This window comes from Kitasatospora nipponensis, from assembly GCF_039528135.1.
Classification (GTDB): Bacteria; Actinomycetota; Actinomycetes; order Streptomycetales; family Streptomycetaceae; genus Kitasatospora; species Kitasatospora nipponensis.
On record NZ_BAAALF010000002.1, the window covers coordinates 50,591 to 104,311 of the forward strand.

60 protein-coding genes (1 of these 60 running past the window's edge) are annotated in these 53,721 nt (G+C 72.6%); 28 read left to right on the top strand and 32 right to left on the bottom strand.

What is annotated here, in order from left to right; genetic code table 11:
* Nucleotides 1-53: 53 nt before the first annotated feature.
* Nucleotides 54-449: a nuclear transport factor 2 family protein gene (locus tag ABD323_RS00980; RefSeq protein WP_344437836.1), complete on the bottom strand. Its 396-nt coding sequence runs from the start codon at nt 447-449 to the stop codon at nt 54-56.
* A 268-nt stretch (nt 450-717) separates the two neighbouring features.
* On the opposite strand from ABD323_RS00980, the gene ABD323_RS00985 reads away from it, so the two are divergent.
* Nucleotides 718-1,278 carry a TetR/AcrR family transcriptional regulator gene (locus ABD323_RS00985; protein ID WP_344437838.1) on the top strand — a complete coding sequence of 187 codons (561 nt, stop codon included), beginning with the start codon at nt 718-720 and terminating at the stop codon, nt 1,276-1,278.
* Between the two features lie 25 nt (nt 1,279-1,303).
* On the opposite strand, the gene ABD323_RS00990 is transcribed toward ABD323_RS00985, so the two are convergent.
* Nucleotides 1,304-2,263, bottom strand: a complete 960-nt coding sequence (locus ABD323_RS00990; RefSeq protein WP_344437840.1) for an SGNH/GDSL hydrolase family protein — start codon at nt 2,261-2,263, stop codon at nt 1,304-1,306.
* Between the two features lie 151 nt (nt 2,264-2,414).
* Nucleotides 2,415-3,374, bottom strand: a complete 960-nt coding sequence (locus ABD323_RS00995) for a PAC2 family protein (RefSeq protein WP_344437842.1) — start codon at nt 3,372-3,374, stop codon at nt 2,415-2,417.
* Between the two features lie 663 nt (nt 3,375-4,037).
* Here ABD323_RS00995 and ABD323_RS01000 point away from each other — a divergent pair.
* Both ABD323_RS01000 and ABD323_RS01005 read left to right on the top strand, forming a co-directional pair.
* Nucleotides 4,038-4,778, top strand: a complete 741-nt coding sequence (locus tag ABD323_RS01000; RefSeq protein WP_344437844.1) for a GNAT family N-acetyltransferase — start codon at nt 4,038-4,040, stop codon at nt 4,776-4,778.
* A gap of 144 nt (nt 4,779-4,922) precedes the next feature.
* Nucleotides 4,923-5,921: a hypothetical protein gene (locus tag ABD323_RS01005; protein WP_344437846.1), complete on the top strand. Its 999-nt coding sequence runs from the start codon at nt 4,923-4,925 to the stop codon at nt 5,919-5,921.
* 32 nt (nt 5,922-5,953) lie between these two features.
* Here ABD323_RS01005 and ABD323_RS01010 read toward each other — a convergent pair whose 3' ends face one another.
* The 6 genes from ABD323_RS01010 to ABD323_RS01035 all read right to left on the bottom strand — a co-directional run bounded on the left by ABD323_RS01010 (nt 5,954) and on the right by ABD323_RS01035 (nt 14,023).
* Complete coding sequence (locus ABD323_RS01010; RefSeq protein ID WP_425555822.1) at nt 5,954-6,364, bottom strand: ribonuclease domain-containing protein; 411 nt, start codon at nt 6,362-6,364, stop codon at nt 5,954-5,956.
* Nucleotides 6,365-6,641: 277 nt separating this feature from the next.
* Entirely contained in the window at nt 6,642-9,350 is a 2,709-nt protein-coding gene (gene ppdK / locus ABD323_RS01015) for a pyruvate, phosphate dikinase (RefSeq protein WP_344437851.1), read from the bottom strand.
* Between the two features lie 562 nt (nt 9,351-9,912).
* Complete coding sequence (dusB, locus tag ABD323_RS01020; protein WP_344438035.1) at nt 9,913-11,019, bottom strand: tRNA dihydrouridine synthase DusB; 1,107 nt, start codon at nt 11,017-11,019, stop codon at nt 9,913-9,915.
* A gap of 195 nt (nt 11,020-11,214) precedes the next feature.
* Nucleotides 11,215-12,048, bottom strand: a complete 834-nt coding sequence (locus ABD323_RS01025) for a DUF4097 family beta strand repeat-containing protein (protein WP_344437854.1) — start codon at nt 12,046-12,048, stop codon at nt 11,215-11,217.
* A 5-nt stretch (nt 12,049-12,053) separates the two neighbouring features.
* On the bottom strand, nt 12,054-12,698 hold the full coding sequence (locus ABD323_RS01030) for a response regulator (RefSeq protein ID WP_344437856.1): 645 nt from the start codon (nt 12,696-12,698) through the stop codon (nt 12,054-12,056).
* Nucleotides 12,686-14,023, bottom strand: coding sequence for a sensor histidine kinase (locus ABD323_RS01035; protein WP_344437858.1), 1,338 nt, complete (start codon nt 14,021-14,023; stop codon nt 12,686-12,688). Before ABD323_RS01035 ends, ABD323_RS01030 begins: the two co-directional genes overlap by 13 nt.
* 221 nt (nt 14,024-14,244) lie before the next feature.
* Here ABD323_RS01035 and ABD323_RS01040 point away from each other — a divergent pair, with 221 nt between their 5' ends.
* The 5 genes from ABD323_RS01040 (at nt 14,245) to ABD323_RS01060 (ending at nt 17,514) form a co-directional block, all read left to right on the top strand.
* The gene (locus ABD323_RS01040) at nt 14,245-14,688 is read left to right on the top strand and encodes a hypothetical protein (RefSeq protein WP_344437860.1); all 444 of its coding nucleotides are present in this window, start codon (nt 14,245-14,247) and stop codon (nt 14,686-14,688) included.
* 93 nt (nt 14,689-14,781) lie between these two features.
* Nucleotides 14,782-15,237, top strand: a complete 456-nt coding sequence (locus ABD323_RS01045) for a hypothetical protein (RefSeq protein WP_344437862.1) — start codon at nt 14,782-14,784, stop codon at nt 15,235-15,237.
* A gap of 160 nt (nt 15,238-15,397) precedes the next feature.
* Nucleotides 15,398-15,721 (top strand): YciI family protein, encoded by a 324-nt coding sequence (locus ABD323_RS01050; protein WP_344437865.1) that lies wholly within the window; start codon nt 15,398-15,400, stop codon nt 15,719-15,721.
* Nucleotides 15,718-16,965, top strand: a complete 1,248-nt coding sequence (locus ABD323_RS01055) for an RNA polymerase sigma factor (protein ID WP_344437867.1) — start codon at nt 15,718-15,720, stop codon at nt 16,963-16,965. The genes ABD323_RS01050 and ABD323_RS01055 overlap by 4 nt, the downstream gene beginning before the upstream one ends.
* Before the next feature lie 36 nt (nt 16,966-17,001).
* On the top strand, nt 17,002-17,514 hold the full coding sequence (locus tag ABD323_RS01060; RefSeq protein ID WP_344437869.1) for a hypothetical protein: 513 nt from the start codon (nt 17,002-17,004) through the stop codon (nt 17,512-17,514).
* Nucleotides 17,515-17,566: 52 nt separating this feature from the next.
* On the opposite strand, the gene ABD323_RS01065 is transcribed toward ABD323_RS01060, so the two are convergent.
* Nucleotides 17,567-18,595, bottom strand: coding sequence for a DUF695 domain-containing protein (locus ABD323_RS01065; protein WP_344437871.1), 1,029 nt, complete (start codon nt 18,593-18,595; stop codon nt 17,567-17,569).
* A 247-nt stretch (nt 18,596-18,842) separates the two neighbouring features.
* Between ABD323_RS01065 and ABD323_RS01070 the strand changes: the two genes are divergently transcribed.
* Entirely contained in the window at nt 18,843-19,178 is a 336-nt protein-coding gene (locus ABD323_RS01070) for a hypothetical protein (RefSeq protein WP_344437873.1), read from the top strand.
* Between the two features lie 86 nt (nt 19,179-19,264).
* On the opposite strand, the gene ABD323_RS01075 is transcribed toward ABD323_RS01070, so the two are convergent.
* Both ABD323_RS01075 and ABD323_RS01080 read right to left on the bottom strand, forming a co-directional pair.
* On the bottom strand, nt 19,265-19,603 hold the full coding sequence (locus tag ABD323_RS01075) for a VOC family protein (protein ID WP_344437875.1): 339 nt from the start codon (nt 19,601-19,603) through the stop codon (nt 19,265-19,267).
* Nucleotides 19,604-19,673: 70 nt separating this feature from the next.
* The gene (locus tag ABD323_RS01080; RefSeq protein ID WP_344437877.1) at nt 19,674-20,117 is read right to left on the bottom strand and encodes a GNAT family N-acetyltransferase; all 444 of its coding nucleotides are present in this window, start codon (nt 20,115-20,117) and stop codon (nt 19,674-19,676) included.
* Nucleotides 20,118-20,238: 121 nt separating this feature from the next.
* Here ABD323_RS01080 and ABD323_RS01085 point away from each other — a divergent pair, with 121 nt between their 5' ends.
* Together ABD323_RS01085 and ABD323_RS01090 are read left to right on the top strand one after the other, a co-directional pair.
* A complete protein-coding gene (locus ABD323_RS01085) occupies nt 20,239-21,183 on the top strand; it encodes a GNAT family N-acetyltransferase (RefSeq protein WP_344437880.1) in 945 nt (314 codons plus the stop codon).
* A 186-nt stretch (nt 21,184-21,369) separates the two neighbouring features.
* Nucleotides 21,370-21,975: an HAD domain-containing protein gene (locus ABD323_RS01090; protein WP_344437882.1), complete on the top strand. Its 606-nt coding sequence runs from the start codon at nt 21,370-21,372 to the stop codon at nt 21,973-21,975.
* A gap of 31 nt (nt 21,976-22,006) precedes the next feature.
* On the opposite strand, the gene ABD323_RS01095 is transcribed toward ABD323_RS01090, so the two are convergent.
* On the bottom strand, nt 22,007-22,591 hold the full coding sequence (locus tag ABD323_RS01095) for a DUF4240 domain-containing protein (RefSeq protein WP_344437884.1): 585 nt from the start codon (nt 22,589-22,591) through the stop codon (nt 22,007-22,009).
* Nucleotides 22,592-22,676: 85 nt separating this feature from the next.
* Nucleotides 22,677-24,158 (bottom strand): multicopper oxidase family protein, encoded by a 1,482-nt coding sequence (locus ABD323_RS01100; protein ID WP_344437887.1) that lies wholly within the window; start codon nt 24,156-24,158, stop codon nt 22,677-22,679.
* 178 nt (nt 24,159-24,336) lie between these two features.
* On the opposite strand from ABD323_RS01100, the gene ABD323_RS01105 reads away from it, so the two are divergent.
* The 7 genes from ABD323_RS01105 (at nt 24,337) to ABD323_RS01135 (ending at nt 29,212) form a co-directional block, all read left to right on the top strand.
* Nucleotides 24,337-24,987, top strand: a complete 651-nt coding sequence (locus ABD323_RS01105) for a type II toxin-antitoxin system RelE/ParE family toxin (RefSeq protein ID WP_344437889.1) — start codon at nt 24,337-24,339, stop codon at nt 24,985-24,987.
* A gap of 36 nt (nt 24,988-25,023) precedes the next feature.
* Nucleotides 25,024-25,335, top strand: coding sequence for a helix-turn-helix domain-containing protein (locus ABD323_RS01110; RefSeq protein ID WP_344437890.1), 312 nt, complete (start codon nt 25,024-25,026; stop codon nt 25,333-25,335).
* Between the two features lie 495 nt (nt 25,336-25,830).
* Nucleotides 25,831-26,022 carry a hypothetical protein gene (locus ABD323_RS01115; protein WP_344437893.1) on the top strand — a complete coding sequence of 64 codons (192 nt, stop codon included), beginning with the start codon at nt 25,831-25,833 and terminating at the stop codon, nt 26,020-26,022.
* Nucleotides 26,023-26,211: 189 nt separating this feature from the next.
* Nucleotides 26,212-27,000 (top strand): ArsR/SmtB family transcription factor, encoded by a 789-nt coding sequence (locus tag ABD323_RS01120; protein WP_344438037.1) that lies wholly within the window; start codon nt 26,212-26,214, stop codon nt 26,998-27,000.
* 90 nt (nt 27,001-27,090) lie between these two features.
* Entirely contained in the window at nt 27,091-27,600 is a 510-nt protein-coding gene (locus tag ABD323_RS01125) for a hypothetical protein (RefSeq protein WP_344437896.1), read from the top strand.
* A gap of 109 nt (nt 27,601-27,709) precedes the next feature.
* A complete protein-coding gene (locus ABD323_RS01130; RefSeq protein WP_344437898.1) occupies nt 27,710-28,249 on the top strand; it encodes a GNAT family N-acetyltransferase in 540 nt (179 codons plus the stop codon).
* 195 nt (nt 28,250-28,444) lie between these two features.
* Nucleotides 28,445-29,212, top strand: a complete 768-nt coding sequence (locus ABD323_RS01135; protein ID WP_344437900.1) for an alpha/beta hydrolase family protein — start codon at nt 28,445-28,447, stop codon at nt 29,210-29,212.
* A gap of 64 nt (nt 29,213-29,276) precedes the next feature.
* On the opposite strand, the gene ABD323_RS01140 is transcribed toward ABD323_RS01135, so the two are convergent.
* Together ABD323_RS01140 and ABD323_RS01145 are read right to left on the bottom strand one after the other, a co-directional pair.
* Complete coding sequence (locus ABD323_RS01140) at nt 29,277-29,492, bottom strand: DUF397 domain-containing protein (protein ID WP_344437902.1); 216 nt, start codon at nt 29,490-29,492, stop codon at nt 29,277-29,279.
* Nucleotides 29,489-30,307, bottom strand: coding sequence for a helix-turn-helix domain-containing protein (locus tag ABD323_RS01145; RefSeq protein ID WP_344437904.1), 819 nt, complete (start codon nt 30,305-30,307; stop codon nt 29,489-29,491). The genes ABD323_RS01140 and ABD323_RS01145 overlap by 4 nt, the downstream gene beginning before the upstream one ends.
* Before the next feature lie 140 nt (nt 30,308-30,447).
* Between ABD323_RS01145 and ABD323_RS01150 the strand changes: the two genes are divergently transcribed.
* Entirely contained in the window at nt 30,448-30,681 is a 234-nt protein-coding gene (locus ABD323_RS01150; protein ID WP_344437906.1) for a hypothetical protein, read from the top strand.
* A gap of 99 nt (nt 30,682-30,780) precedes the next feature.
* Nucleotides 30,781-30,975, top strand: a complete 195-nt coding sequence (locus tag ABD323_RS01155) for a hypothetical protein (RefSeq protein ID WP_344437908.1) — start codon at nt 30,781-30,783, stop codon at nt 30,973-30,975.
* Here the strand turns inward: ABD323_RS01155 and yczE are convergent.
* Entirely contained in the window at nt 30,948-31,595 is a 648-nt protein-coding gene (yczE, locus tag ABD323_RS01160) for a membrane protein YczE (RefSeq protein ID WP_344437910.1), read from the bottom strand. The genes ABD323_RS01155 and yczE overlap by 28 nt on opposite strands.
* A gap of 110 nt (nt 31,596-31,705) precedes the next feature.
* On the opposite strand from yczE, the gene ABD323_RS01165 reads away from it, so the two are divergent.
* Nucleotides 31,706-32,188: a hypothetical protein gene (locus ABD323_RS01165; RefSeq protein ID WP_344437912.1), complete on the top strand. Its 483-nt coding sequence runs from the start codon at nt 31,706-31,708 to the stop codon at nt 32,186-32,188.
* On the opposite strand, the gene ABD323_RS01170 is transcribed toward ABD323_RS01165, so the two are convergent.
* Nucleotides 32,106-32,675 carry a chloramphenicol phosphotransferase CPT family protein gene (locus ABD323_RS01170; protein ID WP_344437915.1) on the bottom strand — a complete coding sequence of 190 codons (570 nt, stop codon included), beginning with the start codon at nt 32,673-32,675 and terminating at the stop codon, nt 32,106-32,108. The genes ABD323_RS01165 and ABD323_RS01170 overlap by 83 nt on opposite strands.
* Before the next feature lie 91 nt (nt 32,676-32,766).
* Nucleotides 32,767-33,660 carry a helix-turn-helix transcriptional regulator gene (locus tag ABD323_RS01175; protein ID WP_344437917.1) on the bottom strand — a complete coding sequence of 298 codons (894 nt, stop codon included), beginning with the start codon at nt 33,658-33,660 and terminating at the stop codon, nt 32,767-32,769.
* A 101-nt stretch (nt 33,661-33,761) separates the two neighbouring features.
* Between ABD323_RS01175 and ABD323_RS01180 the strand changes: the two genes are divergently transcribed.
* Nucleotides 33,762-35,234 carry an MFS transporter gene (locus tag ABD323_RS01180; protein ID WP_425555819.1) on the top strand — a complete coding sequence of 491 codons (1,473 nt, stop codon included), beginning with the start codon at nt 33,762-33,764 and terminating at the stop codon, nt 35,232-35,234.
* A 7-nt stretch (nt 35,235-35,241) separates the two neighbouring features.
* Here ABD323_RS01180 and ABD323_RS01185 read toward each other — a convergent pair whose 3' ends face one another.
* Both ABD323_RS01185 and ABD323_RS01190 read right to left on the bottom strand, forming a co-directional pair.
* Nucleotides 35,242-35,781, bottom strand: coding sequence for a MarR family winged helix-turn-helix transcriptional regulator (locus ABD323_RS01185; RefSeq protein ID WP_344437919.1), 540 nt, complete (start codon nt 35,779-35,781; stop codon nt 35,242-35,244).
* Nucleotides 35,778-37,550 (bottom strand): MFS transporter, encoded by a 1,773-nt coding sequence (locus ABD323_RS01190; protein ID WP_425555820.1) that lies wholly within the window; start codon nt 37,548-37,550, stop codon nt 35,778-35,780. Before ABD323_RS01190 ends, ABD323_RS01185 begins: the two co-directional genes overlap by 4 nt.
* 122 nt (nt 37,551-37,672) lie before the next feature.
* Here ABD323_RS01190 and ybiA point away from each other — a divergent pair, with 122 nt between their 5' ends.
* Nucleotides 37,673-38,272, top strand: a complete 600-nt coding sequence (gene ybiA, locus ABD323_RS01195) for a riboflavin biosynthesis intermediates N-glycosidase (RefSeq protein ID WP_344437922.1) — start codon at nt 37,673-37,675, stop codon at nt 38,270-38,272.
* Between the two features lie 56 nt (nt 38,273-38,328).
* Here the strand turns inward: ybiA and ABD323_RS01200 are convergent, their stop codons facing one another.
* Nucleotides 38,329-39,711 carry a glycine--tRNA ligase gene (locus tag ABD323_RS01200; RefSeq protein WP_344437924.1) on the bottom strand — a complete coding sequence of 461 codons (1,383 nt, stop codon included), beginning with the start codon at nt 39,709-39,711 and terminating at the stop codon, nt 38,329-38,331.
* Nucleotides 39,712-39,910: 199 nt separating this feature from the next.
* Between ABD323_RS01200 and ABD323_RS01205 the strand changes: the two genes are divergently transcribed.
* The 4 genes from ABD323_RS01205 to ABD323_RS01220 are packed head-to-tail and all read left to right on the top strand — an operon-like array spanning nt 39,911 to nt 43,123.
* Complete coding sequence (locus tag ABD323_RS01205) at nt 39,911-40,861, top strand: metal ABC transporter substrate-binding protein (RefSeq protein WP_344437926.1); 951 nt, start codon at nt 39,911-39,913, stop codon at nt 40,859-40,861.
* 14 nt (nt 40,862-40,875) lie between these two features.
* Entirely contained in the window at nt 40,876-41,697 is an 822-nt protein-coding gene (locus ABD323_RS01210) for a metal ABC transporter ATP-binding protein (protein ID WP_344437928.1), read from the top strand.
* Nucleotides 41,697-42,677, top strand: a complete 981-nt coding sequence (locus ABD323_RS01215; RefSeq protein WP_344438044.1) for a metal ABC transporter permease — start codon at nt 41,697-41,699, stop codon at nt 42,675-42,677. The genes ABD323_RS01210 and ABD323_RS01215 overlap by 1 nt, the downstream gene beginning before the upstream one ends.
* Before the next feature lie 35 nt (nt 42,678-42,712).
* Nucleotides 42,713-43,123, top strand: a complete 411-nt coding sequence (locus tag ABD323_RS01220) for a Fur family transcriptional regulator (RefSeq protein ID WP_344437931.1) — start codon at nt 42,713-42,715, stop codon at nt 43,121-43,123.
* Between the two features lie 93 nt (nt 43,124-43,216).
* On the opposite strand, the gene ABD323_RS01225 is transcribed toward ABD323_RS01220, so the two are convergent.
* The 4 genes from ABD323_RS01225 to leuA all read right to left on the bottom strand — a co-directional run bounded on the left by ABD323_RS01225 (nt 43,217) and on the right by leuA (nt 47,686).
* Nucleotides 43,217-44,053, bottom strand: coding sequence for an isoprenyl transferase (locus ABD323_RS01225; protein WP_344437933.1), 837 nt, complete (start codon nt 44,051-44,053; stop codon nt 43,217-43,219).
* Nucleotides 44,054-44,055: 2 nt separating this feature from the next.
* On the bottom strand, nt 44,056-44,802 hold the full coding sequence (gene recO, locus ABD323_RS01230) for a DNA repair protein RecO (protein ID WP_344437935.1): 747 nt from the start codon (nt 44,800-44,802) through the stop codon (nt 44,056-44,058).
* Nucleotides 44,803-44,993: 191 nt separating this feature from the next.
* Entirely contained in the window at nt 44,994-45,659 is a 666-nt protein-coding gene (locus ABD323_RS01235) for a TerB family tellurite resistance protein (RefSeq protein WP_344437937.1), read from the bottom strand.
* A gap of 245 nt (nt 45,660-45,904) precedes the next feature.
* On the bottom strand, nt 45,905-47,686 hold the full coding sequence (leuA, locus tag ABD323_RS01240; protein ID WP_344437939.1) for a 2-isopropylmalate synthase: 1,782 nt from the start codon (nt 47,684-47,686) through the stop codon (nt 45,905-45,907).
* Between the two features lie 403 nt (nt 47,687-48,089).
* Between leuA and ABD323_RS01245 the strand changes: the two genes are divergently transcribed.
* A complete protein-coding gene (locus ABD323_RS01245) occupies nt 48,090-48,371 on the top strand; it encodes a protealysin inhibitor emfourin (protein ID WP_344437941.1) in 282 nt (93 codons plus the stop codon).
* A gap of 97 nt (nt 48,372-48,468) precedes the next feature.
* Here the strand turns inward: ABD323_RS01245 and ABD323_RS01250 are convergent, their stop codons facing one another.
* From ABD323_RS01250 to ABD323_RS01275, 6 genes are all read right to left on the bottom strand, one after another.
* The gene (locus ABD323_RS01250) at nt 48,469-49,944 is read right to left on the bottom strand and encodes a M16 family metallopeptidase (RefSeq protein ID WP_344437944.1); all 1,476 of its coding nucleotides are present in this window, start codon (nt 49,942-49,944) and stop codon (nt 48,469-48,471) included.
* A 68-nt stretch (nt 49,945-50,012) separates the two neighbouring features.
* Nucleotides 50,013-50,963: a GTPase Era gene (gene era / locus ABD323_RS01255; RefSeq protein WP_035806094.1), complete on the bottom strand. Its 951-nt coding sequence runs from the start codon at nt 50,961-50,963 to the stop codon at nt 50,013-50,015.
* Between the two features lie 43 nt (nt 50,964-51,006).
* On the bottom strand, nt 51,007-51,156 hold the full coding sequence (locus tag ABD323_RS01260) for a hypothetical protein (protein WP_344437948.1): 150 nt from the start codon (nt 51,154-51,156) through the stop codon (nt 51,007-51,009).
* A gap of 71 nt (nt 51,157-51,227) precedes the next feature.
* Nucleotides 51,228-51,581: a cytidine deaminase gene (locus tag ABD323_RS01265; RefSeq protein WP_344437951.1), complete on the bottom strand. Its 354-nt coding sequence runs from the start codon at nt 51,579-51,581 to the stop codon at nt 51,228-51,230.
* A gap of 77 nt (nt 51,582-51,658) precedes the next feature.
* Nucleotides 51,659-52,657 (bottom strand): aldo/keto reductase, encoded by a 999-nt coding sequence (locus ABD323_RS01270; protein ID WP_344437953.1) that lies wholly within the window; start codon nt 52,655-52,657, stop codon nt 51,659-51,661.
* A gap of 97 nt (nt 52,658-52,754) precedes the next feature.
* Nucleotides 52,755-53,721: the 3' portion of a hemolysin family protein gene (locus tag ABD323_RS01275; protein WP_344437955.1), read on the bottom strand. 365 nt of this gene lie beyond the right edge of the window; 967 of the gene's 1,332 nt are visible here — the last part of the coding sequence; its start codon lies off the right edge, out of view — the gene reads right to left on this strand; the stop codon is at nt 52,755-52,757.

The window sequence follows — 53,721 nt, forward strand, 5'->3', positions numbered from 1 at the left end:
GACGGCTGCACGGTGACGTGCGCGGCGGGGTCCGGGGCGTGTGACCGGGCGGCTCAGACGATCGGGCGGCCGCTCGCGGTGGTGGCCGGGACCTCCTCGTTCACGTCCCAGTGCTCGACGATCAGGCCGCCCTCCAGGCGGAAGACGTCGACCACCGCCAGCCCCCGCTCCCCCGGCGCCGGGACGACGTGCGCGTGGACGAAGACCAGGTCACCCTCGGCGGCGATCCGGCGCGGCTCGAAGCGCAGCTGCGGGAACGTCGTGCGGACCGCCTCGACCAGACCGGTCAGCGCGGCCAGGCCGTCGGGCAGCCTGGGGTTGTGCTGGATCAGGTCGGCGGCGACGTACCGCTCGGCGAGCTCGGTGCGGCCCTGGTTCCAGACCGTCTCGAGGTACCCGCGCACCAGGTCGGCGGTGCCGGTCGTTCCGGTGACGGTGGTGCTGGTCACAGTGCTTCTCCCAGGGGTGCGGTGAGGATCGGGGCAGGGCGCCGCAGCGAGGCGGCGTGGGTCGGTGCGGCCGCGGCGAGCGGCAGCAGGGCGAGCGCCGGGAGGGCCGGGCCCCGAGCAGCGGCAGGAACAGGCCCGCCGTGAGGGCCGGCGCGGCGGGTAACGCGGAGCGACCCGAGCGCATCGGGATCCTCCTTCAGATACGGTCCGTTGCGTATCGCTATTTCAATACGAGACGGACCGTATGTCAACCCGTATGCTGGGCCCCATGACCGGACGCCCCCGAGACCCCGCCGTCGACGAAGCCATCCTGCGCGCGGCCCTGCAGCTCACCCAGGAGCACGGCTACCGCGGCCTCAGCATGGAGGGCATCGCCGCGCTCAGCGGGGTCTCCAAGCAGACCGTCTACCGGCGCTACCGCAGCAAGGGCGAGGTGGTGCTCGACGCGCTGGCCGCCTACGCCGTCGCCCAGCTGCCCACCCCCGACACCGGCAGCCTGCGCGGCGACCTGACCGAGCTGCTGACCGCCACCTTCCGCGCGGTGCAGGGCGTGGCCGGCACGCTGAACCGCGCGCTGGCCGCCGAGGCGCTGCAGGACGACGCGTTCGCCGCCCGGCTCTGGGCGGAGCTGATCACCGGGCGCCGCGAGGCGGCCGCGGAGCTGCTGGCCCGCGGCCGGGAGCGGGGCGAGGTCCGCCACCTCGACGACGAGTTCCTGCTGGACCTGATCTACGCGCCGCTCTGGTATCGGCTGCTCTTCGGGGTGGCCGCGCTCACCGATGACTACGCGCGGGAGCTGGCCGAGACGGTCTGCCGCGCCGCGGCCTGACGCCGGGCCCGCCCGCCGCCGGGGCTCAGCCGCGCAGGGTGTGCAGCACCGCCTGGGCCATGCCCTGCTGGCCCGCGGCGTTGGGGTGCAGCGGGGCGCGCCCGGGTGCGGGGAACGGCGGCTCGACCCAGCGCTCGGCCTCCCCCGCGCACATGTCGTGCCCGGCGGAGGGCGTGTAGGTGTCCACGAAGCCCACCCCGGCCGCCGTGGCGCGCGCCCGCAGCACCCCGTTGAGCTGCTGCTCCTTCTCCGCCAGGAAGGCCAGGTCACCGGCCGGCACGGCCTTGCCGAGCACCGCCGTGCACGGCGCCGGATCCGCCGGCAGCAGGGCGGGGTAGCCGACCACGTACACCCGGGCCTGCGGGGCGCGCCGGTGGACCTCCGCCAGGACGGCCGCCAGCCGGTCGCCGACCGTGTTCAGCAGCGTGGTCAGCTGGTCGGTGCCGCCGGAGGTGTAGAAGGCCCGGCAGGGCGAGGCGTCGGCCTGCCGGGGGTCGAGCGCGGCGATCAGCGCCTGCGCCACCCCCTCCTCCGCGCAGCGGGCCATCACCTTGGTGAAGTTCGCGTCGTTGCCGCCGATCCCCAGCGTGACCAGCCGGGTGCCCGGGGTCAGCCGGTCCAGCTGCGCGGGGTTGGCGCCGCCGTCCACCCGCTGGGCCGCCGTCAGGTCGGCGGTGGTCGCGCCGGCGCAGCTCACGTCGGTGAAGTCGCCGCCGGTCAGCTTCAGGTCCTTGGCGACCAGCGAGGGGTAGTTGACCGCGGAGCGGCCGCAGCCGTCGGGACCGCCGGCCGACGGCTGGAGCTGCAGGCCGGCGGTGTAGGAGTCGCCGATGGCCACGTACGGGCCGGTGGGCGCCGGGGTCGGGGTGGCGAAGGGGCGGGCGGTGGGGCGCACCGGCCCCGCCCCGGTGGGCGACGCGGCGGAGCAGCCCGCCGCAGCGAGCAGGGCGACGAGCAGGCAGGCGGACTGGACCCGACCGATCACGGTCTCTCCCGGGTTCGAGCACGACGACAGGACGGCCCGTCCCCCGGGCACTTCGATGGTGCAACGAACGGGCCGGCGCGATGACTCCCGAAAGCGACGACTCCCGGCGACGACTCCCGGAAGGACCCCCGGAAGGACGCCCGCCGCGGCGTTACTCGGCGTCGCGCTCGTGCTCGGCGAGGAACTGCTCGAACTGCCGCCCGAGCTCGTCCGCCGAGGGCAGCTCGGCCGACTCGGCCAGCAGGCTGTCGCGACCCTCCGCCCCCGCGACGGCGTCGTACTGCCCCTCCATGCCGCGGATCGCCGAGCTCAGCTCGCCGTCGCCCTGGGCCAGCTGCTCCTCGATGTCGGCGTAGACCTCGCCGACCCGCTCGCGCAGCTCGTGCCCCGGCAGCACCAGTCCGGTGGCGGACTGCACGGCCTCCAGGATCACCACGGCCGCCGCCGGGTACGCCGAGCGCGCCACGTAGTGCGGCACGTGCACCGCGAAACCCAGCACGTCGTGGCCGGCCTGGCCCAGGCGGTACTCCACCAGGGCCTGAGCGCTGCCGGGCACCTGCGCCTGCTCGAACCACTGCGGGTACCCGGTGGCCAGGTCCAGCCGGTTGCCGTGCGGGGTCAGGCCCACCGGGCGGGTGTGCGGCACGCCCATCGGGATGCCGTGGAAGTCCAGCGCCAGGCGCACGCCCAGCTCCTCGACCAGCACGCCGATCGCCGCCGCGAAGGCCTCCCACTCGGTGTCCGGCTCCGGGCCGGTGAGCACCAGGAACGGCGTGCCGGTGGCGTCCTGGACCAGCTGCAGCAGGATCTCCGGCGGGTCGTAGGAGGTCCAGCTCTCGCGGTCGAAGGTCATCGCGGGACGACGGGCACGGTAGTCCACCAGCCGGTCGTGGTCGAACCGGGCCACCACCACGGGGCTGCCCTGCTCCAGGAGGTGGGCCATCACCTGGCCGCCGGCCTCGCCCGCGTCCATGAAACCGTCGAAGTGGTACAGCAGCACCAGCCCGCCGCGGTCGTCGTCACCGCCGGCCGAGGTCAGTTCGGCGTTCGCAGCCGTGGCCGCGGCCACACCCTGCGGCTCGAGCTCGTACAACCCCTGGGGATCACGCACCGCGCACCCAACCCGTTTCTCGTCGTCGGTCCTACCTGTCCGGTCCTACCACCAGCGTGCCGCGCGGCGCAGGCATTCCCGGCCGCCGACCCGCCCGTGGATCATCTCACCCCATCGCCTGCGCCAAACCCGCACTTTCGGGCATCATCGCAGGTCAGAGTGGTCACTGCCCGCCACAGAAGCGGTCGGCGGCGGCCCGGCGGCGAATGGCGGCGCCCGGCCCGCACCCGGTTGGCGCGCCGCGAAGTGACGCACGGGGCCAAGGCAGGTATCGTCCTCTCGCTGCCTCGCATCATCGCGTCGTCGCCACGTCGTCCGTAACGCCGTGGGCCACGGTCCCGATCCCATGTACGGTCAGCCACAACGACTCTCACCTTGCCTTCACCTGGCCGCCTGCTTCCCTTCGCGCTCTCATTCCCCTTACGGCCATCTCGCGGACGCACACTGTCCCCTCGCACTTCCCCCGCCGGACCGGTCCATGCGAACCGTGCCCGCTCCGGCACCGCGCTGCCCGCCTCGGGCCGCCCCTCCCGCTGTACGGCCGATGCTCCGGCGTACCCGGGTGAGGGCCGGACTGCACCCCGGGGCGGGGCGATCTGCCCTCCCCGACCGCCCGCATCCCAGGCGCAAGGGACCCTCCGAAGCCGAAGGACCGAAGGTTCCGTGCCAGCACCTGTCACCCTCACCGGCCGCACCGTTCGGCTGGAGCCCCTCACCGAACAGCACACCGAGGCCCTGGCCGCGGCCGCCGCCGAGGATCGCACGTCGTACGCCTTCACCGCCGTCCCCCAGGGCCCGGAGGGCGCTCGCGACTTCATCGCCGCCGCCCAGGCCGACCAGGCGGCCGGCCGCTCGCTGGTCTTCGCCACCGTGCGGGCCTCGGACGGCCTGGTGGTCGGCTCCACCCGGTTCCTGGAGCTGGACTACTGGCAGGGCCCGGTGGTCTGGCCGCCGCTGCCGCAGGGTCCGGCCGGCGACCCGGCCACCGCCACCCCGGACGCCGCCGAGATCGGCCGCACCTGGCTCTCCGCGCACGCCCAGGGCACCGGGATCAACACCGAGGCGAAGCTGCTCATGCTCCGGCACGCCTTCGAGACCTGGGGCGTCCAGCGGATCTCGCTGCGCGCCGACGCCCGCAACCTGCGCTCGCGCGCGGCGATCGAGCGGCTCGGCGCCACGCCCGAGGGCGTCCGGCGGGCGCACAGCCGCGGGCTGGACGGGGTGGTGCGCGGGACGGCCTTCTACTCGATCCTCGCGGAGGAGTGGCCGGCCGTGCGCGACATCATCGAGCTGCGGATCGCCGCGGCCGCCGCGCCCAGCGCACCGGAGCGCCGGCTGCCGCACGGCGTGGGCCGCGAGCTCGACCAGGAGTGCGTCAGACACGCCAGCCTGATCCACGCCTGAGCCACGCCCGAGCCGCGTCCGGGCGGCGCGGCCCGAGCCGTGCCGCCGTCGGCTGCGGTCTGACGAATGGTCAACCCCGGTGGGCGTTAGCCACCTGCGAGGGATCTTTCGCATACCTACGGTCCGGCGGGGCACCCCCTCTCCATGAACGCCCTCGACACCCTCCGGCTGCTCGGCGCCGACCAGCAGCACATCGTCACCCGAGCGCAGCTGATCCAGCACGGCGTCCCCTCCGGGACCATCGCCCACCGGCTGCGCCCCGGCGGCCCGTGGCAGCGGGTGCTGCCCCGGGTGATCTGCCTGCAGAGCGGCCGGCTCACCCCGCACCAGCGGCTGCGGGCCGCGCTCAGCTACGCCTCCCCCAAGGGTGAGCACCCGCACCCGGGCTCGGTGCTGCTCACCGGGCTCGCGGTACTGGCCGACGCCGGGCTCGCCAGCGCCGGGCACCCGGCGGACGTCGAACTGGTCGACGTCCTGATCCCGCCGGGCCGGCGGGTGGCCAGCCGGGACTTCGTCCGGGTGCACCGCGCCTCGACCACCGCCAAGGGCATGCCGGCCGGCTTCGAGCGGGTCGACGGGCTGTGGAGCGTCGGCGTGGCCCGGGCGCTGGCCGACCTCGCGCCGCACCTGACCGGCGGCCGGCGCTTTCGCGCGCTCTGCGCCGAGGCGGTGCAGGGGCGGCACTGCGAGCGGGCCGACCTGCTCGGCAAGCTGCTCGGCGGGCCGAGCGCGACCGCGGCGCTGCCGCACGTGCAGCAGGTCACCGACGAGCTGACCTGCGGCACCTACTCGATCGCCGAGAGCGAGGCGCGCGAGCTGCTGCGGCACGGCGGGCTGCCCGAACCCCTGTGGAACCCGGTGCTGCTGTTGGACGGTCACTTCCTGGCGGTGCCCGACGCGTTCTGGCCGGACAGCTGCGTGGCCCTGGAGGTCGACTCGCGGGCCTGGCACCTGCGCCCGGCCGACTACGAGCGCAGCCTCACCCGCGGCAACCGGCTGCAGGCCGCCCGGCTGCCGGTGGTCCGCGCCACCCCGCACCAGCTGCGCACCGACGCCGCCGGTGTGCTGCGCGAACTGCGCACGCTGCTCGCCACCGGCCCGCACGGTCCCTACCAGCGGATCACCTGGACCCGGGCCCGCTGAGCGGGCGGGCGGTCGCCGGGCGCCGGGCGGCGTCAGCAGCGGGTGTCGATGCTCTGGAAGCTGCTGTAGTGGTCGTCGGTCCAGTACTCCTCGTTCGGCGCGCCGGTGACGACCCGTCGGGTGCCGCGGTCGCCCGAGCCCGGGGTGACCACGGTGTACTCGTGGTAGTAGCCGGTGCGCTGCTTGGGCAGCCGGCCCTCGCGGTTCTCGAAGACGATGCCGTCGGTGCGGTAGGGGTACGGCCCACCCTTGGCGATCAGCGCCAGCGTGTCGCGGGCCTGGCTCGGCAGTCCGCTCTGGCAGACCCCGCCGGCGGAGGCGGACGCACCGGCCGGGGCCGGGGCCGAGGAGGCGGACGCCCGGGGCGGCGCGGTGGCTCCGGCGGGCCCGGAGGCGGCGGGCGAGCCGCCGCGGCGCGGTGCGGCGGGCTGGTGGTGACCCATCGCGTACACGCCGGCCGCCACCACGGCGCAGAGCAGCAGGGCGGCGACGGCGAACAGGCGAAAGCGGCTGGTCATGGGCTCCAGCTTGCCGGTCGACGGTGGCCGGGTGATCGGCGGGGTGCCCGTCATCACTCGGACGGCGCAGCGACGCGCCGCTCGGAAGACGCCGCCGGGGCGGGAGCGGACGCCATTGTCCACTCCCGCCCCGGCTGCTGTACGTCCTCGGTTCTCCTGCGCCGAGCGCCGAGGACGCCCCTCCCCGTTGGAGGGCATGCGGTCAGCGAGAGTCGCTGCCCGCAGTCTCGAGGGCCGCGCGCCCGGCCTCCAGGCGCGCCACCGGGATCCGGAAGGGGGAGCAGGACACGTAGTCCAGCCCCGCCTCGTGGAAGAAGTGCACCGAGTCCGGGTCGCCGCCGTGCTCGCCGCACACGCCGAGCTTCAGGTCCGGGCGGGTGGCCCGGCCCTCCCGCACCGCGTGCTTGACCAGCGCGCCGACACCGTCGCGGTCGATCGTCTCGAAGGGCGAGACCCCGAAGATGCCCTTCTCCAGGTAGGCCGTGAAGAAGCTCGCCTCCACGTCGTCCCGGGAGAAGCCCCACACCGTCTGGGTGAGGTCGTTGGTCCCGAAGGAGAAGAACTCGGCGGCCTCGGCGATCTGACCGGCCGTGACGGCGGCACGCGGGAGTTCGATCATCGTACCGAGCTTGATGTCCAGCGTGACGCCGGTCGAAACCGCCACCTCGGCCAGGACCCGCTCGCACTCGTCGCGGACGATCTCCAGCTCCTGGACGGTGCCGACGAGCGGGATCATCACCTCGGGGCGGGGGTCGCCGCCGGCCAGCCGCCGCTCGGCGGCCGCCTCGGCGATGGCCCGCACCTGCATCCCGAACAGGCCCGGGATGACCAGGCCCAGGCGCACGCCGCGCAGGCCCAGCATCGGGTTCTGCTCGTGCAGCTTGTGCACCGCCTGGAGCAGGCGCAGGTCGTTCTCGTTCGGGTCCTTGCGGGCCTCGGCGAGGGCGACGCGCACCGAGAGCTCGGTGATGTCGGGCAGGAACTCGTGCAGCGGCGGGTCGAGCAGCCGGACCGTGACGGGCAGTCCGTCCATCGACTGGAAGAGCTCGATGAAGTCGCCCTTCTGCAGCGGCAGCAGGGTGGAGAGCGCCTGCTCGCGGTCCTTGTCGTTGTCCGCCAGGATCAGGTGCTCGACCTCCTTGCGGCGCTCCTCGCCGAGGAACATGTGCTCGGTGCGGCACAGGCCGATGCCCTGGGCGCCGTAGCGGCGGGCGCGGCCGGCGTCGTCGGCGTTGTCGGCGTTGGCCCGCACCGCGAGCCGGCGGCGCACGTCGGCGTGCGCCATCAGGCGGTGCACGGCCTGCACCAGACCGCCCTGGACGTCGGCGCCGGCGTGCAGGGTGCCCTCGAAGTACTCGACCACCGGGGAGGGCAGCACCGGTACCTCACCGAGGTACACCTTGCCGCTCGCGCCGTCGATGGAGACCACGTCGCCCTCCTCGACCACCTGCCCGTCGGCGGTGGTGAAGCGGCGGCGCTTGGTGTCGACCTCGAGCTCCTCGGCGCCGCAGACACAGGTCTTGCCCATGCCGCGGGCCACCACGGCCGCGTGCGAGGTCTTGCCGCCGCGCGAGGTCAGGATGCCCTCGGCGGCGATCATGCCGTCCAGGTCGTCCGGGTTGGTCTCCCGGCGCACCAGGATGACCTTCTCGCCGGAGCGCGACCACTTGACGGCGGTGTAGGAGTCGAAGACCACCTTGCCGATCGCCGCGCCGGGCGAGGCGGCCAGGCCCCAGGCGACCGGCTTGGAGCTCGCGTCGGGGGCGAAGCGCGGGAACATCAGCTGGGAGAGCTGGCCGCCGGTCACCCGGTGCAGCGCCTCGTCCAGGTCGATCAGACCCTGGTCGACCAGCTGGACGGCGATCCGGAACGCGGCGGCGGCGGTGCGCTTGCCGATCCGGGTCTGCAGCATCCAGAGCTTGCCGCGCTCGATGGTGAACTCGATGTCGCACAGGTCGCGGTAGTGCAGCTCGAGCTTGGTCATGATGGCCATCAGCTCGTCGTACGACTTCTTGTCGAGCTGCTCGAGCTCGCTCAGCTGCAGGGTGTTGCGGATGCCGGCGACGACGTCCTCACCCTGCGCGTTGGAGAGGTAGTCGCCGTAGACGCCGGGCGCACCGGTGGAGGGGTCGCGGGTGAAGGCGACACCGGTGCCGGAGTCCTCGCCGAGGTTGCCGAAGACCATGGAGCAGACGTTGACCGCGGTGCCCAGGTCGTTCGGGATCCGCTCCTGGCGGCGGTAGAGCCGCGCCCGGTCGCCGTTCCAGGAGTGGAAGACCGCGTGCACGGCGAGGTCCATCTGCTCGCGCGGGTCCTGCGGGAAGGCCCGGCCGGTCTCGCGCTGCACGATGGCCTTGAAGGTCTCCACCAGGGTGCGCAGGTCGGCCGCGTCCAGGTCGAGGTCGTTGACGGTGCCCTTGGCGTGCTTCGCCTCGTCCAGCGCGTCCTCGAAGAGCTCGCCGTCCACGCCCAGCACGGTCTTGCCGAACATCTGGACCAGCCGGCGGTAGGAGTCCCAGGCGAAGCGCTCGTTGCCGGACTGCGCCGCCAGGCCGTTCACCGAGACGTCGGACAGGCCGATGTTCAGGACGGTGTCCATCATGCCGGGCATGGAGAACTTGGCGCCGGAGCGCACCGAGACCAGCAGCGGGTCGTCGGCCTGGCCGAGCTTCTTGCCCATCTGCTGCTCGAGCGCCGCGAGGTGCTCGCTGACCTCGTTGTGCAGCGATTCGGGCTCGGCGCCGGTCTCCAGGAAGACCTTGCACGCCTCGGTGGTGAGGGTGAACCCCGGAGGGACGGGGAGCCCCAGGTTGGTCATCTCGGCGAGGTTCGCGCCCTTGCCGCCGAGAAGGTCCTTGAGGTCCTTGTTTCCTTCGGTGAAGGAGTAAACAAACTTCTGCGTCGCCGCCACGGGTCGGTCTCCTCGCACGGGGTTGCCTGACGCCGGAGAACATACCCATTTCAAAGGCGGTTTTGCGCCCTCGATAGGCCGTCCGATCCCGAGAGCGAGTCGCGACCCGCGAGATCAAAAGCTTGTGAAGGCGTTCACCTCTGGTGCCGAAATCGTCCGGCTGACGCTAGCGATCGTTCAAGTATTGAATGCACGGATACACGAAGATCACAGAGACCCGACAGAGGGTAGCGGCGGATGGCCGCCGTGTTGCCCCGGCTTGATTTCCTGCAGCCAGCGGACCGGATCCACCATGCTGCCCGTTCGGGAAGCGATTTGGACACCATGGCGATTTCGGAGCCCCTGACTTACCGTCAGTCGCACTCCGGTGTGGCCAGAGTCACGGACATGACTCGCTCATCGTACGTATGAGAACTCGTCATTCCGTGACACAACGCGCCTACTTCCCTACGTGTGGTGATCGGAATCTGCCAAGAAGGAGCCCTCTTGGCCAGGTTGTCCAAGAGGGCTGGGCCAGGCCGTCGGGGAACGGCCCCAGGCCGTTTTCGACCTTTCGTAGTACTCAGCCGCCAGAGGTGTCCAATTCGGCCTCTACGCTCGGAATCGCGCAGTCATACGGATCGTCCAACCAGCCTTCCGGCAGGACCACCCGCCCGTTGCCGCTGGTGCGGCCCCGCGGGCCGTCCGCGCTCGCCGGCCAGAGCTGCTCCTGGCCGACCTGGGCCAGCAGCGAGGCCAGCTCGGCGAGCGAGCCGGCCATCGCGAGCCCGACCCGCAGTTCGGAGCCGACCGAGAAGCCCTTGGTGTACCAGGCGACGTGCTTGCGGAAGTCCACCACGCCGCGGTGCTCGTCCCCCATCCACAGGCCCAGCAGCTCGGCGTGCCGCAGCATGGCGCGCCCCACGTCCGCGAAGCTCGGGCGGACCGCCTCGTGCGCTCCCTCGAAGGCGGCGACCAGGTCCTTGAAGAGCCACGGCCGGCCCAGGCAGCCGCGGCCCACCACCACGCCGTCGCAGCCGGTCTCGCGCATCATCCGCAGCGCGTCGCCGGCCGACCAGATGTCGCCGTTGCCGAGCACCGGGACGTGCGCCGGGACCGCCTCGCGCAGCCGGGCGATCGCCGACCAGTCGGCGGTGCCGCCGTAGTGCTGGGCGGCAGTGCGTCCGTGCAGGGCGATGGCCGAGACCCCCTCCTCCGCACCGATCCGGCCGGCGTCCAGGAAGGTCAGGTGGTCGTCGTCGATGCCCTTGCGCATCTTCATGGTGACCGGCAGGTCCCCCGCGCCGGCGACCGCCTCGCGCAGCAGCTCGCGCAGCAGGTTGCGCTTGTACGGCAGCGCCGAGCCGCCGCCCTTGCGGGTCACCTTGGGCACCGGGCAGCCGAAGTTCAGGTCGATGTGGTCGGCCAGGCCCTCCTGCGCGATCATCCGGGCCGCCTTGCCGACGGTCGCCGGGTCCACGCCGTAGAGCTGGATCGAGCGGGGCTTCTCGCTGGGGTCGAAGTGGATCAGCTGCATGGTCTTGGCGTTGCGCTCGACCAGCGCCCGGGTGGTGATCATCTCGCTGACGAACAGGCCCTTGCCGCCGGACTGCTCGCGGCACAGGGTGCGGAACGGCGCGTTGGTGATCCCCGCCATCGGCGCGAGCACCACCGGCGGCCAGACCTCCATCGGGCCGATCGTCAGCGGCGCGAACTCACCGGCCGCGGGGGCGGCGGCGTCGACGACGGCGGGGGCACCGGCGGGGGTGGCCTCGGGAACGGGCGTGATGGTCATGCGCGACGAATCCTCAGCAGGAGCGGACGGGACTCTCCATTGTCCCCTACCGCCCGCGCGCACCCACCGGGCCCGCCCGGCGGCCCCGGGTCAGCCGTTGCCGCCCGGGGCCAGGAAGCCCGCGGTGAGGTAGCCGGAGCCCGCCGTCATCGTGATCGCGTGCGGCGACCGCGGGTCCATCAGCGCCGGGTCGATGTCCGAGCTGCCCGAGCCCAGCGTCGACAGCACCCGGTAGTGGCTGTTCGGCGGCACCGCGACCCGCGCCTCGCCCGAGGTGGTGCTGAGGGTGACCTCGTCCGGCGTGGCGGCGAACTCCAGGTCCAGCGAGCCGGAGGTGGCCGCCGCCTGCACGACGGTGGCGCCGAGGTAGCGGCCGACGAGCTGCCCGCTGGTCAGGTGGGCGGCGATCCGTCCGGAGTCGTTGTCGAGGGCGATCCGGCCCGAGGTGCCGCGCAGGCTCAGGTTCCCGGTCAGGTCGCTGATGGCGGCCTGGCCCGAGGTGGTCCTGAGCGTGACGGCCGTGGCGCTGGGCACCCGCAGCTCCAGGGTGGCCGAGCAGCCCGGGGCGGCGATCCCCATGACCCGCGGGCAGTGGGCCGAGATCCGCAGCGTGTGGCCCACCACCGTCTGCTGCACCTGCGGGCGGTTCAGCAGCCAGACGCTCTGCTCCACGACGGTCAGCTCACCGGCCTGGTTGCCCCGCACGCTGGCCGAGGCGTCCTGGAGGTCCAGCTCCACGCTGGTGACCGAGGCCGGGTAGCGGGTGGGGGCGCTGCGGCTCTCCTGCTCGCCGAGCAGGAACCAGGCCTGCCCGCCGCCCAGCAGCGCGACGATCGCCAGGACCGCCACGGCCAGCGACCGCCAGCGCCGGGCCTCGGCCGTGTCCAGGCCGACCGTCCTCTCCTGTGCCGTGCTGCCGGCCATCGCCGCTACCCCTCCCCCAGGAAGCGCAGCACGGCCAGCACCCGGCGGTGGGTGGCGTCCGCGGCCGGCAGTTCCAGCTTGGTGAAGATGCTGTTGATGTGCTTGGCCACCGCACTGTCGCTGACCACCAGCGACTCGGCGATCGCGGCGTTGGAGCGCCCCTCCGCCATCAGGCCCAGCACGTCCCGCTCGCGCGGGGTGAGCCGCTCCAGCGGATCGCGGTGCCGGCGCACCAGGAGCTGGGCGACCACCTCGGGGTCCAGCGCGGTGCCGCCGGCCGCCACCCGCTGCAGCGCCTCGACGAAGTCGTCCACGTTGGCCACCCGCTCCTTGAGCAGGTAGCCGACCCCGCTGGTGTTGGTGGAGAGCAGGTCCGCCGCGTAGCGCTCCTCCACGTACTGCGACAGCAGCAGGACGGCCACCTGCGGCCACTGGCGGCGGATCATCAGCGCCGCCCGGACGCCCTCGTCGGTGAAGCCCGGCGGCATCCGCACGTCCACCACGACGACCTGCGGCAGGTGCTCCTCGACCGCGACCAGCAGCGCCTCGGCGTCGCCGACCGCGGCGGCCACCTCGTAGCCGACCGCCTCCAGGACCTTGACCAGTCCGACCCGCAGCAGGACCGAGTCCTCGGCGATCACAGCTCGCACGGCAACTCCACAGTGATGGTGGTGGGACCCCCGAGGGGGCTGCTGATGGCGAGGGTCCCGTCCACCGAGGCCGCGCGCTTGCGCAGCCCGTGCAGGCCGGTCCCCCGGGACGGGTCGGCGCCGCCGACCCCGTCGTCGACGAGCACGATGCGCAGCCGGGCGGCGACCTGGCGCACCGAGAGGGTCACCTTCGAGGCCCGGGCGTGCTTGGCCACGTTGGCCAGCGCCTCGGAGACCACGAAGTAGGCGACCGCCTCGACGGTGGGCGCCACCCGGTCCGGCAGGCTGACGTCCAGGCGCACCGGCAGCGGGGCGCGGGCGGCGATCCCGGAGAGCGCGGCGTCCAGCCCGCGGTCCTCCAGCACCACCGGGTGCAGGCCGCGGACCAGGTCGCGCAGCTCCACGATGGCCGCCTGCGCCTCCTCGTGGGCCTCGACGATCACCCGCATCGCCTCCGGGGAGACGTCCTTGAGGGTCTTGCGGGCCAGGCCCAGGTTCATCGCCAGCGAGACCAGCCGCTGCTGCGCGCCGTCGTGCAGGTCGCGCTCGATGCGGCGGCGCTCGGCGTCGGCGGCGTCCACCACGCCGGCCCGGCTCTCGGCCAGGTCCTCCACCCGGCGCGCCAGCTCGTGCGCCCGGTTGGGCCCCAGCAGCGCGCGGGCCGCCCGGCGCTCGAGGCGGGCCAGGCCGCCGAGCAGCCACGGCGTCAGGAAGAGCAGGAGGACACCGACGACGGTCAGCAGCACGTCCGCGGCCATCCAGGGCCCGCTGCGCACCCGGCTGCCGAGCGGCATCAGCCAGGCCCAGCCGAGCACGGTGGTCAGCGTCAGTGCGCCGCCCCAGACCAGCAGCGCCAGCAGGCCGCAGCAGGCCAACATCGGGGACGCCACCAGGTGGTAGCCGAACTGCCGCCAGGTCGACTCGGTCCGCAGCCAGGCGCCCAGCCGGCGCGGACCGCGCACCTGCGCGGGGGCCACCGGTGGGCGCTCGGGTATCTCCAGGCCGCCCAGCGCCCGCAGCCGGCTGCGCTGAAGCGCCGTCAGCCACTCGACCAGCACCAACAGCAGCGCCACGAAGGGACCGTAGAGATTGCTGCCGGCGGCGGCCAGCAGCAGGAGCAGCGGCAGCGCGAACGGGATCCCCGCGGCCACCAGCAGCGCCTCGCGCACGGCCGACGGGCGGCGCGGCGCGTGGTGGGCGCCGTCGGCGTCGGCGGGCGCGGATCCGTCCTCGTGGTCGTCCCGGGTCAGCCAGGCGACGCTCTGGTGCGCCGCCCCGCGCCGGAGCCCCTCGCGCACTCGGCGCAGCCTGCTGGTGGTGATCACGTCCGTCAGCTTAGGGCGGCGCCCGGCCGGGGTCGGTGGCGAGGGCTGCCGGAACGGGGTGTAGCTAGCTACACCCCCAAGACGGAAGCAGGCGCCAGCGACTTCGCGGGCCGCAACCGGGAGGCTGGACGCATCAACAGGGCCGCGGCGTACGGACGACGGTACGGGGCAGCCGGATCACGCAACAGACCGACGGGGTGGCAGCGATGACGGTAGTGAGGATGGCGGCTTCGGTCCGGCCGGACCCGATCGGACGGGCCCGGATCCGGCCGGCCGAGGTGCGGCCGGCGGAGGTCCGGCCGGCGGAGGTCTGGCCGGAGCGGGCCGCCCGCACCGGCCGCCCGACCCTGGAGGTCTTCGAGCACGGCGAGCTGGTGGACGTCCTGGTCGCCAGCACGCTGAACGGCGAGCTGCTGCGCGGCGCCCGGCGGGCCGTCAGCGACGGGCGGACGGCCGGGTTCGCCTGGGGCCGGGTCGCCGCCGACGGCACGCCGCCCTCGGTCGCGTTCGCCGGGGCCCGGCTGCGGCCGCTCTGGCGCCCGGTCCGACTGCGGCTGGTCGAGGGCGGGTTCTGGCTGGCCTGGGCGCCGGGGCCGCTGGTCGGCGTGCTGGCCAGGCGGCCGGACGGCGGCGCGGAGCGGTTGCGGCCGGGCCACCGGCACTGAGCGGCACCGGCGGAACCGGCGGCACTGGCAGCACCGGCAGCACCGGCCACACCGCCGCAGGCATCTGATCGACCACGGGACGGGGGACCCACCATGAGCACCACGATCGCCATCAGCACCACTGACCGGGCCGGCAGGGCCGCGACCGCCGACAGCCGGACCGTCGCGCTGGTCCTGGGCGCGGCTGGCCTCGCGCTGCTGCCGTGGATCGTCGTGCTGGCCGCCGCCGGACCGGAGGCCACCGGGTGGGCCGTGCTGGACGCGCTGGAGGCCGTCTGCCTGCTGGGCACCGCCGGGCTGCTGCTGACCGGTCGGCCGCTGCACCGGGCGTTCGCCGCGCTGGCGGCGCTGCTACTGGCGGGCGACGCCCTGGTGGACCTGCGCACCGCACCCGCCGGCAGCGCGCTGCTGGTCGCCCTGGCGATGGCGCTGCTCGCCGAGCTCCCGCTGGCCGCGCTCTGCGGCGCGCTCGCACTGCGCCGTGGCCGGGGCGCGGCGCGGTCCGTGACCGGGCGCGGCGCCCGCGCCGAGCTCGCGCTGGCGGCCTGAAACCGTAGGGTCGAGGTGCGGCTCAGCACCCGGCGTACCGGACTCGGAAACTCTCGGAAAGACATCCGGCCGGCGGTGTCGGATCGGGGCGCAGCCGTTCGTCGTCCAGGTGAGAGGCCGCCCGCCAGGGGCGTTCCCCAAGCGCAGGAGATGGTGCGAGATGCAGTATCTGGTTTCCGTGATCGCCGGCCCGAGCGACATCGCCACTGCGGAGGAGCAGGCGGCGATCGACGTGTTCAACGACCGGCTCCAGGCCGAGGGCCACTGGGTCTTCGCCGGCGGCCTCGGCGGCCCCGACACGGCCACGGTGATCGACAACCGCGACGCGCAGGCGCTGTTCACCGACGGACCCTTCCTGGAGTCGAAGGAGTACCTCATCGGCTTCTGGATCATCGAGGCCCCCGATCTGGACGTGGCGCTCGAGCTGGCGTCCGAGGGGTCGAAGGCCTGCAACCGCAAGATCGAGGTGCGGCCGTTCCTGTGAGCACCACCGACGCCAGGGCGGCGATCACGCGGGCCCACCAGGAGGAGTGGGCCCGCGTGATCGCCGCCCTGACCCGGCGCTTCGGTGACCTCGACGTCGCCGAGGAGGCCGCGGCCGAGGCGTTCGCGACCGCCGTCGAGCGGTGGCCGGCCGACGGCGTACCGCCCAACCCCGGCGGCTGGCTGACCACCACCGCCCACCGCAAGGCCATCGACCGGATCCGGCGCGAGCACAGGCGCGGCGACAAGCAGCGGGAGGCCCGGCTCTTGTACGACAACGACGACGACCTGACCGAGCCGCTCGGCGCCGTCGACGACGAGCGGCTCCGGCTGATCTTCACCTGCTGCCACCCGGCGCTGGCGCTGGAGACCCGGGTGGCGCTGACGCTGCGCATGGTCGGCGGTCTGACCGTGGCCGAGATCGCCCGGGCCTTCCTGGTGCAGGAGACCGCCATGGGCCGGCGGATCACCCGTGCGAAGGCCAAGATCAAGGCGGCCCGCATCCCCTACCGGCTGCCCTCCGCGCAGGACCTCCCGGCCCGCGTGTCCGGCGTGCTGGCCGTCCTCTACCTCGTCTTCAACGAGGGCTACCTGGCGACCGGCCCCGACACCGACCCGGTCCGCCACGAGCTGACCGCCGAGGCGATCCGGCTCACCCGGCTGATCCGCGCCCTGCTGCCGACCGACGGGGAGGTGGCCGGGCTGCTGGCGCTGATGCTCCTCATCGAGGCCCGCCGCACTGCCCGGGTCTCGCCGGGCGGCGAGCTGATCGCCCTCGACGAGCAGGACCGGGACGCCTGGGACGCGGCGCTGATCGCCGAGGGCCACCGGCTGGTCCGCGAGCGCCTGGCCACCGGTGAGGCGCCGGGCCGCTACCAGCTCCTCGCGGCGGTCAACGCCGTGCACACCTCCGCCCGCGACGTGCGCGACACCGACTGGTCGCAGGTCGTCGCCCTCTACGACCGGCTCGCCCGCCTCGACCCCTCACCGATCGTCGCGCTCAACCGGGCCATCGCGCTCGCCGAACTCGACGGCTCCGAGGTGGCGCTGGCGACCGTCGACCGTCTCGACGACAGGCTGGCGGGCTACCACGCCTACCACGCGACGCGCGCCGACCTGCTGCGCCGGCTGGGCCGCGCTCCGCAGGCGCGCGCGGCCTACGACCGGGCCATCGCGCTGGCGGGCAACACCGCGGAGATCGCGCACCTGACCCGCCGCCGCGACCAGTTGGGGCAGCACCACTAGGGTCGGAGGTTGCGACCGAACTCCGGGGGGATCGTCATGGACTGGGGCACACTGGCCGGCACCGCGCTCGGCGGCCTGCTCGGCGTCAGCTCGACGCTGCTGGTCGACCGCTACCGCTGGCGCCGGGACCGGGACCTGCGCACCGAGAACCTGCGCCGGCAGGTCTACGGCGAGTACCTGCTGGCGCTCTCCCGCACCCGGAACCAACTGCGCGACATCGCCCACGAGATGACCCTGGCCCCGGCCGAACGGGCCCAGCAGGTACGGGAGGCGGTCCGCGACGGCGGGGCGTTCGAGCAGCGGCACCAACTGCGCCTGGCCGCCCCGCACCACGTCCTGGACCTCGCCGAACGGACCCACCTCGCCCTGCGCACCCTGCGGGACTGCGTGGCCGGCGGCCACACCGCCGCCGACCAGCGGTACCAGGACGACCTCACCGCCTACGCCGCCGCCTCCCGCGCCATGCGCGACGCGATGCGGCACGACCTGGGCGTGGACGACGGCCCCGCCCCGGCCTACGGCCTGGCGCTGCCGGAGGGTGCGGAGTAGCCGGCTCCGGTGGAGTAGCCGGCTCCGGCCTCCGAACCCGGGCGGACGTCCCTCAGGGGCGGTAGGCGCTGACGGCCTGCCACTGCGGGTCGAGCCGAACGTCGATGCGGACCCTGCCGTCCGGCCAGCCGTGCCGCCACCCTCGGATCCGTTCGGCGACTCCGCCCGTCGCGTCGGCGTAGCAGTGGAAGGTGCGGACGCCGTCGGCACTGATCACGGCCGGCACCTCGGCTTCGTCCCCGACCAGTTCGAGCAGAGTGTCCTCGAACGCCCGCAGCCGCTCGCCCGCCGGGCCCGGATTGAGCCCCGCGGGCGTGGTGGCGCGGTAGGGGACTGCGATCGCGATGTGCTGGTCGAACAGCGGCCGGTCCACCGGGGACAGCCGGGTCTGAACGATCCCCATCACCGGCCGGCCATCGGGGCGGACACCGTTCACCAGGGCGTGGGCGTGCGGGTGGCGCTCGTCCAACTCGGCTACTGCCGCAGGAAGTTCAGCGAGCGTGAGCCCCTCGACGGCGGGCTCGGGCGAGGCCGTGAGCCCGCCGATCCAGCGCTCGGTGTCCTCCTCCCCCAGCGCCAGCACCAGCAGCAGGTGGGCGACCGCCGTCCGCTCTTCGGCCGCGAGCGCGGCGAACACCCGGTGGTGCACGGTGGCCTCGACCCTCGGTCCGTCCTCCCACTCGCGCAGGCTGACCGTCACCTCGGACAGGCCGACCCGCTGCCCGGCGATGTCCAGCGTCGCCCCGGACCCCACCACCGGGTCGGGCTGGCGCGCGGCGAAGTACGACCAGGCGGAGTCCTCACGCGGTGCCGCCAGCAACCAACGCGCCGCCGTCGAGCGCGACTCGGGCGCACCCGCCGCCGTCACGACGAGCCGGTACCCGTCACCGGCCCGACCGACCTCCCACTCCAACCCGGGATGCATCCGCTGGACGGCCGACGACAGGGCCTGCCCGTACCGCCCGTCATCCCCGGCCGACAGTGCCGCCGCCACCTCGGCCCGGGCGCTCTGCCACCACACCCAGAAAGCGACGATCGCGTCCGCGGTGGCCACCGGCGCGGGGCTCTTCTTCCAGAACATGCGCCCGATCATGGCAGCCGGGTCCGTCGGGCGGGCGGGCAGGTCCTCCGCAGGTCAGCGGGTGGGGCATCCTGGTGCGATGGATGATGTCGAGGCGAGGTGGCAGTCGTGGCTGTCCGGGCTCACTGCGTCGAGGCGAGTGGCAGCGCAGGGCCTCCGGACCCGGTTCGAGGCCCTCGGCGCGCCTGACGCACCGGGCCGGGCGAGGTCCGAGACCGATGAGGACCAGCCGCAGCTGGCCCGCTTCATGCTGCTCCGCTCCTTGTGGCCTGGCGCGATCGACGGTTGGGCCGACCCGGGAGCCCTGGAGCAGGTGGCGGCAGCCCGGCGCCTGCTGGAGGCGGGGGCGGACCGGGACGACCTGGCGCTCCTGGCCCGGGCCGTCGCCTACGAAGCCGTCTTCGCCGTGGTGGACGAGCTCGACTGCGGCGGGGACGTGAACGTGTCCGGCGTCGATGTCGGCTGGACGGTCATGGAATCCGGCGCCGACGGGACTCCCACCGGTCGCCGCCTCTCGGCCCTTCACGAGGACCTGCTGACGACGGATCCGAGTGGACGCGACGGTGCGGACCTCTGGCGCTAGGCCCTCCGGCCAGGCCGGGCGGTCGCGCCGTCCCGGCGGTCACGGCCACTGACACGGAGACCGTGAACCGCCCCGACGACGGGAAATCAGGGTCCCGAGACGCAGAACTCGTTGCCCTCCGGGTCCTGGAGGGTGACCCAGGTCAGGCCGGGGACGGAGTTCTCCCCCACGACCGTGGCCCCCAGGCCCACCAGCCGCTCGACCTCGGCGACCCGGTCGTCGGCCACGAAGTCCACGTGCATCCGGTTCTTGCCCTGCCGGGGCTCGGGCACCCGCTGGAACCCCAGGGCGACCGGCTGGGCGCCGAGCATGACGAACTCCTCGAAGTCCTCGACGCTCTCCACCCCCAGCGCCGTCGCCCACCAGGCGGCGAGCTTGCGCGGGTCCGGACAGTCCACGGTGATCATCTTCGCAGTGAGGCTCATGCCCGGACTCTACGCACCGGGTCCGACAGACCGCCTCTCCGCCGCCGCCCCTCGGGCAACCGGCGACCGGTCATGACGGGCGCGCGAGGTACGCCGTCTTGGCGTCGGGCGAGAAGCCGCACGCGCGGTAGAACGCGTGGGTGGCGGGCGTCCGGGAGCCCGTCTGCAGCATGGCCTTGTAGCAACCCGCGTCCCAGGCGGCCTGGAGGGTGGCGGCCATGATCCGCCGGCCCAGACCGGTTCCCCGCAGGGTCTGCTCGACGACGACGTTCTCGATGACCGCGTACGGCGACGCCGACCGGGTGAGGTTCGGGATCAGGTTGAGGTACGTCGTGGCGACGACCGCCCCGTCGGCCTCGAGGACGAACAGGTGCAGCCCGGGTGCGTCCAGGATCCGCGCGAACGCCCGTGCGTCGGAGCCGTCCCGCAGCACCGGGTCCCCGGGGTGCAGTTGACGGTAGAGACGCATGACGGATTCGAAGTCGCCGGGGCCGGCCTCGCGGAACAGAGTCATGGCCGCAGGCTAGCGCCCCGGCCGGGGCGGCTGATCCTCCTGTCCGATCCGTGACGTACCGGCTCCCGATGACCGGCCAACTACCCTCCCCTGGAAGGGGATACGCCGATAGGGTCGGGGCATGAATGACTTCCTTGCCCGCGCCTACCGCCCCGAGGACGCGGCGGCGGTCGCCGATCTGTTCAACGCCGTGGCCCAGGCCGGCGGCGGCCACCTCGAACTTCCCGCGGCGGCGATCGAGAACGTCGTGGGCGCCGAGGTCAGGGACCTGGCGAGCGACACCCGGGTGATCACCGATGCGGAGGGCCGGCTGCTGGCCGCCGCGCTGGTGCGACTTCCGCCCGAGGGCGGGTTCCGGGTCAGCCTGACCGGCGGCGTGCACCCCGACCGCCGAGGCCGTGGGCTGGGGCGGGAGTTGCTGGCCTGGCAGCTCGACCGGGCGGCCGCACGACGTGCCGAGGCGGCGCCGGACGGGGAGTGGCTGGCCGAGGTCGACGCCGGCGTCCCCGATGCGGCGGCGATCCGGCTGTACGAGCGGCTGGGGTTCGCCGTCGAGCGGTTCTTCCTGGAGATGGCCGCGCCCACGTCCGCGCCCACCTCCTCGCCGTCCCTCGCACCCCCCGTCGAGGGCCTGCGGATCGTCCCGTACGCCCCGGACCGGGAGCGCGAGCTGCACGCCGTGCACAACGCGGCGTTCCGCGGCACCTGGGGCCACCAGGAGCGGGTCCTCGAGTCCTGGGCCGCGCGGACCGTGCGGTCGCAGACCTTCCTCCCCGAGGTGGCCCGGCTGGCACTGGCCGGCGACGAGGTCGTCGGGTACGTGCTGCCGTACGCCGACGCACCCGAAGCGCTCTACATCGGCCAGGTCGGCACCGCCCCGTCCTGGCGCCGACGGGGCGTGGCGGGCGCGCTGCTCTGCGACGTGCTGGAGGCGGCCGGCCGCGCCGGCTACACCGAAGCCGCGCTCGAGACCGACGCCGACAGCACCACGGGCGCGTCCGGCGTGTACGAGAAGGCCGGATTCGTCGTCAAGCACCGCGTCGCCGTCTACCGCAAGCCGGTCTGAGCACGACCGGACTCCGGTGCCACACTGGCCTCATGAAACGGGAGAGCGAGCCGGAGCGCGGGGGCCGGTGTTCCTTGTGGGCATCCCGCTCCTCGCCCGGGTCGTGCGACCACGACCGCGGCCTGCACCCGTGGAGGCAACAGGGGCCGGCGGCACGGGGCGGCCCTGAGGGTACCCGTCGAGCGCATGACGGGACCGAGCGACTGGACGTCAGAGGGATCGACTAGGGGTGTCGCCGTGAAGCCGCTGCTGTACCTGGACGTTGACGGTCCGCTGAACCCGTACGCCGCTCCTCTCTTCGAGCAGCCGTTGGACGGCTTCACGGTGATCGAGGTGCCGTACGAGCCGGGGCCGTTGCGGGTCTGGCTGGATCCACGGCACGGGGCGAGGTTGCTGGCACTGGAGTACGAACTCTGCTGGGGCACCTCGTGGATGGCCAAGGCCAACGAGTGGATCGCGCCGGTGCTGGGGTTGCCGGAGCTGCCGTACGTGGACTTCTCGCAGGTGCTCTTCCAGGAGCGGCCGGACGGTGTGCACTGGAAGACGCCGATCCTGGTCGAGCATGCCGCCGGGCGCCCGTTCGCCTGGGTGGACGACGAGTTGGGGCCCGAGGACGAGGCGTTCGTGGCCGCGCACCACCCGGGGGCGGCGCTGCTGCACTACGTGAGCCCGCTGAAGGGGCTGCGCGACGAGGACTTCGCAGTGCTGGCCGCCTTCGCCACGACCTTGACGAGCCCCGCGCTCCCGCCGCCACAGGAGCCGGAGGAGCCACAGGAGCCGGACGGGTACTGAGGGCGTCTCCCCCGGCGTCGTCCTCCTCGTCCTAGTCCTCGTCGTCCTCGTCGAGGCAGAGCGCCGCGAGCCGGGGCAGCCGCCGTCGCATCTCGTCGTCGTCCTCGAAGTCCCACTTCTCGCCCATGTCGGGCTCGGCGTCCTCGCACTTCGGCCTCGACGCCGCCCGGGCCTCCTGCGCGTCGTGGTAGCTGTCCTTGACTCCGGTGACCCGGTCGTAGGCCCACAGCGCCGCGTAGGTGGCGTCCTCCTGGAGGAGCGCCTCCTCCAGCTCGTCGACGGAGCCGGAGCCGCAGCCGGAGCCGCCGACCAGCGGGTGGTCGGCGAGGGAGTCCGGCGCGCCCGCCACGCGCTCGAACCACTCCCGGCCGAGGCTGATGAGGCCGGCGCGGAAGTCGATGAAGCCGTCGTCGGAGCACCAGCCGCTGATCAGGAACGAGGCCGCCCACACGTCCCAGCGGTGGACGGACGCGTGGACCGCCTCGAAGCGTTCGTCGAAGTCGAGGATGCGCCCCAACGGCAGCTCGGCCAGGACGTCGGTCAGCGCCTCCTCGAAGGGCTTCTCCGTGGCCGCGCGCGCCGTCTCGATGATGGTCCAGAACTCGTCGGTCTCCATGACCGAGGACTGTGCCAGACCCCGCCGACAGGTCACCGACGAGCGGGCGGCAGCGTGCCGACGCGAGGCCGGAACGGCCGGTGGCTCAGCTCCCGTCGCGCGGGGGCGGTGCGTGACGACCCGCGCCGTGGTCCCGGTCCGCCACGTAGTCGACGGTCTGCATCATGCCGAGGTCCTCGTGGTGGAGCTGGTGGCAGTGGGCCAGGGTGCGGCCGGTGAAGTCCTGGTACCGGACGAGGAAGGTGACGGATTGGCCGGGTGTGCCGCCGGTCAGGCCGACGGTGTCGTGCCAGACGGGCGGGTGCAGTCGTTCGCCGTTCCGGTGCGTGAGGAGGAACTGGTTGGTGTGGAGGTGGAACGGGTGGTTGAACGCCGGCACGGTCTCGTCGGTGCGGACGGTCCATCGTTCGACGGCGCCCAGGCGCAGGGTGTGGTTGGTGTAGTCGGGGTCGAACAGGCCGTAGGACGGGTCGCGGGTGAGGTCCCCGGCGGGGTCGGCCGGCGGGGTCGCGTCGGGTCCCAGCATGCGGAAGGCGTTGGGGAAGTCCCCGGCGAACACCTTGGGGTCGGCGTGGAAGACGACCTCCCGGTCGGCGTGGGGGTCGGTGATCTCGCTCGCGTCGAGGAACGGCCTGCCCGGCGGCAGGACGGCGGGCAGCCCCATCGGCGGCTCGACGGCCGGGCCGGTCACCTCGATCGTCATCAGCGGCCCGGGCACCGCCTCCGCCCGGAGTTCGTACCTGCCGGGCGCGGCGGGCCGGATCAGGAGGTCGGCGCGGTTGCCCATGGCCAGCTCCACCGACTCCCGTGCGACCGGCGCACCGAAGGTGACACCGTCCTGCGCGATCTGGTGCACCGTCATGGCGCCCTTGCTTCCGGTGATCGTGAGGCGCAGCGCGGCGAAGGCGGTCGCGGCCACCAGCCGCCAGCGCTGGACCTCACCCGGGCGCAGCGTGATGGTGGGGTTGACCGTGCCGTTGACGGTGAAGGTGGAGGGGATGCCCGTCATCCAGCCGCCCGAGGTGAAGGCCGGGACCTGGCCGTCCTTGAGCTTGAGTTCGTTGACGCACAGCACGACGTCGGCGGCCGCCCTGATCTCCGGGACCTCGTCCACGTCGCCCTCGACGACGATCACACCGGCCATTCCACCGACGATCTGCTCGGCGGTGGCTCCGTGCAGGTGCGGGTGGTACCAGTAGGTGCCGGCCGGGTGATCGGCCGGAACGTGGATGGTCGTCGTGTACCGCGGCTCCGCCGCACCGGCCGCGGCCTCGGCCGCGGTGCGCGGCGCGAACTCGCGTAGGACGTTGTCGGCGTCCCCGGACGGGGAGACGTGCATCCCGTGGGTGTGCAGGTTGAAGCTGTTGGGGTGGTGCGGCGTGTTGTGGCCGCCCTGGTGGGGCGGGTTGGGCGGCAGGGCGTTGACCTGCGTCAGCCGCAGCGTGTCCCCGCCGCGCAGACGCAGGGTCGGCCCCGGGATCGCCCCGTTGTAGGCGCGCGTGGTGACGGGGCCGTAGCCCGGGACGGAGACGCGCGTGAAGCGGACGTCCAGGGTCTGGTCGAGCACCCACGGGCCTGAGCCCGCCATCGGCCGCGAGACCGCCACGGCCGGCTGCGGAAACAGCACGGACGGCGGCGGCGACGACGCGCGGCGCCCGCTCAGGAGCCCGCCGGGCGCGACCGCGAGGCCAGCGACGGGGATGGCCCTGAGTACCGATCGACGGCGGATTCCACCGCTTTCTCCCATGAGCGAGCAATCTAGATCAACTCGGCCCGGCCACCCCGACGGCACACCGCACGGCACCTCCGGCGAAGAGGTACCGGGACTGGGACACCGACCAGTGGCTCGCCCTGCCCTCCCGGCCACACCGGCAGCACGAGGCCGTCCGCCGTTGGTGCGACTCCGTGGCCGCAGAGCGGAAGCGCTGCTGTCCTCGGCTTGGCTCCGAAGGCAGCACGTCCACCTCTTTGACCTCGACAGTACAACCCTGGCGTTATACAATCCCTGTGTTTTACAGGGTGCGCTGAAGCCGGGTGCGGGTGAGCTGGGACATCGTGTCCTGGACGAGGTACGCGACTGGTTACACCTCCTCCGCAAGGAGGATCGCGAGACGCTGCTCCTGGTCTCAGCAGCCATCGACCTCCTCGCAGAACGCGGACCAGGCTTGGGGCGCCCCTTGGTGGACACCCTCACGGGGTCACGCCTCCCGAATCTCAAGGAGCTACGGCCAGGGTCCGGAGGGTCCAGCGAGGTGCGGGTACTGTTCGCGTTTGATCCACGACGCAACGCGGTTCTTCTGGTGGCCGGCGACAAATCGAGCAACTGGAAGGGCTGGTACAAGGTGGCGATCCCTCTCGCCGAGGAGCGCTACTGGTCCCACCTGGGGAACAGCTGACATGGTTCATCTCGAACAGCGGGCGAGGGAGGCTCAATGAGTTCCACCTGGAAGGACGTCCGGGCCGAGCTGATCAGTCCGGAGGATGAGGGCGCGGTGGACACGCACCGTGGCCGCATGCTGGCCGAAGTACGGGCATACAGGCTCGTCGAGGCGCGGAAGCGGCGCGATCTGACTCAGCAGAACCTGGCTGACGCCATGGGGGTCACGCAGGCTCGCGTCAGCGCGATCGAGCGTGGCGCCATCAGTCGCGCCGAGCTGAGCACACTTGAGGCCTACGTCGCCGCTCTTGGCGGAAAGCTGGAGCTCGTCGCCGACTTTGGCGACGAGCGGCTCATTCTGGGATAGCCACAGGTCGTCATGGGTCGGGGGCCGACCGCGTGCAGCCGACCCCCGACCCATGACGTGCGGGCATGGCTGGCGCCCCCAGGGCCAACTGAAACAGCGCCGAACTCCCCACCCCGACAGCAGATGTACGGCATGCGGGAGGCGGCCCGCTGCTGCCGACGCCGGGGTTCGCGAGAACGGGGATGGCCCTGAGTACCGATCGACGGCGGATTCCACCGCTTTCTCCCATGAGCGAGCAATCCAGATCAACTCGGCCCGGCCACCCGAACGGCACACCGCACGGCACCTCCGGCCAGCGCGACCGGGCACGCACCGGACACCGCCCGGCCGCTTCGGAACGCACTGCGCGCCTGATGGCGACTCACCATGATTGCGCCACTGGCCCCGACCGGCGATTCTGAGCCGGTGCCAGGACAGGGGAAGAGAAAGCGGCGGCAAGAGGCCGAGAGGCAACGGCTCGCCGCTGGCACGGCGCCGGGCACGGGACGATGGGAAGTGATCTTCGAGACGGGCGACAACGCGGAACTGCGCATCCACCTGCGCGGCCTCCAGGAAGCGGGAATCGACGCGTCGATGATCCGGATCGACACGCTCTGTGGCCGCCTGCAGCACCCATCGGGTTATCGCCTGAGCCGTTTCGTGACGGACCCGACGGGTGAGTCCGACAGCGATCACGCGGACGCTTGATCGGGTGGCAGGTCGAGGCGGACCGGCGGACACCAGATGGGAGCGGAAGCCGCCCTTCCCTGTACTCAGGTCCGCAGGGCGCGGGCAGCCGACATCGGTCTCAGAGGTCTCAGAGGTCTCAGAGGTCTCATCGATTGACATTATGCAGGCATCTGCCTGCATAATGGATCCGTGAGCCTCTCCATAGCGATGGACTCGGTCTTCAAAGCGCTGGCCGACCCCACCCGACGACTCCTGCTGGACCGTCTGCGCGAGCAGAACGGCCAGACGCTGCGCGAGCTGTGCGAGCACCTGAACATGGCGCGCCAGTCGGCGACACAGCACCTCGACATCCTCGAGCGGGCCAACCTCGTGACCGTCGTGCGGCGCGGACGGGAGCGGCTGCACTACCTCAACCCGGCGCCGATCCACGAGATCGAGGAGCGCTGGATCTCGGGGTTCGACCGACCCCGTCTGCAAGCGATCAGCGCCATCAAGAACCAGGCAGAGGAGTACGCCATGGCCGACGAACCCACGACCGTACCGACCTACGTCTACGTCACCTACATCCGCGCCAACGCGGAGCAGGTGTGGCAGGCCCTGACGGACGCGGACCTGACCGCGCGCTACTGGGGGCACGCCAACGTCTCGGACTGGCAGCCGGGCTCGACCTGGGAGCACCGACGCGTCGACGGATCGGGCTCCGTCGACGTCGTCGGCCAGGTGCTCTCGGCCGAGCCCCCGACGCGCCTGGTCATCACCTTCGACGACGCCCCGGACGCCGAATCGCCGCGCGAGCCCTCGGTCGTCACGTTTCTCGTCGAACCGCACCAGGACATCGTCCGCCTCACGGTGACCCACGAGAAGCTCCCCAACCTGGCGATGCACGGCGGGATCTCGCGCGGGTGGCCGGCCGTCCTGGCGAACCTCAAGTCGCTGCTCGAGACCGGCGATGTCCTGCCACAGGCGCCGTGGGAGATGTCCCCGGCGCACTCCTGAGGCGGCGGTCGAGGCAGCGGTCGAGGCAGCGGTCGCCCCTGCCGTTCCCCGCCCTCACCCCGCGCGCGACCGCAGAAAGAGGAGGACCCGATGGACACCACCCCGCTGCGCGACGCCTACCGCGCGCTGCTGGACGCCGCCGCGACGGTGGCCGACTCCGGCGACCCGAGCCCCGTCCCGCCGACCGGCGAGTGGAACGCCGACCAGATCCTGGCGCACGTCGCCCTGGTCACCGCCGCCACCATCGCCGCCGCCTCCGCGGTCGCTTCGGGAGCGAACACGACGTACGACAACCGCATGGCGCTCGACACCTGGACCATCGAACGCGTCATCTCACTGGCCGGCGGCACCGCGGGGCTTCGGGACCGCGTCCGCCGCCAGGGAGACGCCCTCTGCGCACTCGGCGGCCCGGCGCTGGCCGAGGCCGAGCTCGACACACCGGTGCCCACGCTGCTGCTGTCCAAGGACAAGGTCCTGGTCGATCAGCCCGTGCCGCTGAGGGACCTCATCGCGGGTCTGGCAGCCGTGGAGCTGCCCGGCCACACGGAACAGTTGCTGGCCCTCCTGCCGGACGGCGCCCGCGCTGGAGCCAGGGCGTGAGGTCGGGCCGGCGAGCGAGTGCGCACCGCGGCAGATGATCCGCTGACCGAGGGTCCTGCCCCGGCCGCCGGTCTTGATCGCTGGCGATCTTGCTGATTGGTTGGTGGGCATGACTGAACTGGGACCCGTCGCCTGGCCGCCTGCCCCGATCAGGACCGAGCGGCTCGTGCTCCGCGAGCCCGAGGCCCGGGACCGCGCGGCGTTCATCGAGCTGCTGGCGTCGGCCGAGGTGCACACCTACCTCGGCGGTCCCCGGCAGCGCGACGAACTGGAGCGCGAGCTGCCCGAGGTGCCCGAACGGTGGCCGGGGAGCTTCGTCGTGGAACTCGACGGGGTGATGATCGGCCAGATCCTGCTCAGGCGGGCGTCGGAGCAGCACCGCCCGGCAGCGGCGGGCAAGGCCGACCTCGGCTACCTGTTCCTGCCACGGGCCTGGGGGGCCGGGTACGCCGCCGAGTCGTGCGCGGCGGCGCTCGACTGGCTCGACGGCGTCCTCCCCGGTGAGCCGGTGGTGCTCGCCACCCAGACCGCCAACGTCGGATCGATGCGCCTGGCCGCGAAGCTGGGGTTCACCGAGGTGGAGCGGTACCGGGCCTGGGACGCCGAACAGTGGCTCGGCCTGCGGCCGCCGACCCGTTCGGAGTCGTGATGGCCGTGCTGAGAAAAAGGGTTGAGGGGTGATCACCCGGCTGGTAGCTTTCCCTCGACCGTGCAGCCGCCCGAGGAGGTGAGACCCATGAACGCTGGATCCATATGGGTGCTCCCCCTCTTGTCACGGTAGGCGACTGACGCAGGTGTCGCCGGGAGCGCCTCGACAACAAGGCACTCCCGAAAGGCAACACCCATGAACTCTCTGCACTTCACCGCCGAGTCGTCGTCGAACGGCGTCCTCGAGCGCGACTTCACCGTGGGCGACGTCCCCGGTGTCCTCTGGTCGCCGGTCTCCGGCGCAGCCGGGCCCGCGCCCCTGATCCTGATGGCCCACGGTGGCGGCAACCACCGGAAGCACCCGGCGATGTCCGGCCGCGCCCGACTCCTGGTGGCGGGTTGCGGCTTCCACGTCGCCGTCATCGACGCGCCCGGTCACGGCGACCGGCCGCGCACGGCACACGACGAGGCGGAGGTCGCCGCCCTCTTCGCCGCACGGGCGGCGGGCGAGCCGGAGGGCCCGATCGTCGTGCGCTACAACGACCACCTGGCACAGCTGGCCGTGCCCGAGTACCGGGCTCTGCTGGACGCCCTCCAGGACCTCCCGGAGATCGGCACCGGCGGGCTGGTCGGCTTCTGGGGCATCAACATGGGCACCGCGATCGGCATCCCGTTCGTGGCGGACGAACCCCGGGTCTCCGCTGCGGTCTTCGGCCAGCACTGGCCCGACGTCCTGGCCGAGAAGGCGAAGCAGATCACCATCCCGATCGAGTTCGACCTGCAGTGGGACGACGAGCACATCACGCGCGAGGAGGGCCTCGCGCTGTTCGACGCGTTCGCCTCGCAGGAGAAGTCCCTGCACGTGAACTCGGGCCGGCACAAGGAGCTGCCCCGGTTCGAGGCCGACAGCGCGGTCCGGTTCTTCGCCCGGCACTTCGCCCGCCCGACGACCCAGCCGGCCTGACGTGCACGGTCGCGGCGTCCGGCCGGTCAGCCGGGCGGGCGCCGCGACCGGCTCTGTCGGAGGGTCAGACAGCTCCGAAAGCACCCGCCTTGACGCCCGCGACGAAGGCCGCGAAGGCGAGGGCGGGGAAGACGAGCGTGGGCCCGTGGGGGTCCTTGCTGTCGCGGACGGGCGTCAGGGCGGGCAGGCCGTCGGCGACCTCGATGCAGTTCCCGCCGTTGTCGGCGCTGTAGCTGCTCTTGCGCCACGCCAAGGTGGACCGACTGTCGGCTGTGGTCATCTCAGTTCCTTTGCGACGGCAGCGATCATGTCAATCGATGCTTGGGGCGGCAAGGCAACGGCCGTGAGCAGATCATAGGCACGCTGCGCCGCCTTAACGTCGGCTGGATCCCCAAGAATCTGGCCCTGCCGGAAGCCCTCCACATAGACGACTCCAGGGCCTTCATCCAGGGTAAGGAGCGAGAAGGCTCCTGCTGCTCCGGAGTGAGCCCCGGCGGAGAACGGGACGACTTGGACCACTGTTCGAGGGATCGTTGCGGCAGCGATGAGATGTTCAAGCTGAGCACGCATCACATCCGGTCCTCCGACATGACGTCGAAGCACCAGTTCATCGAGGACAACCCACAGCTCAGGCGCGTCAGCTCCGCCGAGGATGTGCTGGCGCTCCAGGCGGGCGGCCACCAACTCCTCACAGGCGGCCGGATCCGGTCGACCGGCTGCGAACACGGCACGAGCGTAATCCTGCGTCTGGAGCAGACCAGGAACTAGCTGGATCTCGAACGACCGGATCTCCGTGGCCGCTTCCTCCAGATCCACCCATGGCCGGAACCACGACGGGTACGCGTACCTAATCACCAGCTTCCACAGCCGCGCGAAGTGGTCACCCGTCCCGAACGTGGCGTCCGCCGCCCGTGAGAGGTCCATGGTCGGCAGGCGGGTGCCCGCCTCGATCTTGTTGAGCAGCGACGGTGCCATCAACGCCTGCTTCGCCAGCGCCCGTTGGCTGACGTTCTGCTCCAGTCGCAGGCGGCGCAGGTCCGTCGCGTAGAACGCGAGGACGGACTCCGTCGGGTCGAGCAGGTCTGCCAGAGCCATGGTCGAGCCCCCAAAGCGTGGACGGGCACACCGTCAACGTGCCCACGCCGGAATCGTAACCGCGCAGGGCCAGCAGTGGTGCACAGTCAGTGAGGATCGCCCAAACGAGTAGACGGGACGGCAAACCCCCTATGACCTCCATGATCGAGCGGCACCGCCATGCCCAACGCCAGGCCGCGGCCGACGCCGTCGACGAGTTGCGCGCCGCACTGGCGGGCGGCGACATCGTGCTGCCCTCGCTCGGGGTCGACCACCAGTCGCCGTTCACCGGCGTGGTCCTGGTCGAACTCGGATGCGCCAGACCCGATGTGGTGCGGCAGATGGCGCGCGCGATTCGCCGCGGTACCGCGGCCACCGCCCGCGCCGATGACTGAGCGTTGTCGGTGGCGCCGCCGGCGGCGCCGCTCCGCACCCGCTTCCAGCTGCCCCCTCGGCTGGCCGAACTGCCCGCTCTGCGAAAGGAACCGCCCTCGATGCCTCCCTCCAACGGCAGCTGCATGACCCTGCGGACCTACCGGATCACCCGCAGCGGCGAGCAGGTCGAGCTCTCCCGTCGCACGGTCGACCTGCCCTCCCCCGGCGTCATCGAGATCTCCAGCGTCTGGCCGGACTGCCGCTGCTCCCGTTGCTGCGCGCCTCCTCAACTCGCGGGCGAACGGCTCCGGTAGGCCAGCCTGGGCAGCAGCAGTTGGGTGATCGGGCCGACCGCGAGCGCGTACAGCACGGTGCCCACACCCACCGTGCCGCCGAGCAGCCAACCCAGGGCGAGCACCACGAGTTCGATCGCGGTCCGGACGAACCTGATCGAGCGCCCGGTGCTCGCCGACGCACCCGTCATCAGCCCGTCGCGCGGTCCGGGACCCAGCCGCGCGCCGACGTAGACGGCGGCGGCGAGCCCGTTCAGGGCGACGCCCCCGACCAGCAGCCCGATCCGCACGCCCAGTCCCGGGTGCTGCGGCAACAGCGTGAGCCCGAGGTCCGAGGAGAGCGCGAGGAGGGCGATGTTCGCGCCGGTGCCGAACGTCGGCTTCTGGCGCAGCGGGATCCAGCAGAGCAGCACCAGCACGCCGAGCCCGGCGCTGATGGTGCCGAAGCTGAACGGCGTGTGCCGCTCCACCCCCTCGTACAGCACGCTCCACGGGTTGACGCCGAGCGCCGCGCGGACCATCGCCGCCAGGCTGAAGCCGTACAAGGCGAGGCCGGCGAACAGCTGGGGCAACCGTTGTGCGGGCCGCTCGCTCAGCGGCAGGTAACCGAGATCGGGCCAGGGTGTGCGGCCGGCGGCCATGCGAGCCTCCAGGGGACGTCGTTCGAGGTACGGCTCGAACGTAGGCGGCGGGCACCCCGCTGGTCCCGGTCCACTTGAGGGGAACTGGACCAGTCGATGAGAATGCGAGCGTGTACTGGTACCTGACCGTCCGTTCGGACGACCACTACGGCGCGAGCGTGCCGACCGCCGAGGTCACCGCCCTGCTCGACGCCGAGCCCGGTCTGCTGCGCACCGATCTCGCCTGCTACCGGCAGGCCGAGGGGCACCCATGGCTCCAGATCGTCCTGGCCGCCTGCGACGCGGGCGGCAACTACGCCGTCCAGCCGGGCCGGGCGCCGCAGCGGGTCGGCGTGGTGGAGCTGATCTGCTCCGCCGCCGACGGCTCGCCGGGGTACGACCCCGCCCTCGCCCTGGCCCGGCGGCTCGCCGCGGCGTTCGGCTGGGAGGTGCTCGACCCGGACACCGACGAGCTGCTGCACCCGGCCGCCCCCGCAACCGCCGTCCCCGCCGCTCCCACCGCTCCCCCGGTCAGCCGAACAGCCGCGCCTCGCCCCGCTCCCGCAGCTGCTGGAACGCCGTCGGGGTCGGCCGCACCGGCAGGAACTCCTTGATCTTCCGGGCGCATTCGGCCGGGCTGCTGACGCCGGTGTCGACCTCGACGTCGTAGAGCCCATGCGCGTGGACCTGCTCGATCTGACCGGCCGCCAGGCCCACCGGCCGGTCCCCGCGGGCGCGTTCGCGCCGTTCGAGCTCCGGCAGCGGGCAGTGCACGCCGACCAGCACGACGTCCTGCGGCTCGAACAGGGCCAGGCAGTCGCGCAGTCGCCACTCCTGGCTGAAGAGGTGGTCGACCACCACGTTGTTGCCGCCCGCCGCCATGCCGGCCACCGCGCGGTGGAACCCCTGCCAGGTGCGGCGCAGCACGTCGGTCAACTCGTCCGGCGTGTACTGGCGATCACGGGCCCGCATCGCGTGGAAGCGGTCCACCGGGAGGTGGAAGTACGTCTCGTCCAGGGTCGCCAGCAGCTCCTCGGCGATGCTCGACTTGCCCGAACTCGACGTGCCGTTGAGAAAGATGATCAGTCCGCCGGTTGTCACCGGTGCCCCCCGCTGGATTCGTTCCTACCCGTCCGATCATGATGCCCGACCCCCCGAAGGACGCCCACCCCGCCCCCACCCCCGCCCTCGCTCACCCGGCCGCGAGCAGTTCCAGCTTGCGGCGGCTCTCCTCGTCGGCCGGGGTGTAGGCGACGAGCCGGGCGCCGGGCCGGGGCCCGAGCCACAGGTTGGTGAAGTCCATCCGCAGCACGCCGACCTCGGGGTGCAGGAAGCCCTTGCTGCCGTTCTCCCGGGCGCCCACCTCGTGGCGCTGCCAGGCCTCCTCGAAGTCGGGTGAGGCGTTGCGCAGCCGGGTGAGCAGGGCCTTCCAGGCGGGGTCGGCGACGTGGTCGGCCATCGCGGCCCGCAGCCGGGCCACCACCTGGGTGCGGGCGCCCTCCAGGTCCACCCAACGGGCCTGGAACTGCGGGTTGTTGAAGATCAGCCAGATCAGGTTGCGCTCCTCGAAGGGCAACGCGTCGAGTCCGCCGAGCATCCGGCAGTACATCGGGTTGAACGCCAGCAGGTCGTAGCGGCTGTTGAGCACGCAGGCGGGCAGGGGCGCGAGCTGATCGAGCACGAGCTGCACCGCCGGGTTGATCATCGGGCACTCGGTGGTCGGCTCGGGGTGGCCGGCGCCGGCCAGGATGTACAGGTGCTGGCGCTCGTTGGGGTCGAGCATCAGCGCCCGGGCGACCGCCTCCAGCACCTGACCGGAGACCTGGATGTCGCGGCCCTGTTCGAGCCAGGTGTACCAGGTCACCCCGACGGCGGCGAGCTGCGCGACCTCCTCGCGGCGCAGGCCCGGCGTGCGGCGGCGGCCGGTGCTGGGCAGGCCGACCTGCTCGGGTGAGAGCCGCTCGCGGCGGCTGCGCAGGAAGGCGGCCAGCTCCTGGCGGCGCACGTCGTCCGCGCCCGGGTCGGAGTGCGCGCCGGGGGCGGCCGGGGCGACGGCGGGAACGGAAGCGGGGTTCGCGGTACGCATGCTCCTAGGATGCGCCTCCAGTGACCCTGGTGCCAGGTATTCGTTATAACAGGATAACCAAGCTCTTGTACCAGGGTAAGAAGAGCCGGATCGTAGGACCCGTGACTCAGCAACTGGACCGCCCACAGGCCAACCCGATCCGCTCCTCCTACCGCGCCGCGGCGCCGACCCCGCCCGCCGCGCCCGCCCCGACCCGCACCCTCACGGTCGCCGGCCTGGTCACCGTCCTGCTCGGCGCGTTCCTGCCGATGCTCGACTTCTTCATCGTCAACGTCGCCCTGCCCACCATCGACCACGACCTCTCCGCCGGACCGGCCGTGCTGGAGCTGGTCGCCGCCGGGTACGGCATCGCCTTCGCCGTCCTGCTGGTGCTCGGCGGACGGCTCGGGGACAGCCTGGGCCGGCGCCGGCTCTTCATCGCCGGCGCGGCCGCCTTCGCGCTCACCTCGCTCGCCTGCGGCCTGGCGCCCAGCGCCTGGATGCTGGTGGCCGCGCGGGTCGCCCAGGGCGCCTCGGCCGCGCTGCTGATCCCGCAGGTGCTGGCCACCATCACCGCCGCCACCACCGGTCCGCAGCGCAACCGCGCGCTGAGCATCTACGGCGCGGTCGGCGGGATCTCGGTGGTGATCGGCCAGGTGCTGGGCGGCATGCTGGTGCAGGCCGACCTGTTCGGCACCAGCTGGCGCGCGGTCTTCCTGCTGAACGTCCCGTTCGCCCTGGTCACCGCCGTCCTCGCGGTGCGCTGGGTGCCGGAGAGCCGCTCCGCGCAGCCGAGCCGGGTGGACCTGCCCGGCACCGTGCTGCTGACCGCCACCCTGCTCGCCCTCTTCGTGCCGCTGATGGAGGGCCGCGCGGTCGGCTGGCCGCTCTGGACCTGGCTGCTGCTGGCCCTCTCCCCCGTCACCGCCTGGGCGTTCGTGGCCGTCGAGCTGCGGGCCGAGCGGGCCGGACGGCTGCCGCTGGTGCCGCTGTCGCTGCTGCGGATCCCCGAGATGCGCCGCGGACTGGGCATCGCGCTCCCGTACTTCGGCAACTTCGGCGCCTTCATGTTCATCCTGGCGATCACCCTGCAGCAGGGCCTGCGGCTGAGCCCGGTGGACTCCGGCTGGGCGCTGGTGCCGCTGGCGGTGGGCTACTTCACCTCCTCGCTGGCCGGCCCGCGGCTGATCGGGCGCTTCGGCAGCCGGGTGATCACCGCCGGTTCGCTGATCCAGCCGATCGGCACGATCCTGCTGATCACCACGGTGCTCACCGACTTCCAGCACCTGAGCGTGCTGACCCTGCTGCCCGCGATGGCGCTGACCGGGCTGGGCAACGGCCTGATCGGCACCCCGCTCTTCCGGGTGGTGCTCGCCAAGGTGCCGCACGAGCGGGCCGGGGTCGGCAGCGGGGTGCTGGCGACCACCCAGCAGTCCAGCCTGGCCCTGGGCGTGGCCACCTTCGGGACGCTCTTCCTCGCCCTGATCCCCTCGCTGGGGATGGCCCACGCGCTGGCGCTGGTGCTCACCCTGCAGTTGGTCGGCGCCGCGGTGATCAGCTACCTGAGCACCCGGCTGCCCCGCTCGATGGGCTGACGATCCTTCAGAACCGTGGGTCCGGGCCGGCGCCCGGGCCCGGTTCCGGTTCCGGGCCCGGCTCCGGTTCCGGCAGCGGCGGCGGCGGGTCGAGCAGCAGCTCCAGCACGTCGATCGCCGCGTACAGCCGCTCGCGCTGCTCGCCCGCGAGTCGGTCGATCCGCTCGGCCAGCAGCTCGGAGCGCTCCTGCCGGATCCGCGCCAGCAGCGCGCGGCCGGCCGCCGTCACGCTCACCAGCTGGGAGCGCCCGTCGGTGGGGTGCGGGACGCGCTCGACGAGGCCGCCGGCGCCCAGCGGCCCCAGCGTGCGGGTCATCGAGGGCGCGGCGACCGCCTCGCGCTGGGCCAGCTCGCTGACCGGCAGCGGGCCGTGCTCCTCGATCCGGGCCAGCGCCGAGAGCTGGGCGAAGGGCAGGTCCTGGCTGCCGGAGGCCTGGGCCATCTGCCGGTAGAGCCGGGCGTCCACCAGCCGCAGCCGGGTGACCTCGGCCGCCGGGTCCGACGAGACGCGTGACTCGGGCGAGCCGGAAGACGCGGGAGTGCTCACGAGCCCGCGCCCACCCGGGCGGAGGGCGCCGAGCGCGGCGGCTGCGGCGGCCGCTCGGCCCCGGCCCCGCGCCCGCGCAGCAGCGAGGCGCCGGCCGCCACCACCGACATCGCGATGGCGAGCCAGAAGACCACCACCAGCCCGTCGTGGAACGGCCCGGAGATCAGCTGCGGGAAGAACTCCCGCCCGGTGAGCGTCTGCTGGTTCGCCGCCGGCAACTGCCCCAGCAGCTGCGGACCGAGCAGCTGGCGGATCGGGTTGTAGCCGAGGAAGGCCGCGAAGAGCGTGCCGACCGGGGGCAGGGCGGCGATCGCGTGCGCGTCGGCGGCCGGCACGCCCTGGGCGGTCAGCCCGGAGCTGAGGGTGCCCGGCAGCGAGCCGGCCAGCCCGGCCACCATCAGCGAGAAGAAGACGCCGATCGACAGCACCATGCCGGCGTTCTGGAAGGTGGCCCGCATCCCGGAGGCGGCGCCGCGCGACTCGGCGGGCACGCTGGCCATGATGATCGAGGTGTTCGGAGCGGCGAAGAGGCCGCCGCCCAGGCCGTTGAGGAAGACCAGGAAGGCGAAGAGCGGGTAGGAGAAGTCGGTCGGCAGCACCAGCAGGCCGGCGAACGAGGCGGCCATCACCAGCAGGCCGGCCGCCGCGAAGAGCCGGGCGCCGAAGCGGTCCGAGAGGTAGCCGGCGACCGGCCCGGCGGCCAGGAAGCCGACGGTCAGCGGCAGCAGGTAGATGCCCGCCCAGAGCGGGGTGTCGGCGTAGTCGTAGCCGTGCAGCGGGAGCCAGATCCCCTGCAGCCAGATGATCAGCATGAACTGCAGCCCGCCGCGGGCGACCGAGCCCAGCAGCGCGGCGCCGTTGCCGCCGGCGAAGGCCAGGTCCCGGAAGAGCCGCAGCGGGAACATCGGCTCGGCGACCCGGTTCTCCACCACGCAGAAGACGACCAGCAGCGCGGCGCCGCCGATCAGTCCGGCCAGCACCCACGGGTCGGTCCAGCCCATGCTGTGGCCGCCGTAGGGCTGGATGCCGTAGGTGATGCCGGCCAGCAACGCGGTCAGCCCGACGCCGAAGGTGATGTTGCCCCACCAGTCGATCCGCCCGGGTCGTCGGATCCCCGTCTCGTGCAGCGAGCGGTAGGCCCAGACCGTCCCGACCAGGCCGATCGGCACGTTGACCCAGAAGATGCTGCGCCAGTCCCACTGGGCGAGCACCCCGCCCAGCACCAGGCCGACGAAGGATCCCGCGATGGCGGCCACCATGTTGACGCCCAGCGCCATGCCGCGCTGGCCGGCCGGGAAGGCGTCGGTGATGATCGCGGCCGAGTTGGCCATCAGCATCGCGCCGCCGACGGCCTGCACCACCCGCCAGCCGATCAGCCAGAGCGCGCCGCCACCGCCGTCCAACGGGTCCAGCGAGAGGATCACCGAGGTCAGGGTGAAGATCAGGAAGCCGGCGTTGTAGATCCGCACCCGGCCCCAGATGTCGCCGAGCCGACCCAGGGCCACCACCAGGACCGCGGTCACCAGCATGTAGCCCATCAGCATCCAGAGCAGGTAGCTGACGTTGCCGGGCTGCAGCGGGTCGAGGTGGATGCCGTTGAAGATCGCGGGCAGCGAGATCAGCACGATCGAGCTGTTGATGGTCGCCACCAGCATGCCCAGCGTGGTGTTGGACAGCGCCACCCACTTGTAGTGCGGGTGGTCGGCGCCGATCCAGCGCCTCCCCCGCTCGGTCCCGCCGGCCGGTCCTGCCGTCCCGCTCGTCGCCATCAGCGCGCTCCCCTCGGCCCGACTACTTAGCTCACGTGAACTAAGTATCCCGTCATACTGATATGCCCGGCAAGGCCCGAAATTCCTCCGCCCCTGTCGGCACCGGATGCGATCCTGTCGCCATGAGCACCACCGAGGACCAGACCACCACCACCCCCACCACCCCCACCGACGTCCGTACCCGCGACCAGCTCGTCGCCCTGCTCGAAGCCGGCGCGACCCCCAAGTACCTGCTCTTCTGGGGCCACCGCCCCGAGCGCGACGGGCGGATCGGCGCCGGCTCGCTGAGCCAGTGGTGGCCGGCCCCGTTCACCGTCGACGGCCTCACCTACGCCACCGCCGAGCACTGGATGATGGCGGGCAAGGCGCGGCTCTTCGGGGACGAGGAGATCGTGCCCCGGATCCTGGCCGCCCGGACGCCCGCCGAGGCCAAGAAGCTCGGCCGGCTGGTGCGCGGCTTCGAGGACCGGCGCTGGGAGCAGGAGCGGTTCGACCTGGTGGTGGCGGGCAACGTGGCCAAGTTCGGGCAGCACGAGGAGCTGCGCGCCTACCTGCTCGGCACCGCCCGGCGCGTCCTGGTGGAGTCCAGCCCGCTCGACCGGGTCTGGGGCACGGGCCTGGCCGCCGACGACGAGCACGCCACCGTCCCGTCCCGGTGGCGCGGCCTCAACCTGCTCGGCTTCGCGCTGATGGCCGCCCGCGCCGAGCTCGCGGGGAGCTGAGGAGACGCGAGTGCCCCGCGCGACGGCGTCGCGCGGGGCACTTCGGTGTTGCGGGTTCAGCAGCCGATCAGGCGGGCACCGAGGTAGCTCTTCACCTGGTCCAGCGAGACCCGCTCCTGGGCCATGGTGTCGCGCTCGCGGATGGTGACCGCGTTGTCCTCGAGGGTGTCGAAGTCGACGGTGACGCAGAACGGCGTGCCGATCTCGTCCTGGCGGCGGTAGCGCTTGCCGATCGCGCCGGCGTCGTCGAACTCGACGTTCCACGCCTGGCGCAGGTCGGCGGCCAGGCCCCGCGCCTTCGGCGAGAGGTCGGCGTTGCGCGACAGCGGCAGCACCGCGACCTTGACCGGGGCCAGGCGCGGGTCGAGCCGCATGCCGACGCGCTTCTCCATGACGCCCTTGGCGTTGGGCGCCTCGTCCTCGAAGTAGGCGTCGAGCAGGAAGGCCAGCATGGCGCGGTTGAGGCCGGCCGCCGGCTCGATGACGTACGGGAAGTACCGCTCGCCGGACTCCTGGTCGAAGTACTTGAGGTCCTGGCCGGAGGCCTCGCTGTGGGTGGCGAGGTCGTAGTCGGTGCGGTTGGCCACACCCTCCAGCTCGGAGAACTCGCTGCCGCCGAAGTTGAAGCGGTACTCGATGTCGACCGTGCGCTTGGCGTAGTGCGAGAGCTTCTCCTTCGGGTGCTCGAAGAAGCGCATGTTCTCGGTGCGCAGGCCCAGGCCCACGTACCAGTCCCAGCGCTGCTGGAGCCAGTACTCGTGCCAGGTCTCGTCCTCGCCGGGCTTGACGAAGAACTCCATCTCCATCTGCTCGAACTCGCGGGTGCGGAAGATGAAGTTGCCGGGGGTGATCTCGTTGCGGAAGCTCTTGCCGATCTGGGCGATGCCGAACGGCGGCTTCTTGCGCGAGGTGGTCTGCACGGCCTTGAAGTTGGTGAAGATGCCCTGCGCGGTCTCCGGGCGCAGGTAGGCCAGGCCACCCGCGTCCTCGGTGACGCCCAGGTGCGTCTTCAGCATGCCCGAGAACTCCTTGGGCTCGGTGAAGGCGCCCTTGGTGCCGCAGTGCGGGCAGTTGACGTCGGCCAGGCCGTTGGCGGGCAGCCGGCCGTGCTTGGCCTCGTACGCCTCCTCCAGGTGGTCCGCGCGGTAGCGCTTGTGGCAGGAGGTGCACTCGGTCAGCGGGTCGTTGAAGGTGGCGACGTGGCCGGAGGCCTCCCAGACCTCACGGGCCAGGATCACCGAAGAGTCGAGACCCACGACGTCCTCGCGCGCGGTGACCATCGAACGCCACCACTGGCGCCGGATGTTCTCCTTGAGCTCGACACCCAGTGGCCCGTAGTCCCAGGCGGCCTTGGTGCCACCGTAGATCTCGCTGCAGGGGTAGACGAAGCCACGGCGCTTGCTCAGGCTGACAATCGTGTCGATCTTGTCGGCGGCCACAGTGCTCTCTTCAGGACGACGCCGTACTGGGTACGACGGCACGGTCAAGGCGCGGCTGGTTGCACGCACCCGAATACCTCAGGTTACCGGGCGGGCGGGTACGGGTTCACATCGTTAAGCGGCTCCGGCGTGGCCGTCGGGGGGCCGCGAGCCCCAAGGAAGTTGACAATCATTTCCAGTTAATATGAGAATGGTTGTCATGATGCTCCGATCCGCACGCCGCTCCATAGCCCTCGCCGCCACCGCGGCGACGGCTGCCCTGCTGCTGACCGCCTGTGGCGGCGGCAGCGGTGCCCGCGGCGCGGACGGCCGGCTGAACGTGGTGGCGTCCTTCTACCCCCTGCAGTACCTGGCCGAGCAGATCGGCGGCGGCCACCTCAACGTGACCGACCTCACCGCCGACGGCACCGAGCCGCACGACCTGGAGCTGACGCCCCGGCAGGTCGGCACCGTGCAGGAGGCCGGCGTGATCCTCTACCTCAAGGGCCTGCAGCCCACCGTGGACAAGGCCGTCGAGCAGGCGAGCAGCAAGCACGTGGTGGACGCCACCGCCGCCTCCCCGCTGGTCGACCACCACCTCGACGAGGGCGCCGCCGAGGACTCGGCCGGCCACGTCCACCCCGGCGCCGCCGGCGACCCGCACATCTGGCTGGACCCCAGCCGCTACGCGGCGGTCGCCCGGTCGGTCGGCGCCGAGCTGGCCCGGGCCGACCCGGCCAACGCGGCCGAGTACGGCGCCAACACCGAGGCGCTGGTGGGCCGGCTCACCGCCCTCGACCAGAGCTTCCGCGCCGGTCTGGCGAGCTGCCGCAGCACCGCCTTCGTCACCAGCCACGCCGCCTTCGGCTACCTCGCCGACCACTACGGCCTGGAGCAGATCGCCATCAACGGGGTCGACCCCGAGTCGGAGCCGACCCCCTCGCGGCTGGCCGACATCCAGCAGGCCGCCAAGACCCACGACGTCTCCACGATCTTCTTCGAGGCCCTGGTCAGCCCCAAGCTCGCGCAGAGCGTGGCCCGGGACCTGGGCCTGCGGAGCGCGGTGCTGGACCCGCTGGAGGGCGTCAAGGACCCCGCCGCGGACGACTACTTCTCGATCATGCGGCAGAACCTGACCAACCTGCAGACCGCTCTCGGCTGCACGAGCTGACGGGACACCCTCGGATGACTCAGACGATCCGTCAGACCGGCCCCGGGAGCGAACCCGCCCTCGGCATACCGGTGCCCGCCCCCGTGGTGCGGCTGCGCGGCGCGCTCGCCTCGCTGGGCGGCCGCCCGGTGCTGCGCGGGGTGGACCTGACCGTCGCCCCCGGCGAGGTGGTCGCGCTGCTGGGCGCCAACGGCTCCGGCAAGTCCACCACCGTCAAGACGGTGATCGGCGCGGTGCCGCTCAGCGGCGGCGACCTGGAGCTGTTCGGCACCCCGCGGGGGCGCTTCCGCCAGTGGCACCGGGTCGGCTACGTCCCGCAGCGCACCACCGCCGCCGGCGGCGTGCCCGCCACCGTGCGCGAGGTGGTCTCCACCGGCCGGCTCGCCCAGCACCGGATGCGGCCCTTCCGCCGGGTCGACCGGGCGGCCGTGGACCGCGCGCTGGAGGCCGTCGGGATGCTGGACCGGGCCGGCGACGGGGTCGGCGACCTCTCCGGCGGCCAGCAGCAGCGGGTGCTGATCGCCCGCGCCCTGGTCGGCTCCCCCGAGCTGCTGATCATGGACGAGCCGATGGCCGGGGTCGACCTGGCCAGCCAGCAGGTGCTCGCCGACACCCTGCGCCGGGAGGTCGAGCGCGGCGCCGCCGTCCTGCTGGTGCTGCACGAACTCGGCCCGTTGGAGCCGCTGATCGACCGCGCGGTGGTGCTGCGCGACGGCTGCGTGGCGCACGACGGCCCGCCGCCGCCCGGGGCCGGGCAGCACGCGCTGCCGGGCCACGACCACGTCCACCCGCACGCCGACGCCCGCTCCGGGGCCCGACAGGGGCTGCTCTCATGATCCAGATGTTCTCCTTCGAGTTCATGCAGCGCGCCTTCCTGGCCGCCCTGCTGGTCGGCGTCACGGCGCCCGCGGTGGGGATCTACCTGGTCCAGCGGCGCCAGGCGCTGATGGGCGACGGCATCGGCCACGTCGCGCTGACCGGCGTGGGGTTGGGGCTGCTCTTCCAGACCAGCCCGGTCTGGATGGCCGTGCTGGTCTGCGTGCTGGCCGCGGTGGTGATGGAGCTGGTCCGCTCGCGCGGCAACCAGCGCGGCGACATCGCGCTCGCCATGCTCTTCTACGGCGGCATGGCCTGCGGGCGGCTGCTGATCAGCAAGGCCCCCGGCGCCAGCGGCACCGGCGGCAGCCTGGACAGCTACCTCTGGGGCTCGATCGTCGCGGTGGACGCCGGCGACCTGGCCACCATCGCCGCGCTCGGCGCGGTGGTGATCGCGGTCACCCTGGGCCTGCGCCGCCAGCTCTTCGCCGTCTGCCAGGACGAGGAGTTCGCCAAGGTCACCGGGATCCCGGTGCGGCTGCTCAACCTGCTGCTGGCGGTGATGGCCGCGGTGACCGTCACGGTCGCCATGCGGGTGGTGGGGCTGCTGCTGGTGAGCGCGCTGATGGTGGTCCCGGTGGCGGCGGCCCAGTTGCTGACCCGCTCGTTCCTGGCCACCCAGGTGCTCTCGATCGGCCTGGGCGTGGTGGTCTCGCTGGGCGGGGTGGCCACCTCCTACCAGGCCGACGTGCCGCCGGGGTCGGCCATCGTGCTGCTGGCCATCGCCTTCTTCGCCGCCTTCAGCGTGGTCGCGGCCCCGCTGGCCCGGCGCCGGCACCACCGGGCGGCACCCGAGCGCGGGCCGCTGGTCTGCGACGTCCTGCTGCCGGCGCAGGCGGTGGCCTCCCCGGCGGGCGCCGGGCCGGCGGGGCCCGGCGCTGACGGGCCGTCGGCCCCGCCCGGCGGGGAGTCGATCGGCCGTGCGGGGCTGGCACAATGAGGTGTGACCCGCCCCGATCCCCAGGAGGAGCCCCGGTGACCACCGCAGGCCCGTCGCCACGCGCCCGATCCACCCGCCAGCGCGCCGCGGTCTCCGCCGCGTTGGACGAGATCGAGGACTTCCGCAGCGCGCAGGAACTGCACGACATGCTCAAGCACCGCGGTGACTCGGTCGGCCTGACCACCGTCTACCGCACCCTGCAGTCGCTGGCGGACGCCGGCGAGGTGGACGTGCTGCGCACCGCCGACGGCGAGGCCGTCTACCGGCGCTGCAGCAGCGGGCACCACCACCACCTGGTCTGCCGGCACTGCGGCAGCACGGTGGAGGTCGAGGGACCGGCGGTCGAGCGGTGGGCCAACGCGGTGGCGGCCGAGCACGGGTTCAGCGACATCGCGCACACCCTGGAGATCTTCGGCACCTGCGCGGAGTGCGCGGCCAAGCGCTGACGCCCCGCGGGTCCGCCCCCGCCGCGCGGCCGCGCCCGGGCCCGCGTCCCGTACCCGGGCGAGCCCCGGGTACGGCGGACGCCGGCCCCCCGATCAGCGCTGGGTGGGCAGCTCGGCGCCGGCCACCTCGTTGGGCAGCGCGCCGCCGAAGCGCCGGTCGCGCATCGCGTACTGCTCGCAGGCCCGCCACAGGTCGCGCCGGTCGAAGTCCGGCCAGAGCACGTCCTGGAACACGAACTCGGCGTAGGCCGACTGCCAGAGCCAGAAGTTGGACGTGCGCTGCTCGCCGCTCGGGCGCAGGAACAGGTCCACGTCCGGCATGTCCGGGTGGTACATGTACTTGGAGATGGTCTTCTCGTTGACCTTCTTCGGGTCCAGCTTCCCGGCCGCGACGTCGGCCGCGATCGCCGCCATGGCGTCCGTGAGTTCGGCCCGGCCGCCGTAGTTGACGCACATGTAGAGGGTGACCAGGTCGTTGCCCTTGGTCTGCTCCTCGGCCACCTTGAGCTCCTGGACCACGCTCTTCCAGAGCTTGGGCATCCGGCCGGCCCAGCGGATCCGCACGCCCATCGCGTCCAGCTCGTCGCGGCGGCGGCGGATGACGTCGCGGTTGAAGTTCATCAGGAACTTCACCTCGTCCGGCGAGCGCTTCCAGTTCTCGGTGGAGAAGGCGTAGAGCGAGATGTTGCCCACGCCCATCTCGATCGCGCCCCGCAGCACGTCCAGCACGACGCTCTCGCCGACCTTGTGGCCCTCGGTGCGGGGCAGCCCGCGCTCCTTGGCCCAGCGGCCGTTGCCGTCCATCACGATCGCGACGTGCTCGGGGACCAGTTCACCGGGGATCTTCGGCGGCTTGGCGCCACTGGGGTGCGGGGTCGGGGGAAGGTACTCCCGCTGCTTGCTGCCGCCGAAGAGCCGTCGCGCTGCCATGCTCACTTCTCCACGTATCTCATCGAGCGGATGCCCCGCTCGAGGTGCCACTGCAGGTAGGCCGCGACCAGGCCGCTGCCCTCCCGCCAGTACCTCGGTTCGCAGGCATCCGCGGTCTGCCAGTCTCCGGACAACAGCGCACCGAGCAGAACCAGTGTCTCAGGGGAGGGTACGGCACAACCGGGCACACGGCAGTCCGCGCAGAGCACGCCGCCGGCCTGCAGCGAGAAGAACCGGTTGGGGCCCTCCAGACCGCACTTCGCGCAGTCCGTGAAACTGGCGCCGTAGCCGTTGACGGCCAGCGAGCGCAGCAGGAAGGCGTCCAGCACCAGGTGCGACTGGTGCGTGCCGGCGGCCAGCGTGCGCAACCCGCCGACCAGCAGCAGGTACTGCTGGACGGCCGGCTCGCCCTCGTTCTCGGCGAAACGTTCCGCCGTCTCCAGCATCGCGGTGCCGGCGGTGTAGCGGCCGTAGTCGGTGACGATGTTCCCGCCGTACGGCGCGATGGTCTCCACCTGGGTGCAGAGCGGCAGCGAGCGGCTCACCAGCTCGCTGCCGCGGCTGAAGAACTGCACGTCCACGTGCGAGAAGGGCTCGAGGCGGGCGCCGAACTTGGACTTGGTCTTGCGGACCCCGCGGGCCACCGCCCGCACCCGGCCGTGCTGGCGGGTGAGCAGGGTGATGATCCGGTCGGCCTCGCCGAGCTTCTGGGCGCGCAGCACCACGCCGTCGTCGCGGATCAGGCTCATGGCCGGACCCGACGGGGGCGGTGGGCCGCGCGGGGGCGGCGGGACTCGGTGGACATCCCCCTATTCTCTCTCCTCCGGACAGCCGGGTACCCGCACCGGGTACGTGGGGGACCGGTGCGGGACGCGGCGGGCCCGGAGGGGGGAGTACGGGCCCGGCTCGGGAGCGCTGGGGCGCGCCCTGGAGGAGCTGCTCAGTGCGGGGTGCGGGTGGCCGCCTCCAGCAGCCGCGCGACCGCGTCCGTGCTCAGCCGCAGGCAGGTGCCGACGGCGGCCAGCGCCTCGCGCTCCTGCGGCCGGTAGCGGCCGTCGGCGAGCGCGATCCAGGCGCCCTGCAACAGCAGCCGCTCGCGGCCCGGCTGGGCCAGGTGCGGGGCCAACGGTTCCAGGGCGGCGTGCAGTTCGATGGCCAGCGCGCTGCCGACCCCGTGCACGTCGAACGGCTCGCCCGCGCTCTGCCCCGACAGCGCCGCGAGGGCGGCCAGCACCTGGGCCTCGCCGCAGTCCTCGAAACCGGCCTCCCGGATCACCGCGCAGGCCTCGCCGCGGGCCGAGGAGGAGGTGGTCCCGCCGGCCGCGAGCACCGCCAGCGCGATGGTGTACTGCGCGTCGCGCAGCATCCCGGTCAGCCGCACGCTGGTGGGCTGCTCCAGGCTCTCCACCCCGTAGCGGCCGCTGCAGCTGGTGCACTGGACGCTGCCCAGCACCGGCCCCAGCGGCAGCAACGGCGTCCCGAACAGCCGCAGCCACCGCCGGCCGTGCTGGCGGCGGTAGTTGCGGTCCCCGCCACAGCCGGGGCAGAAGAAGTCGCCGAGCACATCCGTTCGCCACCGCGGGCGAACACCCCACAACCGTGTCACGGCGCCAACTCCCCAGACATGGCAGGCGGCCTGCACGTCGACGGGCAGGTCACGCGACCGGAGGTGGAGGCCGTCCCACCGACCCCCGTTTCCGGTGCGTCGATGTTGCCACGGTTGCCCGCACGTGTCAGTACCCCGAACACCTGCCGACGGGAAAAAATGTGGCCCAGGCCACACCGGTCCCCCACCGGCGCAGGCCGCCCCGCACGGTGCGCGGGACGGCCTGCGAAGTCCACCGGTACGGGTTACCGGCGTGCCGTGCGGTTGACGGCGCTGATGATGGCCTTCAGCGAGGCGCGGACGGTGTTGGCGTCGATGCCGACCCCCCACAGCACCTGGTCGCCCACCGCGCACTCGACGTAGGCGGCGGCCTGGGCGTCGCCGCCCTCGCTCAGCGCGTGCTCGGCGTAGTCCAGCACCCGTACGTCCACGCCGATGGCGCCCAGCGCGTCGGCGAAGGCGGAGACCGGGCCGTTGCCGGTACCGGTCAGCACCGTCTCCACGCCGTCCACCACGGCGGCGACGGTCAGCGCGTCGCGGCCGTCCTCGGTGGTCAGGCTCTGCTGCTCGCGCAGCGAGATCCGGCCCCACGGGTTCTGCGGGGTGGGCAGGTACTCGTCCTGGAAGACCGCCCAGATGTCGGCGGGGGTGACCTCGCCGCCCTCGGCGTCGGTCTTGGCCTGGATGATCCGGGAGAACTCGATCTGCATCCGGCGCGGCAGGTCCAGCTTGTGGTCGTTCTTCAGCACGTAGGCGATGCCGCCCTTGCCGGACTGGCTGTTGACCCGGATGACCGCCTCGTAGGAGCGGCCGACGTCCTTGGGGTCGATCGGCAGGTACGGCACGCCCCAGGTGTACTCGCCCACCGGCACGCCCGCGGCGGCCGCGTCCGCCTCCAGCGCGTCGAAGCCCTTCTTGATGGCGTCCTGGTGCGAGCCGGAGAAGGAGGTGTACACCAGGTCGCCGGCGTAGGGGTGGCGCTCGGGCACGCTCATCTGGTTGCAGTACTCGTAGGTGCGGCGGATCTCGTCGATGTTCGAGAAGTCGATCATCGGGTCGACGCCCTGCGAGAACAGGTTCATCCCGACGTTGACCAGGTCCAGGTTGCCGGTCCGCTCGCCCTGTCCGAACAGGCAGCCCTCGACCCGGTCGGCGCCGGCCATCACGGCCAGCTCGGCCGAGGCGACGCCGGTGCCGCGGTCGTTGTGCGGGTGGGTGGACAGCGCCACGAACTGACGGCGCGACAGGTTGCGCGACATCCACTCGATCTTGTCGGCGTAGACGTTGGGGGTCGAACGCTCCACCGTGGTCGGCAGGTTCAGGATGATCTCGCGGCCCTCGCCGGGCTGCCAGACGTCCATCACGCCCTCGCAGACGTCCAGCGCGAAGTCCAGCTCGGTGTCGATGAAGATCTCCGGCGAGTACTGGTAACCGAAGACCGTCTCGTCGCCCAGCAGCTTCTCGGCGTACTCCATGACCAGCCGGGTGCCGTCCACCGCGATCGCCTTGATCTGCTCCCTGCTGCCCCGGAAGACCACCCGGCGGAACAGCGGCGAGGTCGCGTTGTACAGGTGCACGGTGGCGCGCGGGGCGCCGACCAGCGACTCCACGGTGCGCTCGATCAGGTCCTCGCGGGCCTGGGTCAGCACCGAGATGGTGACGTCCTCGGGGATCGCGCCCTCGGTGATCAGCGAGCGGACGAAGTCGAAGTCGGTGGCGCCCGAGGACGGGAAGCCGACCTCGATCTCCTTGTAGCCCATCGACACCAGCAGGTCGAACATCTTGCGCTTGCGGGCCGGCGACATCGGGTCGATCAGTGCCTGGTTGCCGTCGCGCAGATCGGTCGACAGCCAGCGCGGCGCCTTGGTGATCACCTGGCCGGGCCAGGTGCGGTCCGGCAGGTCGACGGTGCCGAAGGGTACGTAGCGGCCGAACGGCATCCCGGACGGCTTCTGCTGCACGCTGGCCGCGGTGATCGGCGTCGGCCGGTCGATGAACGCACGAGCGACGGAGGACTGCTCAGTCATGGGTGAGACTCTCGGCTTCTCTTCGGAGGCGGGCTGGTCGGGGTGATGGTCACCCGACGGGCCGACTGGTGCGGCGCACAACGGCGTTGGAATGCGCACAGCACAGATCCCGCGGCGAGGGAGCCGGCCTCTGAACGGTCTACAGGCCCTCGCCGCGGCAGCTAAGAAGAAGCAGCCCGTAACGCATGATGGTGCCAGCGTAACCCAGGCCCGTCCGGTGCCGAAGTGAACCGGCCCACGTTTCCACTCCTTGAGACGGGGCGCGAGCGGACCCTGGCGGAGCCGTGGGTGGGCCGTGGCCCGGCCCCGCGGCGCGGTGCGCCGGTGGCCGACACCGGAAAGAAATCGGTCCATTGTCCAAAATGCCGGGCGAATCCCATCGTTGCGTAGCAGACTGGCGACCATGCGTATACAGGTGACCAGGACCGGCGGCTTCGCAGGGCGCACACTCCGGGCCGAGCTGGACACCGTCGAACGGATCGACGCCCCGCACGTACACGCCCTGGCCCGCGAGGCGGTCGCCGGGGCCGCCCGCACGCCCGGATACGGGGTGCCGGACGGCTACCACTACGCGATCGCCGTGGACGGGCGCACGGTGCACTGCGCCGACCCGAGCCTGACGGACTCGCAGCGCGAGCTGGTCTCCCTGGTGCTGCACCAGGGCGTCACCCTGCCGCCGGGCTGAGCGCCACCCAAGGCCCGCCGGGGACGGGCGACTTCGCGGTGCGGCCGCTCCAGCGCGCGACGGGCTCACAGCTCGGCGGGCTCACAGCTCGACGGGCTTAGAGCTCAGCGGGCCGGTAGGCGGAGGCGGGGTAGTGCAGCGCCGGCGGGATCGCGGCGTCGATCGTGCGCACCGCGGCCCGCAGGTCGGTGAACAGGTCCTCGATCACCGGGATGACGTCGCCGCCCGCCCCGAAGACCAGTCGCCCCTCGCCGCGCGCCTCCACGCCCACCACCTCCTCGTAGCGCACCTCGTGCACCTGGCCACCGGGGAAGCGCATGGTCAGGCCGCGGTCGGTGACCCGCAGCCGCACCGCGCGGGCGTCGCCGCTGAAGAGCCGGGCCAGCAACGGCGGGCGCAGCTCCAGGCCGTCGGTCGGCAGCCGCCGGCCGCCGCCGGCGCGGTGCTCGGGCAGGAAGGCCGCGGCGAAGTCGGGCCGCACCCCGCAGGGGACCACCAGCAGCGCGCTGCGCAGCGCGGCGGCGAAGGCGGTGCGCGCCTGATCGACCGTCACCCTCTCCAGCCGCGCCAGGCGTTCGGAGCGCGGGCACCAGGGCCGGTCGAGCAGTTCGACCCCCAGGGCGCCGGCCACCTCGTCGTCCTCGTCCGGGGAGGTCAGCTGCTCGACCGCGCCGGCCAGCTCCTCGGCCAACTCGGCATCCGTGGGGCCCTGTTCGGCCAGTCGCCAGGCCTCGGCCCAGAGCAGTTCGGCGACCTGCCCGGCCTCGCCCTCGCGGGCGTCCAGGTGGATCACCTGCTCGCCCGGCCCCTGGCCCGGGCCGCCGGCGACGCTCTCGTAGCCCACGTGGTAGCTGAGCCCGCGCTGGTGGCGGGCGGCCAGCCGCAGGCGCTCCGCCAGGACGGCCACGGCCATCTGCACGGCGGGGTCCTGCGGGTCGACCCGCAGGGCGAGTCCCGGGCCGTGGGCGTCGTCCTCGCGCCACGAGGGGGTGACCACGGGCAGCGGCTCGGCCGCCGTGCGCACCGGGCGCCGGCCGGGCAGCAGCGGCAGTCGCAGGCCGGCCGGCGGCGGTCCGCTCAGCACCAGCACGGCGTTCTCGGCGTGGAAGAAGCGCTGCACCAGGTCGCGGACCGCCTGCGGCCCGATCCGGTCCGGCCCGGGGCCGGCGTAGGGGGCCAGGCCCGGGCCGCTGGCCCCGTAGCGGTGCGACAGCAGCGCGGCCACCGTCGGGTGCGTCACCTGGCCGCCCTCGGCGGCCAGCACGCCGCTCTCCTGCTCGAGGCGGTCCATCGGCAGGTCACCCAGCGCCCGGCAGACGAGTTCCAGGAAGCGCGCCACCTGCTCGGGGCGGCCCGAGCAGGTGAAGCGGGTGGTGTCCAGGTCGACGGCGGCGTTGTGCTCGTGGTGCAGGCGCGGCAGCGTGCTCATCGCCAGGTGCTCCACGAGGTGGGTCACCCCGAGGGTGCGGAAGGTCTCGTCCCGCGCGCCGCAGCCGAAGACGAGCGCCGCTTCGAGCGGGCCCGGCTCTTCGGTCCACAGGACGGGGACGCCGTCGATCACATCACGCTGCATCGCATGATCATATGAAATTAGATGGGATATTCAAATATTGACCACTGAACGGTCAAGGAGGGGCAAACTCAGAATCCCAGCTTGCGCAGCTGCTTGGGGTCGCGCTGCCAGTCCTTGGCGACCTTCACGTGCAGGTCGAGGTAGACCGGGGTGCCGAGCAGGGCCTCGATGTGCTTGCGGGCGGTGGTCCCGACGTGCTTGAGCCGGGCGCCCTTCGCGCCGATCACGATGGCCTTCTGGCTCTGCCGCTCGATGTAGACGTTCGCGTGGATGTCCAGCAGCGGGCGGTCGGCCGGGCGGCCCTCGCGCGGGATCATCTCCTCGACCACCACCGCCAGCGAGTGCGGCAGCTCGTCGCGCACGCCCTCCAGGGCGGCCTCGCGGATCAGCTCGGCCACCATGATCTGCTCGGGCTCGTCGGTCAGGTCGCCGTCCGGGTAGAGCGGCGGGCCGAGCGGCAGCAGCGGGGTGAGCAGGTCGGCCAGCAGGTCCACCTGCTTGTCGCCGACCGCCGAGACCGGGATGATCTCCGCCCACTCGATGCCCAGCTCCAGGCCGAGCTGGTGGATGGCGATCAGCTGCTCGGCGAGCTTCTTGGAGTCGACCAGGTCGGTCTTGGTGACGATCGCCACCTTGGGGGTCTTCTTGACCTCGGCCAGTTCCTTGGCGATGAACTTGTCGCCGGGGCCGAGCTTCTGGTCGGCGGGCAGGCAGAAGCCGATCACGTCGACCTCGGCCCAGGTGGAGCGGACCAGGTCGTTGAGCCGCTCGCCGAGCAGGGTGCGCGGCTTGTGCAGGCCGGGGGTGTCCACCAGCACCAGCTGGGCCTCGGGACGGTGCACGATGCCGCGCACGGTGTGCCGGGTGGTCTGCGGACGGTCGGAGGTGATCGCGACCTTCGTCCCCACCAGGGCGTTGGTCAGGGTCGACTTGCCCGCGTTGGGACGGCCGACGAAGCACGCGAAACCCGAGCGGTAGGGGGCTGCCGGGGAGGAGGGAGTGTCGCTCATGGGGACCATTCTCCCTGATCACCCGGGACCCACCCGACACCCCGCCGCGCGGTCACTTCCGGCGCGACTGCAACGCCCCGACCAGGGTGAGCACCAGCAGGGCGATCGAGCCGCCCAGCCAGTACGGCGAACCGGTCTCGTGCCAGCGGCCGAGGCCCATCACCACCGCCAGCAGCGCGGCGAAAAACCCGAGGGTCCCCATCAGGGCCCCACCCCCTCCCAGTGGGAGTGAGATTATCGGGTTTTCCGTCGACTTCCTTGGCAGGACCGGGCTCAGGCCTCGACGCGGGTGCGCAGCGCGCCGTCCGGACCGGCCAGCAGCAGCGGGGTGCCGGCGCCACCGAGGTCCCGCACGGCGGCCAGGTCCTGCGCGGCCGGCTCCTGCCCGGCGCTCACCACCGCGGCCGCCTCCAGCCCCTTGGCGCCGCTGGCCACCGCCATCGCCACCGCGGTCTGCACCGCGCTCAGCCGCAGCGAGGCCAGCTCGACGGTGCCGGCCACGTAGGTGCGGCCGGTCTCGTCGCGGACGGCCGCACCCTCCGCGACACCGTTGCGGGCACGGGCCGAGCGGGCCAGCGTGATGATCTTCTGGTCTTCGGGATCGAGCTCAGTCATGCCGCCGAGCATAGGCCGCGCGGACCGGGCGGACCGCGCCGGGCCGCCCGCCCCGACCGCCCTGCCCCACCCCCTCGGCCCCGACCCGCTCAGCCGGCCAGGAAGGCCCCGCTCCCCTGCGGCGCGAACTGCGCCAGCGCCTGCTCGATCCGCACCAGGGTGTCCGCCGAGAGCTCCACCCGGGCCGCGGCGAGGTTCTCCTCGATGTGCGCGGGCGTGCGGCTGCCGGGGATCGGCACCACGTGCTCGTCCTGGCGCAGCAGCCAGGCCAGCGCCAACTGGCCCGGGGTGAGGTCGAGCTCGGCGGCGATGCCGCGCAGCGGGGCGTACCGGTCGTTGTTGGCCCGCAGGTTGGCCGGATCGAAGCGGGCCAGGTTGTGGCGGAAGTCGCCCTCCCCCAGCTCGCTCACGGTACCGGTCAGGAAGCCGCCGCCGAGCGGGCTCCAGGCCACCACGCCCACGCCCAACTCGCGCGCGGCCGCCAGCAGCTGCGGGTCGGCCGGCTGCCACATCGACCACTGGACCTGCACCGCGGCGACCGGGTGCACCGCGTGCGCCCGCCGCACCTGCTCGGCGGTGACGTTGGAGAGCCCGAGGTGACGCACCAGCCCGTCCTCGACCAGCTCGGCCACCGCTCCGATCGTCTCCTCGAACGGCACCACCGGGTCCGGGAAGTGCGGGTAGTAGAGGTCGATCACCTCGGTCCCCAGATTGCGCAGCGACTGCTCGGCATAGCCGCGCACGTACCGGGGGTCGTTGTTGACGGCCAGCTCCCCGAAGGCCGCGTTGACCGGGAAGCGGTGCGCGGGGGCGCCGTCCGGGATCCGGAAGCCGAACTTGGTGGCGATCACCACCTCCTCGCGCCGGCCCCGCACCGCCCGGCCGACCAGCTGCTCGTTGTGGCCCTCGGCGCCGTAGCCGTCGGCGGTGTCGATCAGCGTGGCACCCGCGTCCAGGGCGGCGCGCAGGGCGCCCAGCGCCCGGTCGTCGTCGACCTCGCCGTACATGCCGGGTGACAGGGCCATCGCGCCGAAGCCGAGGGCGGAGGTGCGCAACGCACCGAGGGAACGGGTCGCAAGAGTCGTCATGTGGCCACAGTTACCAAGGAACTGACGGACCGTCCACAGATTTGTGGCCGGCGGCCCGCGCCGCCGGCCGCGGCGTGGGCGCACGCCTCCGGGGCGGTCAGTCCTGCGGCTGCGGCTCCTCGGCGGTGTGGCGCACCGGGGTGGCCACCACCGTGCCGATCCGGTTGCGCCGGCCGGCCGAGCTCTCGGCGATCAGCCGGATCGCCGTGATCGCCGCGGGACCGCCCGCACCCTCCTCGGGTACCGGCAGCTCGCAGGCCGAGCCCGGGATCGGCACCCGGCCCAGGTTCTTGGCGAGCAGGCCGCCGACCGTCTCGACGTCCTCGTCCACCAGCGCGATGCCGAACAGCTCGCCGAGGTCCTCCACCAGCAGCCGGGCGGTGATCCGGTACGAGCCGTCCCCGAGGTCCTCGATCGGGGCGATCTCCCGGTCGTACTCGTCGGTGATCTCCCCGACGATCTCCTCCAGGATGTCCTCGATGGTCACCAGGCCGGCCGTGCCGCCGTACTCGTCGATCACGATCGCCACGTGCGAGCGCATCTGCTGCATCTCGCGCAGCAGGTCGCCGGCCGGCTTGCTGTCGGGGATGAAGACCGCCGGGCGCATCACGGTGTCCACCTGCTCCGACTCCGCCTCCCGGTTGACGTGGGTGCGCCGGACCAGGTCCTTGAGGTAGACGATGCCGACCACGTCGTCCTCGTTGTCCCCCACCACCGGGATCCGCGAGAAGCCGGAACGCAGCGCCAGGGTGAGCGCCTGACGGACGGTCTTGTGCCGCTCGATCATCACCAGGTCGGTGCGCGGCACCATCACCTCGCGCACGATGGTGTCGCCCAGCTCGAAGACCGAGTGCACCATCCGGCGCTCGTCGTCCTCGATCAGGTCGTCCTTCTCGGCCAGGTCGACCAGCGCGCGCAGCTCCGCCTCGGAGGCGAACGGTCCCTCGCGGTACCCCTTGCCCGGGGTCAGCGCGTTGCCGAGCAGGATCAGCAGCCGCGGGATCGGCCCGAGGATCCTGGCCAGCGGCAGCAGCACGAAGGAGGCCGTGGTGGCGGTGGTCAGC

Bases quoted from the DNA above. Each gene is read 5' to 3' on its own strand.
- ABD323_RS01245 (WP_344437941.1), top strand. From the start codon at position 48,090: ATGCGTATACAGGTGACCAGGACCGGCGGCTTCGCAGGGCGCACACTC.
- ABD323_RS01155 (WP_344437908.1), top strand. From the start codon at position 30,781: ATGCCTCCCTCCAACGGCAGCTGCATGACCCTGCGGACCTACCGGATC.
- ABD323_RS01265 (WP_344437951.1), bottom strand. From the start codon at position 51,581: ATGCTCGGCGGCATGACTGAGCTCGATCCCGAAGACCAGAAGATCATC.
- ABD323_RS01125 (WP_344437896.1), top strand. From the start codon at position 27,091: ATGGACACCACCCCGCTGCGCGACGCCTACCGCGCGCTGCTGGACGCC.
- ABD323_RS01040 (WP_344437860.1), top strand. From the start codon at position 14,245: ATGGCGGCTTCGGTCCGGCCGGACCCGATCGGACGGGCCCGGATCCGG.
- yczE (WP_344437910.1), bottom strand. From the start codon at position 31,595: ATGGCCGCCGGCCGCACACCCTGGCCCGATCTCGGTTACCTGCCGCTG.
- ABD323_RS01105 (WP_344437889.1), top strand. From the start codon at position 24,337: ATGAGCGAGCAATCTAGATCAACTCGGCCCGGCCACCCCGACGGCACA.
- ABD323_RS01150 (WP_344437906.1), top strand. From the start codon at position 30,448: ATGATCGAGCGGCACCGCCATGCCCAACGCCAGGCCGCGGCCGACGCC.
- ABD323_RS01070 (WP_344437873.1), top strand. From the start codon at position 18,843: ATGCTGCTCCGCTCCTTGTGGCCTGGCGCGATCGACGGTTGGGCCGAC.
- ABD323_RS01120 (WP_344438037.1), top strand. From the start codon at position 26,212: ATGGACTCGGTCTTCAAAGCGCTGGCCGACCCCACCCGACGACTCCTG.
- ABD323_RS01145 (WP_344437904.1), bottom strand. From the start codon at position 30,307: ATGGCTCTGGCAGACCTGCTCGACCCGACGGAGTCCGTCCTCGCGTTC.
- ABD323_RS01135 (WP_344437900.1), top strand. From the start codon at position 28,445: ATGAACTCTCTGCACTTCACCGCCGAGTCGTCGTCGAACGGCGTCCTC.
- ABD323_RS01095 (WP_344437884.1), bottom strand. From the start codon at position 22,591: ATGGAGACCGACGAGTTCTGGACCATCATCGAGACGGCGCGCGCGGCC.
- ybiA (WP_344437922.1), top strand. From the start codon at position 37,673: ATGAGCACCACCGAGGACCAGACCACCACCACCCCCACCACCCCCACC.
- ABD323_RS01005 (WP_344437846.1), top strand. From the start codon at position 4,923: ATGAACGCCCTCGACACCCTCCGGCTGCTCGGCGCCGACCAGCAGCAC.
- ABD323_RS01260 (WP_344437948.1), bottom strand. From the start codon at position 51,156: ATGGGGACCCTCGGGTTTTTCGCCGCGCTGCTGGCGGTGGTGATGGGC.
- ABD323_RS01075 (WP_344437875.1), bottom strand. From the start codon at position 19,603: ATGAGCCTCACTGCGAAGATGATCACCGTGGACTGTCCGGACCCGCGC.
- ABD323_RS01270 (WP_344437953.1), bottom strand. From the start codon at position 52,657: ATGACGACTCTTGCGACCCGTTCCCTCGGTGCGTTGCGCACCTCCGCC.
- ABD323_RS00985 (WP_344437838.1), top strand. From the start codon at position 718: ATGACCGGACGCCCCCGAGACCCCGCCGTCGACGAAGCCATCCTGCGC.
- ABD323_RS01090 (WP_344437882.1), top strand. From the start codon at position 21,370: ATGACGGGACCGAGCGACTGGACGTCAGAGGGATCGACTAGGGGTGTC.
- ABD323_RS01225 (WP_344437933.1), bottom strand. From the start codon at position 44,053: ATGGCAGCGCGACGGCTCTTCGGCGGCAGCAAGCAGCGGGAGTACCTT.
- ABD323_RS01050 (WP_344437865.1), top strand. From the start codon at position 15,398: ATGCAGTATCTGGTTTCCGTGATCGCCGGCCCGAGCGACATCGCCACT.
- leuA (WP_344437939.1), bottom strand. From the start codon at position 47,686: ATGACTGAGCAGTCCTCCGTCGCTCGTGCGTTCATCGACCGGCCGACG.
- ABD323_RS01060 (WP_344437869.1), top strand. From the start codon at position 17,002: ATGGACTGGGGCACACTGGCCGGCACCGCGCTCGGCGGCCTGCTCGGC.
- ABD323_RS01140 (WP_344437902.1), bottom strand. From the start codon at position 29,492: ATGACCACAGCCGACAGTCGGTCCACCTTGGCGTGGCGCAAGAGCAGC.
- ABD323_RS01080 (WP_344437877.1), bottom strand. From the start codon at position 20,117: ATGACTCTGTTCCGCGAGGCCGGCCCCGGCGACTTCGAATCCGTCATG.
- ABD323_RS01130 (WP_344437898.1), top strand. From the start codon at position 27,710: ATGACTGAACTGGGACCCGTCGCCTGGCCGCCTGCCCCGATCAGGACC.
- ABD323_RS01085 (WP_344437880.1), top strand. From the start codon at position 20,239: ATGAATGACTTCCTTGCCCGCGCCTACCGCCCCGAGGACGCGGCGGCG.
- dusB (WP_344438035.1), bottom strand. From the start codon at position 11,019: ATGGAGGTCTGGCCGCCGGTGGTGCTCGCGCCGATGGCGGGGATCACC.
- ABD323_RS01210 (WP_344437928.1), top strand. From the start codon at position 40,876: ATGACTCAGACGATCCGTCAGACCGGCCCCGGGAGCGAACCCGCCCTC.
- ABD323_RS01065 (WP_344437871.1), bottom strand. From the start codon at position 18,595: ATGTTCTGGAAGAAGAGCCCCGCGCCGGTGGCCACCGCGGACGCGATC.
- ABD323_RS01010 (WP_425555822.1), bottom strand. From the start codon at position 6,364: ATGGGTCACCACCAGCCCGCCGCACCGCGCCGCGGCGGCTCGCCCGCC.
- ABD323_RS01045 (WP_344437862.1), top strand. From the start codon at position 14,782: ATGAGCACCACGATCGCCATCAGCACCACTGACCGGGCCGGCAGGGCC.
- ABD323_RS01175 (WP_344437917.1), bottom strand. From the start codon at position 33,660: ATGCGTACCGCGAACCCCGCTTCCGTTCCCGCCGTCGCCCCGGCCGCC.
- ABD323_RS01190 (WP_425555820.1), bottom strand. From the start codon at position 37,550: ATGGCGACGAGCGGGACGGCAGGACCGGCCGGCGGGACCGAGCGGGGG.
- ABD323_RS01025 (WP_344437854.1), bottom strand. From the start codon at position 12,048: ATGGCCGGCAGCACGGCACAGGAGAGGACGGTCGGCCTGGACACGGCC.
- recO (WP_344437935.1), bottom strand. From the start codon at position 44,802: ATGAGCCTGATCCGCGACGACGGCGTGGTGCTGCGCGCCCAGAAGCTC.
- ABD323_RS01250 (WP_344437944.1), bottom strand. From the start codon at position 49,944: ATGCAGCGTGATGTGATCGACGGCGTCCCCGTCCTGTGGACCGAAGAG.
- ABD323_RS01110 (WP_344437890.1), top strand. From the start codon at position 25,024: ATGAGTTCCACCTGGAAGGACGTCCGGGCCGAGCTGATCAGTCCGGAG.
- era (WP_035806094.1), bottom strand. From the start codon at position 50,963: ATGGTCCCCATGAGCGACACTCCCTCCTCCCCGGCAGCCCCCTACCGC.
- ABD323_RS01205 (WP_344437926.1), top strand. From the start codon at position 39,911: ATGATGCTCCGATCCGCACGCCGCTCCATAGCCCTCGCCGCCACCGCG.